52 protein-coding genes and 1 tRNA gene (1 of these 53 cut by a window edge) are annotated in these 56,062 nt (G+C 70.8%); 18 read left to right on the top strand and 35 right to left on the bottom strand.

Annotation, left to right across the window (positions count from 1 at the left end; all coding sequences use genetic code 11):
• Positions 1-640: the final stretch of an FxSxx-COOH system tetratricopeptide repeat protein gene (gene fxsT, locus ACIQFU_RS16165; RefSeq protein ID WP_402552015.1), read on the top strand. 2,363 nt of this gene lie to the left of the window's left edge; 640 of the gene's 3,003 nt are visible here — the last part of the coding sequence; the start codon falls outside the window, past its left edge; it ends in the stop codon at positions 638-640.
• An 83-nt stretch (positions 641-723) separates the two neighbouring features.
• Here the strand turns inward: fxsT and ACIQFU_RS16160 are convergent, their stop codons facing one another.
• From ACIQFU_RS16160 to ACIQFU_RS16145, 4 genes are all read right to left on the bottom strand, one after another.
• Entirely contained in the window at positions 724-4,542 is a 3,819-nt protein-coding gene (locus ACIQFU_RS16160; RefSeq protein WP_402552013.1) for a multifunctional oxoglutarate decarboxylase/oxoglutarate dehydrogenase thiamine pyrophosphate-binding subunit/dihydrolipoyllysine-residue succinyltransferase subunit, read from the bottom strand.
• A gap of 280 nt (positions 4,543-4,822) precedes the next feature.
• Positions 4,823-5,947 (bottom strand): sensor histidine kinase, encoded by a 1,125-nt coding sequence (locus ACIQFU_RS16155; protein WP_402552011.1) that lies wholly within the window; start codon positions 5,945-5,947, stop codon positions 4,823-4,825.
• Positions 5,944-6,678 (bottom strand): response regulator transcription factor, encoded by a 735-nt coding sequence (locus ACIQFU_RS16150; RefSeq protein WP_402552009.1) that lies wholly within the window; start codon positions 6,676-6,678, stop codon positions 5,944-5,946. Before ACIQFU_RS16150 ends, ACIQFU_RS16155 begins: the two co-directional genes overlap by 4 nt.
• A 113-nt stretch (positions 6,679-6,791) precedes the next feature.
• Positions 6,792-7,490, bottom strand: a complete 699-nt coding sequence (locus tag ACIQFU_RS16145; RefSeq protein WP_402552008.1) for a spermidine synthase — start codon at positions 7,488-7,490, stop codon at positions 6,792-6,794.
• Positions 7,491-7,676: 186 nt separating this feature from the next.
• Here ACIQFU_RS16145 and lon point away from each other — a divergent pair, with 186 nt between their 5' ends.
• Entirely contained in the window at positions 7,677-10,154 is a 2,478-nt protein-coding gene (gene lon, locus ACIQFU_RS16140) for an endopeptidase La (protein ID WP_402552006.1), read from the top strand.
• 75 nt (positions 10,155-10,229) lie between these two features.
• On the opposite strand, the gene ACIQFU_RS16135 is transcribed toward lon, so the two are convergent.
• Positions 10,230-11,057, bottom strand: a complete 828-nt coding sequence (locus ACIQFU_RS16135; RefSeq protein ID WP_402552005.1) for a lysozyme — start codon at positions 11,055-11,057, stop codon at positions 10,230-10,232.
• A gap of 239 nt (positions 11,058-11,296) precedes the next feature.
• On the opposite strand from ACIQFU_RS16135, the gene ACIQFU_RS16130 reads away from it, so the two are divergent.
• Positions 11,297-11,791, top strand: coding sequence for a MarR family winged helix-turn-helix transcriptional regulator (locus ACIQFU_RS16130; RefSeq protein ID WP_402552003.1), 495 nt, complete (start codon positions 11,297-11,299; stop codon positions 11,789-11,791).
• A 30-nt stretch (positions 11,792-11,821) separates the two neighbouring features.
• Here ACIQFU_RS16130 and ACIQFU_RS16125 read toward each other — a convergent pair whose 3' ends face one another.
• Complete coding sequence (locus ACIQFU_RS16125; RefSeq protein WP_402552002.1) at positions 11,822-12,613, bottom strand: protein phosphatase 2C domain-containing protein; 792 nt, start codon at positions 12,611-12,613, stop codon at positions 11,822-11,824.
• Positions 12,614-13,066: 453 nt separating this feature from the next.
• On the opposite strand from ACIQFU_RS16125, the gene ACIQFU_RS16120 reads away from it, so the two are divergent.
• Genes ACIQFU_RS16120 through ACIQFU_RS16100 form a run of 5 tightly spaced genes read left to right on the top strand, consistent with a single transcriptional unit; the run spans position 13,067 to position 19,014 of the window.
• Positions 13,067-16,141, top strand: coding sequence for a nitrate- and nitrite sensing domain-containing protein (locus tag ACIQFU_RS16120; RefSeq protein WP_402552000.1), 3,075 nt, complete (start codon positions 13,067-13,069; stop codon positions 16,139-16,141).
• A complete protein-coding gene (locus ACIQFU_RS16115; RefSeq protein WP_402551998.1) occupies positions 16,138-16,659 on the top strand; it encodes a roadblock/LC7 domain-containing protein in 522 nt (173 codons plus the stop codon). The genes ACIQFU_RS16120 and ACIQFU_RS16115 overlap by 4 nt, the downstream gene beginning before the upstream one ends.
• Entirely contained in the window at positions 16,656-17,099 is a 444-nt protein-coding gene (locus ACIQFU_RS16110) for a DUF742 domain-containing protein (protein ID WP_402551996.1), read from the top strand. Before ACIQFU_RS16115 ends, ACIQFU_RS16110 begins: the two co-directional genes overlap by 4 nt.
• Complete coding sequence (locus tag ACIQFU_RS16105) at positions 17,080-17,721, top strand: GTP-binding protein (RefSeq protein WP_402551994.1); 642 nt, start codon at positions 17,080-17,082, stop codon at positions 17,719-17,721. The genes ACIQFU_RS16110 and ACIQFU_RS16105 overlap by 20 nt, the downstream gene beginning before the upstream one ends.
• Before the next feature lie 30 nt (positions 17,722-17,751).
• Positions 17,752-19,014 carry a styrene monooxygenase/indole monooxygenase family protein gene (locus ACIQFU_RS16100; protein ID WP_402551992.1) on the top strand — a complete coding sequence of 421 codons (1,263 nt, stop codon included), beginning with the start codon at positions 17,752-17,754 and terminating at the stop codon, positions 19,012-19,014.
• On the opposite strand, the gene ACIQFU_RS16095 is transcribed toward ACIQFU_RS16100, so the two are convergent.
• The 4 genes from ACIQFU_RS16095 to ACIQFU_RS16080 all read right to left on the bottom strand — a co-directional run bounded on the left by ACIQFU_RS16095 (position 18,978) and on the right by ACIQFU_RS16080 (position 22,323).
• A complete protein-coding gene (locus ACIQFU_RS16095) occupies positions 18,978-20,135 on the bottom strand; it encodes an NlpC/P60 family protein (protein WP_402551990.1) in 1,158 nt (385 codons plus the stop codon). The genes ACIQFU_RS16100 and ACIQFU_RS16095 overlap by 37 nt on opposite strands.
• Before the next feature lie 103 nt (positions 20,136-20,238).
• The gene (locus ACIQFU_RS16090; protein ID WP_402551988.1) at positions 20,239-20,562 is read right to left on the bottom strand and encodes a hypothetical protein; all 324 of its coding nucleotides are present in this window, start codon (positions 20,560-20,562) and stop codon (positions 20,239-20,241) included.
• Positions 20,563-20,613: 51 nt separating this feature from the next.
• The gene (locus ACIQFU_RS16085; protein ID WP_402551987.1) at positions 20,614-21,267 is read right to left on the bottom strand and encodes a TetR/AcrR family transcriptional regulator; all 654 of its coding nucleotides are present in this window, start codon (positions 21,265-21,267) and stop codon (positions 20,614-20,616) included.
• Positions 21,268-21,384: 117 nt separating this feature from the next.
• Positions 21,385-22,323, bottom strand: a complete 939-nt coding sequence (locus ACIQFU_RS16080; protein ID WP_054099043.1) for a diiron oxygenase — start codon at positions 22,321-22,323, stop codon at positions 21,385-21,387.
• A gap of 236 nt (positions 22,324-22,559) precedes the next feature.
• Here ACIQFU_RS16080 and ACIQFU_RS16075 point away from each other — a divergent pair, with 236 nt between their 5' ends.
• The gene (locus ACIQFU_RS16075) at positions 22,560-23,186 is read left to right on the top strand and encodes a Uma2 family endonuclease (protein ID WP_402552325.1); all 627 of its coding nucleotides are present in this window, start codon (positions 22,560-22,562) and stop codon (positions 23,184-23,186) included.
• Here ACIQFU_RS16075 and ACIQFU_RS16070 read toward each other — a convergent pair.
• The 6 genes from ACIQFU_RS16070 to ACIQFU_RS16045 all read right to left on the bottom strand — a co-directional run bounded on the left by ACIQFU_RS16070 (position 23,143) and on the right by ACIQFU_RS16045 (position 29,310).
• Positions 23,143-24,636, bottom strand: coding sequence for a penicillin-binding transpeptidase domain-containing protein (locus ACIQFU_RS16070; RefSeq protein ID WP_402551985.1), 1,494 nt, complete (start codon positions 24,634-24,636; stop codon positions 23,143-23,145). The two genes, ACIQFU_RS16075 and ACIQFU_RS16070, sit on opposite strands and share 44 nt — an antisense overlap.
• 16 nt (positions 24,637-24,652) lie before the next feature.
• The gene (locus ACIQFU_RS16065; protein WP_402551984.1) at positions 24,653-26,026 is read right to left on the bottom strand and encodes an FtsW/RodA/SpoVE family cell cycle protein; all 1,374 of its coding nucleotides are present in this window, start codon (positions 26,024-26,026) and stop codon (positions 24,653-24,655) included.
• A gap of 43 nt (positions 26,027-26,069) precedes the next feature.
• A complete protein-coding gene (locus ACIQFU_RS16060) occupies positions 26,070-26,513 on the bottom strand; it encodes an SH3 domain-containing protein (protein ID WP_402551982.1) in 444 nt (147 codons plus the stop codon).
• 107 nt (positions 26,514-26,620) lie between these two features.
• The gene (locus tag ACIQFU_RS16055) at positions 26,621-27,865 is read right to left on the bottom strand and encodes an ATP-binding protein (protein WP_402551981.1); all 1,245 of its coding nucleotides are present in this window, start codon (positions 27,863-27,865) and stop codon (positions 26,621-26,623) included.
• On the bottom strand, positions 27,862-28,671 hold the full coding sequence (locus ACIQFU_RS16050; protein WP_402551979.1) for a hypothetical protein: 810 nt from the start codon (positions 28,669-28,671) through the stop codon (positions 27,862-27,864). Before ACIQFU_RS16050 ends, ACIQFU_RS16055 begins: the two co-directional genes overlap by 4 nt.
• A 132-nt stretch (positions 28,672-28,803) precedes the next feature.
• Positions 28,804-29,310, bottom strand: a complete 507-nt coding sequence (locus ACIQFU_RS16045; protein WP_402551977.1) for a dual specificity protein phosphatase family protein — start codon at positions 29,308-29,310, stop codon at positions 28,804-28,806.
• A 106-nt stretch (positions 29,311-29,416) separates the two neighbouring features.
• On the opposite strand from ACIQFU_RS16045, the gene ACIQFU_RS16040 reads away from it, so the two are divergent.
• Positions 29,417-30,220, top strand: a complete 804-nt coding sequence (locus ACIQFU_RS16040; protein WP_402552324.1) for a nuclease-related domain-containing protein — start codon at positions 29,417-29,419, stop codon at positions 30,218-30,220.
• 13 nt (positions 30,221-30,233) lie between these two features.
• Here ACIQFU_RS16040 and ligD read toward each other — a convergent pair whose 3' ends face one another.
• Positions 30,234-31,115 (bottom strand): non-homologous end-joining DNA ligase, encoded by an 882-nt coding sequence (gene ligD / locus ACIQFU_RS16035; protein ID WP_402551976.1) that lies wholly within the window; start codon positions 31,113-31,115, stop codon positions 30,234-30,236.
• A 55-nt stretch (positions 31,116-31,170) separates the two neighbouring features.
• Between ligD and ACIQFU_RS16030 the strand changes: the two genes are divergently transcribed.
• The gene (locus ACIQFU_RS16030; RefSeq protein WP_402551974.1) at positions 31,171-32,265 is read left to right on the top strand and encodes a Ku protein; all 1,095 of its coding nucleotides are present in this window, start codon (positions 31,171-31,173) and stop codon (positions 32,263-32,265) included.
• A 52-nt stretch (positions 32,266-32,317) separates the two neighbouring features.
• Here the strand turns inward: ACIQFU_RS16030 and ACIQFU_RS16025 are convergent, their stop codons facing one another.
• The 11 genes from ACIQFU_RS16025 to ACIQFU_RS15975 all read right to left on the bottom strand — a co-directional run bounded on the left by ACIQFU_RS16025 (position 32,318) and on the right by ACIQFU_RS15975 (position 41,290).
• Positions 32,318-32,950 (bottom strand): hypothetical protein, encoded by a 633-nt coding sequence (locus tag ACIQFU_RS16025; RefSeq protein WP_402551973.1) that lies wholly within the window; start codon positions 32,948-32,950, stop codon positions 32,318-32,320.
• Between the two features lie 206 nt (positions 32,951-33,156).
• The gene (locus ACIQFU_RS16020) at positions 33,157-33,903 is read right to left on the bottom strand and encodes a DUF4142 domain-containing protein (RefSeq protein ID WP_402551971.1); all 747 of its coding nucleotides are present in this window, start codon (positions 33,901-33,903) and stop codon (positions 33,157-33,159) included.
• A 176-nt stretch (positions 33,904-34,079) separates the two neighbouring features.
• Complete coding sequence (locus tag ACIQFU_RS16015) at positions 34,080-34,514, bottom strand: PPOX class F420-dependent oxidoreductase (protein WP_402551969.1); 435 nt, start codon at positions 34,512-34,514, stop codon at positions 34,080-34,082.
• 83 nt (positions 34,515-34,597) lie between these two features.
• Positions 34,598-35,497 (bottom strand): DUF3152 domain-containing protein, encoded by a 900-nt coding sequence (locus tag ACIQFU_RS16010; protein WP_402551967.1) that lies wholly within the window; start codon positions 35,495-35,497, stop codon positions 34,598-34,600.
• A gap of 229 nt (positions 35,498-35,726) precedes the next feature.
• Positions 35,727-36,062, bottom strand: coding sequence for a TcmI family type II polyketide cyclase (locus ACIQFU_RS16005; RefSeq protein ID WP_011030169.1), 336 nt, complete (start codon positions 36,060-36,062; stop codon positions 35,727-35,729).
• Between the two features lie 67 nt (positions 36,063-36,129).
• On the bottom strand, positions 36,130-36,609 hold the full coding sequence (locus ACIQFU_RS16000) for an SRPBCC family protein (RefSeq protein ID WP_003973657.1): 480 nt from the start codon (positions 36,607-36,609) through the stop codon (positions 36,130-36,132).
• Between the two features lies 1 nt (position 36,610).
• Positions 36,611-36,880, bottom strand: coding sequence for an acyl carrier protein (locus ACIQFU_RS15995; RefSeq protein ID WP_402551965.1), 270 nt, complete (start codon positions 36,878-36,880; stop codon positions 36,611-36,613).
• Between the two features lie 89 nt (positions 36,881-36,969).
• A complete protein-coding gene (locus tag ACIQFU_RS15990) occupies positions 36,970-38,244 on the bottom strand; it encodes a ketosynthase chain-length factor (RefSeq protein ID WP_402551964.1) in 1,275 nt (424 codons plus the stop codon).
• Positions 38,241-39,512 (bottom strand): beta-ketoacyl-[acyl-carrier-protein] synthase family protein, encoded by a 1,272-nt coding sequence (locus ACIQFU_RS15985; protein WP_402551962.1) that lies wholly within the window; start codon positions 39,510-39,512, stop codon positions 38,241-38,243. Before ACIQFU_RS15985 ends, ACIQFU_RS15990 begins: the two co-directional genes overlap by 4 nt.
• Entirely contained in the window at positions 39,509-39,979 is a 471-nt protein-coding gene (locus ACIQFU_RS15980) for a cupin domain-containing protein (RefSeq protein ID WP_402551960.1), read from the bottom strand. Before ACIQFU_RS15980 ends, ACIQFU_RS15985 begins: the two co-directional genes overlap by 4 nt.
• 108 nt (positions 39,980-40,087) lie before the next feature.
• The gene (locus ACIQFU_RS15975) at positions 40,088-41,290 is read right to left on the bottom strand and encodes a SchA/CurD-like domain-containing protein (protein WP_402551958.1); all 1,203 of its coding nucleotides are present in this window, start codon (positions 41,288-41,290) and stop codon (positions 40,088-40,090) included.
• A 267-nt stretch (positions 41,291-41,557) separates the two neighbouring features.
• On the opposite strand from ACIQFU_RS15975, the gene ACIQFU_RS15970 reads away from it, so the two are divergent.
• Positions 41,558-43,378 carry an FAD-dependent oxidoreductase gene (locus ACIQFU_RS15970; protein WP_402551956.1) on the top strand — a complete coding sequence of 607 codons (1,821 nt, stop codon included), beginning with the start codon at positions 41,558-41,560 and terminating at the stop codon, positions 43,376-43,378.
• A 336-nt stretch (positions 43,379-43,714) separates the two neighbouring features.
• On the opposite strand, the gene ACIQFU_RS15965 is transcribed toward ACIQFU_RS15970, so the two are convergent.
• Positions 43,715-44,233, bottom strand: coding sequence for an Lrp/AsnC family transcriptional regulator (locus ACIQFU_RS15965; protein ID WP_402551954.1), 519 nt, complete (start codon positions 44,231-44,233; stop codon positions 43,715-43,717).
• A 161-nt stretch (positions 44,234-44,394) separates the two neighbouring features.
• Between ACIQFU_RS15965 and ACIQFU_RS15960 the strand changes: the two genes are divergently transcribed.
• Genes ACIQFU_RS15960 through ACIQFU_RS15950 form a run of 3 tightly spaced genes read left to right on the top strand, consistent with a single transcriptional unit; the run spans position 44,395 to position 46,324 of the window.
• Positions 44,395-45,105 (top strand): nitroreductase family protein, encoded by a 711-nt coding sequence (locus ACIQFU_RS15960; protein ID WP_402552323.1) that lies wholly within the window; start codon positions 44,395-44,397, stop codon positions 45,103-45,105.
• An 18-nt stretch (positions 45,106-45,123) separates the two neighbouring features.
• The gene (locus tag ACIQFU_RS15955) at positions 45,124-45,768 is read left to right on the top strand and encodes a hypothetical protein (RefSeq protein ID WP_402551952.1); all 645 of its coding nucleotides are present in this window, start codon (positions 45,124-45,126) and stop codon (positions 45,766-45,768) included.
• A gap of 40 nt (positions 45,769-45,808) precedes the next feature.
• Complete coding sequence (locus ACIQFU_RS15950; RefSeq protein ID WP_402551951.1) at positions 45,809-46,324, top strand: DinB family protein; 516 nt, start codon at positions 45,809-45,811, stop codon at positions 46,322-46,324.
• Between the two features lie 85 nt (positions 46,325-46,409).
• On the opposite strand, the gene ACIQFU_RS15945 is transcribed toward ACIQFU_RS15950, so the two are convergent.
• The 5 genes from ACIQFU_RS15945 to ACIQFU_RS15925 all read right to left on the bottom strand — a co-directional run bounded on the left by ACIQFU_RS15945 (position 46,410) and on the right by ACIQFU_RS15925 (position 51,017).
• A tRNA-Ser gene (locus tag ACIQFU_RS15945) sits at positions 46,410-46,486 on the bottom strand.
• Between the two features lie 256 nt (positions 46,487-46,742).
• Entirely contained in the window at positions 46,743-47,606 is an 864-nt protein-coding gene (locus ACIQFU_RS15940) for a hypothetical protein (RefSeq protein WP_402551950.1), read from the bottom strand.
• 203 nt (positions 47,607-47,809) lie between these two features.
• The gene (locus ACIQFU_RS15935; RefSeq protein WP_402551949.1) at positions 47,810-48,127 is read right to left on the bottom strand and encodes a hypothetical protein; all 318 of its coding nucleotides are present in this window, start codon (positions 48,125-48,127) and stop codon (positions 47,810-47,812) included.
• Positions 48,128-48,427: 300 nt separating this feature from the next.
• Positions 48,428-50,314: an ATP-binding protein gene (locus ACIQFU_RS15930; protein WP_402551947.1), complete on the bottom strand. Its 1,887-nt coding sequence runs from the start codon at positions 50,312-50,314 to the stop codon at positions 48,428-48,430.
• Between the two features lie 175 nt (positions 50,315-50,489).
• A complete protein-coding gene (locus ACIQFU_RS15925) occupies positions 50,490-51,017 on the bottom strand; it encodes an Eco29kI family restriction endonuclease (protein ID WP_282548240.1) in 528 nt (175 codons plus the stop codon).
• 304 nt (positions 51,018-51,321) lie between these two features.
• Here ACIQFU_RS15925 and ACIQFU_RS15920 point away from each other — a divergent pair, with 304 nt between their 5' ends.
• From ACIQFU_RS15920 to ACIQFU_RS15910, 3 genes are all read left to right on the top strand, one after another.
• Positions 51,322-52,632: a DNA cytosine methyltransferase gene (locus ACIQFU_RS15920; RefSeq protein WP_402551945.1), complete on the top strand. Its 1,311-nt coding sequence runs from the start codon at positions 51,322-51,324 to the stop codon at positions 52,630-52,632.
• Positions 52,629-53,393 carry a very short patch repair endonuclease gene (locus ACIQFU_RS15915; protein WP_402551943.1) on the top strand — a complete coding sequence of 255 codons (765 nt, stop codon included), beginning with the start codon at positions 52,629-52,631 and terminating at the stop codon, positions 53,391-53,393. Before ACIQFU_RS15920 ends, ACIQFU_RS15915 begins: the two co-directional genes overlap by 4 nt.
• A gap of 575 nt (positions 53,394-53,968) precedes the next feature.
• Positions 53,969-54,763: an NUDIX domain-containing protein gene (locus ACIQFU_RS15910; RefSeq protein WP_402551941.1), complete on the top strand. Its 795-nt coding sequence runs from the start codon at positions 53,969-53,971 to the stop codon at positions 54,761-54,763.
• On the opposite strand, the gene ACIQFU_RS15905 is transcribed toward ACIQFU_RS15910, so the two are convergent.
• Complete coding sequence (locus tag ACIQFU_RS15905) at positions 54,747-55,757, bottom strand: XRE family transcriptional regulator (protein WP_402552321.1); 1,011 nt, start codon at positions 55,755-55,757, stop codon at positions 54,747-54,749. The two genes, ACIQFU_RS15910 and ACIQFU_RS15905, sit on opposite strands and share 17 nt — an antisense overlap.
• Between the last annotated feature and the right edge of the window lie 305 nt (positions 55,758-56,062).

Here is a 56,062-nt window from a genome sequence, read left to right as displayed (position 1 = left end):
CCTGCAGTTCGCCCACGCCATGATGCGCGGGGTGCGGCGCAAGCTGCTGCGCCGCCGTGGCGCCCTGCACCCCGAGACGCTCCTGGTCTCCTGCGACTACGCGATGCTGCTGCGTCAGCTCGGAGAGACGGACGAGGCCCGCGGCCTGGCCGAGGCCACCGCCGCGCACTACGCGGCGCAGCTCGGTGAGGACCACCCGTACACCGTCGGAGCCCGGGACAACGTGGCGGTGATCATGCGCGAGACGGGCGACGCGCGCGGCGCCCTGGAGCTGTCCCGGCAGTGCACGGCGCAGATGGAGAAGGCGGTGGGCCGGGACCATCCGTGGTCCGTCGGCTCCGCCAAGAACGAGGTGGCCGCCCTGGCCGGCGCCGGGGAGAAGGAGGCCGCGGCCGCCCTGGGCCGGGACGCCTGCGCCCGCTCCGCCCGCACCCTGGGCGAGAACCACATCCTCACCGTCAGCCTCCGCGCCGGGCTCGCCCTCGACCTCGCCGGCACGGGAAAGCGCGAGGAGGCCGAGGCCCTGCGGCGGGACGTGGCCACCCGGCTCACCGCGCTGCTCGGCGAGGGCCACCCGCAGATCCGGGAGATCCAGGAACGGCGGCACCCCTACTGGGACTTCGAACCCCAGCCGATCTGACCCACGACACGCCGGAGGGGCCGGCCCCGTTCCCGGGACCGGCCCCTCCGGTCAGGCCCGTGCGGTCGGGCTCGTCCGAGGACTCAGGCCTCGAACACCTCGCGCACCAGCTGCTCCTGCTCGGCCTGGTGCCGCTTGGCGGAACCGACGGCCGGGGACGAGCCGTGCGGCCGCGAGATGCGGCGCAGACGCTCGCCGTGCGGGACGTCGGCGCCGACCGCCAGGTCCAGGTGGTCGATCAGGTTGAGCGCGATGAACGGCCAGAAGCCCTGGTTCGCCGGCTCCTCCTGGGTCCACAGGTACTTCTCGGCGTTCGGGTACTTGGCGATCTCCGCCTGGAGCTCGGCACCCGGCAGCGGGTACAGGCGCTCGATGCGGATGATGGCCGTGTCCGTCACGCCGCGCTTCTTCCGCTCGGCGTCCAGGTCGTAGTAGACCTTGCCGGCGCAGAAGACGACCTTCTTGACCGCGGCCGGGTCGACCGAGTCGTCGCCGATGACCGGGCGGAACTGGCCCGTCGTGAACTCCTCCGCCTTCGAGGCCGCCGCCTTCAGGCGCAGCATCGACTTCGGGGTGAAGACCACCAGCGGCTTGTGGTGCGGGTTGTGCACCTGCCACCGCAGGAGGTGGAAGTAGTTCGACGGCAGGGTCGGCATCGCGACCGTCATGTTGTTCTGCGCGCACAGCTGCAGGAAGCGCTCCGGGCGCGCCGAGGAGTGGTCCGGGCCCTGGCCCTCGTAGCCGTGCGGCAGGAGCAGGGTGACGCCGGAGGTCTGGTTCCACTTCTGCTCGGCCGACGAGATGAACTCGTCCACGACCGTCTGCGCACCGTTCACGAAGTCGCCGAACTGCGCCTCCCACATCACCAGCGCGTCGGGGCGGGCCAGCGAGTAGCCGTACTCGAAGCCCATCACCGCGTACTCGGAGAGCAGGGAGTTGTAGACGTTGTACCGGGCCTGGTCCTCGGACAGGTACAGCAGCGGCGTGAACTCGTCGCCCGTCTCACGGTCGATGACGACCGCGTGGCGCTGGCCGAAGGTGCCGCGCTGCGAGTCCTGGCCCGTCAGCCGGACCGGCACGCCGTCCAGGAGGAGGGAGCCGACGGCGAGGGTCTCGCCCATGCCCCAGTCGATCGTGCCGTCCTCGACCATCGCCGCGCGGCGCTGCAGCTGCGGCAGCAGGCGCGGGTGCACGGTGACGTGGTCGGGGATGTTGACCTGGGACTCGGCGATCCGCTTGACGGTCTCGGCGGTGATCGCGGTGTTCACGGACACCGGGAACTCGGCCTGCGGGTCCGACGGCTCCGCGGCGGCCGGCTGGGAGACGGCCTCACGGACCTCGGTGAAGACCTTCTCCAGCTGGCCCTGGTAGTCCTGCAGCGCCTGCTCGGCCTCTTCCAGGGTGATGTCGCCGCGACCGATGAGGGACTCGGTGTAGAGCTTGCGCACCGAGCGCTTCTTGTCGATCAGGTCGTACATCAGCGGCTGGGTGAAGGCCGGGTTGTCGGTCTCGTTGTGACCGCGGCGGCGGTAGCAGATGAGGTCGATCACCACGTCCTTGTTGAACGCCTGGCGGAACTCGAAGGCGAGCCGCGCGACGCGGACCACGGCCTCCGGGTCGTCGCCGTTCACGTGGAAGATCGGGGCCTCGATCATGCGCGCCACGTCGGTGGCGTACATCGAGGAGCGCGAGGACTCCGGGGCGGCGGTGAAGCCGACCTGGTTGTTGATGACGACGTGGACCGTGCCGCCGGTGCGGTAGCCGCGCAGCTGCGACATGTTCAGGGTCTCGGCCACCACGCCCTGGCCCGCGAAGGCCGCGTCGCCGTGGATCGCCACCGGCAGGACGGTGAAGTCCGTGCCGCCCTTGTTGATGATGTCCTGCTTGGCCCGCGAGACGCCCTCCAGGACCGGGTCCACCGCCTCCAGGTGCGAGGGGTTGGCGACCAGCGAGACCGTGATCTGCTCGCCGTCCAGGCCGGTGAAGGTGCCCTCGGCGCCCAGGTGGTACTTCACGTCGCCGGAGCCGTGCATCGACTTCGGGTCGAGATTGCCCTCGAACTCGCGGAAGATCTGCGCGTACGACTTGCCGACCACGTTGGCCAGCACGTTCAGCCGGCCGCGGTGGGCCATGCCGATGACGACCTCGTCCAGGCGGGACTCGGCGGCCGAGTCGATGACCGCGTCGAGCAGCGGGATGACGGACTCGCCGCCCTCCAGGGAGAACCGCTTCTGGCCGACGTACTTGGTCTGCAGGAAGGTCTCGAAGGCCTCCGCCGCGTTCAGCCGGCGCAGGATGCGCAGCTGCTCCTCGCGCTCCGGCTTGGTGTGCGAGCGCTCGATGCGGTCCTGGATCCACTTGCGCTGCTTCGGGTCCTGGATGTGCATGAACTCGACGCCGGTGGTGCGGCAGTACGAGTCGCGCAGCACGCCGAGGATGTCGCGCAGCTTCATCAGGGACTTGCCGGCGAAGCCGCCGACCGCGAACTCGCGCTCCAGGTCCCACAGGGTGAGCCCGTGCTCGGTGATGTCCAGGTCGGGGTGCTTGCGCTGCTGGTACTCCAGCGGGTCGGTGTCGGCCATGACGTGGCCGCGCACCCGGTAGGAGTGGATCAGCTCGAAGACGCGGGCGGCCTTGGTGACGTCGTCGTCGTGCGAGGCGTCGATGTCCTTGAGCCAGCGGACCGGCTCGTAGGGGATGCGCAGCGCCTTGAAGATCTCGTCGTAGAAGCCGTTCTCGCCCAGGAGCAGGTTGGCGACCTGGCGCAGGAACTCGCCGGAGGCGGCGCCCTGGATGACCCGGTGGTCGTAGGTCGACGTGAGCGTCATGACCTTCGAGATGCCGAGCTTGTTCAGGGTGTCCTGGCTGGTGCCCTGGAACTCCGCCGGGTAGTCCATGGAGCCGACGCCCAGGATGACCGACTGGCCGGGCATCAGGCGCGGCACGGAGTGGACGGTGCCGAGGCCGCCGGGGTTGGTCAGGGAGACCGTGACGCCGGTGAAGTCGTCCATCGTCAGCTTGTTGTCGCGGGCGCGACGGACGATGTCCTCGTAGGCCTGCCAGAACTCGAAGAAGTTCAGCGTCTCGGCCTTCTTGATCGCCGCGACGACCAGCTGGCGGTCGCCGTTGGGCTTGACCAGGTCGATGGCGAGGCCGAGGTTGATGTGGGCCGGCTTGACCAGGGTCGGCTTGCCGTCCTTCTCGCCGAACGAGTGGTTCATCGACGGCATGGCCTTGATGGCCTGCACCATCGCGTAGCCGATCAGGTGCGTGAAGGAGATCTTCCCGCCCCGGGCGCGCTTGAGGTGGTTGTTGATGACGATGCGGTTGTCGAACAGCAGCTTCACCGGGACCGCGCGCACGGACGTGGCCGTGGGCAGCTCCAGCGAGGCGTTCATGTTCTTCGCGACCGCGGCGGCCGGGCCGCGCAGGGTCACCAGCTCCGGGCCCTCGGGCGCGGCGGCGGCGTCCTTGGCGGGCGCCGAGGCCTTCGCCTGCGGCTTGGCGGCGGGCTTGGCCGGCGCGGCGGCGGGCTTCGCGGCCGGAGCGGCGGGCGCCGCGGCGGCGGGCTGCGCGGCCTGCTTCGCGGGAGCGGGCGCCGGGGCGGCCGCCTTCGGCTGGGCGGGAGCGGAGGCCTGCGGGGCGGGGGCGGCCTGCGGCGTGCTGCCGGAGTCCGTGGTCACCGCGCCGGAGGCGGGCTGGGCCGCCGCTCCGGGCTTGTAGTCGGCGAAGAAGTCCCACCAGGCTCGGTCCACGGAGTTCGGGTCCTGGAGGTACTGCTGATAGATCTCGTCGACGAGCCACTCATTGGCACCGAACGCGGCCGCGGGGTTCTTTCCCGCGGTGCCCGCTTGGTCGGTGTCGGTCGAGATGCTCGAGTTACTGGGGGACTGTGGCGACACGGCGAGAACCGCCCTCTTCCGCTTCACAAGATGGTGGACAGCGGGAATCAAGGCTACGCCTTGACGACCCCGAAGGTCAGGCCGGGCCCGTCCATCGTCGTGTAAGTCACATCGCGGACAGCGTTTCGGCGCTGGAAATGGCGGGAAACAAGCGAGGTTCCGCTGCGTGAAGGATCGGGAGACCGCGACCCGGCGCCTCGAAAACGCGGGCCTGTGCCTGATCACACGTGTCCGCCAGGGCGGATGCAGTGGATCTTGGCGCTCCGCTTCGAACCCTACGTCAACCGGACGTCGGCGGCAGGCCCGGAAGAGTGATGAGGATCCGGCATCCCCGCTCGGATTCGGCCACTCCGATCCGGCCGCCGTGCAGATCCACCGCCCAGCGTGCGATCGCGAGACCCAGACCGGTGCCTCCGTCGCTGCCCGGCCCGTGCGGCCGCGACACCGAACCCCGGTTGAACCGCTCGAAGACCCGGCGCCACTCCGAGCGCGGAATGCCGGGCCCTTCGTCGAGAACCTCCAGCTCAAGGGATTCCGGCAGCTCGCCGCGGCGGGCCCTGACCGTCACCCGGCCGTGCGGCGGGCTGTGCTTGACGGCGTTGTCGATCAGGTTGGCGACGACCTGGTGGATGCGCTCGGGGTCGGCGTGCGCGGTCAGCTCCGGCGGGAAGACGTCCAGGGCCAGATGCACGTCGGTGCGGGTGTGGCTGCCGGAGCCGGACGCGATGCCCGCGCGTGCCGAGGCGACCATATTGGCCTCCTTCAGCACGCCCGACAGGTACGGCCACACCTCGAAGCGCCGCTTGCGCAGCGGTATGACGCCGTTGTCCAGGCGGGAGAGGTCGAGCAGCGTCTCCACCAGCCGGCCGAGCCGCTCGGTCTGCCCGAGCGCCGTGCGCATGGTCTCGGGATCGGCCTCGGTGACCCCGTCGACGATGTTCTCCAGCACCGCGCGCAGGCCCGCGATGGGGGTGCGCAGCTCGTGCGAGACGTTGGCCACCAGTTCCTTGCGCTGGAGGTCCTGGGCCTCCAGGTCGTCGGCCATGCGGTTGATGGTGACGGCCAGGTCGCCCAGCTCGTCGCGACGGTTCTCACTCACCCTGCGGGTGTAGTCGCCGTGCGAGATGGACCGGGCGACCGCGTTCATCTCGTCCAGCGGCGCGGTCAGCGAGTGCGCCACGAACTGCGTGATCAGCAGCGTGGCGATCATCGAGAACACCGTGATGAAGCGCAGCTCCGTCTTGGTGTGCACCGCTATCACCGACAGGCCGGTGGTGATCAGCACCGACGTGACGACCAGCGCGCCCAGCTTGGTCTTGATCGAGAACGGGCGTACGCCGCCCCAGGGATCCCCGGCGGACCGAGGGCCGGGGCTCCGCCGTGCGGCTTCCCGTCCTCGGCTCATGGCGTCGGTGTCTCCAAGGCGTAGCCCACGCCGTGCACCGTACGGATGCGCTCGGCGCCGATCTTCCGGCGCAGCGCCTTGATGTGGCTGTCCACGGTCCGGGTGCCCGAGGCGTCCGCCCAGTCCCACACCTCGGCCAGCAGCTGCTCGCGGGAGAGCACCGCGCGCGGGGTGTTCGCCAGGCAGACCAGGAGGTCGAACTCGGTGGGCGTGAGGTGGACGTCCTCGCTGCGCACCCGTACCCGGCGCTGCGCGTGGTCGATCTCCAGCTCGCCCAGGCGCAGGATGCCGCTGCGCGGCGTCGAGGCGGCCACGACGGCCCGCTCGACCCGCCGCAGCAGCACGTGCACGCGGGCGGCCAGCTCGCGCATCGAGAACGGCTTGGTCATGTAGTCGTCGGCGCCGACTCCGAGGCCGACCAGCATGTCCGTCTCGTCGTCGCGCGCGGTGAGCATCAGCACCGGCACCGGCCGCTGGGCCTGCACGCGCCGGCAGACCTCCAGGCCGTCGAAGCCGGGCAGCATGATGTCGAGGATCAGCAGATCGGGCTGCCAGGCCTCGGCCGTGTCGACGGCGGACGGACCGTCGCCCGCCGTTTGCACCAGGAACCCCTCGGCGCGCAGGCGGGTCGCGATGGCGTCGACGATCGTCTGATCGTCCTCGACCACCAGCACCCGGCGCTGTGCGCCCTGGGTGGCCGCGTTGTTGTGGGAGGTCTGTGTCTGCTCCATCGCCCGCCCCTGAGGTGTGCTTTCCGGAATCCGTGGGGTGATCCCATGACTGCGCTTGACGCTTGAATGATCCGCGTCAGGGCAGCAGCGTACGGGGAGTCACCGCGCCTTTGCTATCCAGGCCCGACGCCGATGTGCACGACGTCCGGAACGCCCCGGGCAACGGGGATCTCTTCGGTACGCACCTGCTGGAAACCGGCATTACGCAAGGTTTCTTCGAATTCCGGAGAGGGCTGCGCGGACCATACGGCGAGCACCCCGCCGGGTCTCAACAGCCGTGCGCAGCCCGCCAGTCCGGACGCCGCGTACAGCCCGTCGTTGCCCTCGGTGACGGTCCAGCCGGGGCCGTTGTCGATGTCCAGGCACAGGGCGTCGTACGTGTCGGATGTCTCATTGACGTACTCGACCAGGTCCGCCTCGACGATCTCCGTGCGCGGATCGGCCAGGGCTTCGGCGGAGAGCGCGGCCAGCGGCCCGGACCGGTGCCAGCCGATGACGGCCGGTTCGCGCTCGACGACCGCGATCCGGCCCCAGCGGGGATCGGCGGCCGCGTGGACGAGGGAGAAGCCGACGCCGAGTCCGCCGATCAGCAGGTGCGGCGCGGCGCGTCCGCCGGGCGCGCCCAGCGCGTCGGCCGCCGCGTCGATCAGGCGCCGCTCCGAACGTCCGTCGGAGGTGTCCATCAGGAAGCAGCCGTTCGCGATGATCTGCAGCAGGGTCCCGTGCCGGCGCAGGACCACCTCGCCGTACGGGCCCTCGCGGCGGTCCAGTACCTCGGGCGCGTCGGGGGAGTCGTGGGAAGAGAGGGGCATCGGCCCATCCTGGCACTCGCGGGGCGGCGGAATGCCGGACGGTCCGAGGGTGCTGACCGGACAGGTGCTCCGACGGCGCGAGGGTCTCGGGCGTTGATCGCTCAGAGCGAACACGGTGTGGGGAACAATCCTGGACTCCCTTTCATTGAGTCGATGTAACTCAACTTGACTGCCGAAGGGGAGATCATGGCTGCTGAGTCCGCCGCCTTCACACCGCTCACCCTGCCCGTGCTGCCGCTCGACGACGAAGTGGTCCTGCCCGGCATGGTGGTCCCCCTGGACCTGAGCGACGCCGAGGTAAGGGCCGCGGTGGAGGCCGCCCAGGCCGCCGCCAGGTCCGAGCCCGGCAAGCCCCGGGTCCTCCTCGTCCCGCGCATCGACGGCACCCACGCCGCCACCGGCGTGCTCGGTACGGTCGAGCAGGTCGGCCGCCTGGCCGACGGCGACCCGGGCGCCCTGATCCGCGGCCGGGGCCGGGTGCGCATCGGCGCCGGTACCACCGGCCCCGGCGCCGCGCTCTGGGTCGAGGGCACCCGCGTCGACGAGACCGTCCCCGAGCCGCTGCCCGGCCAGGTCGCCGAGCTGGTGAAGGAGTACAAGGCGCTCGCCACCGCGTGGCTGCGCAAGCGCGGTGCCTGGCAGGTCGTCGACCGGGTCCAGGCCATCGACGACGTGTCCGCGCTCGCCGACAACTCCGGCTACTCGCCGTTCCTGAGCACCGAGCAGAAGGTCGAACTGCTCGAGACCACCGACCCGGTCGCCCGCCTGAAGCTCGCCACCCAGCAGCTGCGCGACCACCTCGCCGAGCAGGACGTCGCCGAGACCATCGCCAAGGACGTCCAGGAGGGCGTCGACAAGCAGCAGCGCGAGTTCCTGCTCCGCCGCCAGCTCGAAGCCGTCCGCAAGGAGCTGCGCGAGATCAACGGCGAGCAGGAGGGTGAGGAGTCCGACGACTACCGCGCCCGCGTGGAGGCCGCCGACCTGCCCGGGAAGGTCCGCGAGGCCGCGCTCAAGGAGGTCGACAAGCTGGAGCGGTCCTCCGACCAGTCGCCCGAGGGCTCCTGGATCCGCACCTGGCTCGACACGGTCCTGGAGATGCCGTGGAGCGAGCGCACCGAGGACGTCTACGACATCCAGGGCGCCCAGGCCGTGCTCGACGCCGAGCACGCGGGCCTTCAGGACGTGAAGGAGCGCATCACCGAGTACCTGGCCGTGCGCAAGCGGCGCGGCGACCGGGGCCTCGGCGTGGTCGGCGGCCGGCGTAACGAGGGGGCGGCGCGTAGCGCCACGGTTGAGGGCGGTGGTGGGCGACGGGGGGGCGGTGCCGTACTGGCCCTGGTGGGCCCGCCCGGCGTCGGCAAGACCAGCCTCGGCGAGTCCGTCGCCCACGCGATGGGCCGCAAGTTCGTCCGCGTCGCCCTCGGCGGCGTCCGCGACGAGGCCGAGATCCGCGGCCACCGGCGCACGTACGTCGGGGCGCTGCCCGGCCGGATCGTGCGGGCGATCAAGGAGGCGGGGTCCATGAACCCGGTCGTCCTGCTCGACGAGATCGACAAGGTGGGCTCGGACTTCCGGGGCGACCCGGCCGCGGCCCTGCTGGAGGTCCTGGACCCGGCGCAGAACCACACCTTCCGGGACCATTACCTGGAGGTCGAGCTGGACCTGTCCGACGTGGTCTTCCTCGCCACCGCCAACGTCCTGGAGGCCATTCCGGAGGCCCTGCTCGACCGCATGGAGCTGGTCCGCCTGGACGGCTACACCGAGGACGAGAAGGTCGTCATCGCCCGTGACCACCTGCTCCCGCGCCAGCTGGAGCGGGCCGGACTGGACGCGGACGAGGTCACCGTCGACGAGGGCGCGCTGCGCAGGCTGGCGGGCGAGTACACCCGCGAGGCGGGCGTGCGCACCCTGGAGCGGTCCATCGCGCGGCTGCTGCGCAAGGTGGCGGCCCAGCACGAACTGGGCGAGCGGGAACTGCCGTTCACCGTCACCGACGCCGACCTGCGCTCTTTGATCGGCCGGCCGCACCACGTGCCCGAGTCCGCCCAGGACCCGGCCGAGCGGCGCACCTCCGTACCGGGCGTGGCCACCGGCCTCGCGGTCACCGGCGCGGGCGGCGACGTCCTCTACGTCGAGGCGTCCCTGGCCGACCCGGAGACCGGCGCGGCAGGGCTGACCCTGACCGGTCAGCTGGGCGACGTGATGAAGGAGTCGGCGCAGATCGCGCTGAGCTTCCTGCGCAGTCACGGCGCCGAGCTGGAGCTGCCGGTGGGCGACCTGAAGGACCGGGGAGCGCACATCCACTTCCCGGCGGGCGCGGTCCCCAAGGACGGTCCGAGCGCCGGCGTCACCATGACCGCGGCCCTCGCCTCGCTCCTGTCGGGCCGGCTGGTCCGCACCGACGTGGCGATGACCGGCGAGGTCTCGCTGACCGGGCGGGTGCTGCCGATCGGCGGGGTCAAGCAGAAGCTGCTCGCCGCGCACCGGGCGGGGATCACCACGGTGATCATCCCCAAGCGCAACGAGCCCGACCTGGACGACGTCCCGGCCGAGGTGCTGGACAAGCTCGACGTCCACGCCGTCACCGACGTACGGCAGGTCCTGGAACTGGCGCTCGCCCCCGTGACCAACGGGGCGCAGCGGGAGGTTCCGGTCGCGGCGTGACGGCGTGACCGGACGAGAAAAGGGGAAGGCCCGGACTCCGCCGAGTCCGGGCCTTCGTCCGTCCGCGCGGGCCCGTCAGCCGTTGGCGAGGGCCTGGACGCGGTCCAGCGCGCCGTTGAACTTGTTGTGGTCGCCGACCGTCGGTCCCGACGAGGTGTACTGCCACATCGTGTAGAAGCCCCAGCCGGCCGGCAGCGTGCCCACCGACGAGGCGTACCGGGCGACCCACAGCGGGTTGTTGGCGGCGAAACCGCCGTAGTTGCCGGTGCACTGGGTCCACCAGCTGGTGGCCGTGTAGATCACGGCGTCCCGGCCGGTACGCGCCTTGTACGTGTTCAGGAAGTCGCCGATCCAGGAGACCATCGCGCTCTGCGACTTGCCGTAGCAGGTGGCGCCGTACGGGTTCCACTCGATGTCGAGCGCGCCCGGCAGCGTCTTGCCGTCCTTGGACCAGCCGCCGCCGTGGTCGACGAAGTAGTTGGCCTGGGCGGCGCCGCTCGTCGTGTCCGGGGTGGCGAAGTGGTACGAGCCGCGGATCATGCCGACGTTGTAGGAGCCGTTGTACTGCTGGGCGAAGTAGGGGTTGGTGTAGTACGTCCCCTCGGTGGCCTTGACGTAGGCCCACTTGACTCCGCTGTTCCACAGGGTCGACCAGGCCACGTTGCCCTGGTGGCTGGAGACGTCGACGCCCTCGGTCTGGGCCGCGCGGCCCGGGACGGGGGTGCCGTGTTCGCCGTCGTGGGCCGCGACGCCCATGCCCATGTGGGCGGAGCCGCGCGGCGGGACGTCGGCGGACGACGACGCGTCGGCCGGAAGGGTGAACACGAGGGAGAACGCGGCGAGCAGGATCCCGGTGACGGCGAAGCGCCGCCCGCGGGGCGATCCGGGTCTGTGCACGAGCATGACGTGCCCTCCGATGGCTCGGTGGTGCTCGGTGGGGGATGCGCGAGTGGGGAGAACCCATGGATGGCGTGCGCATGCCATCCGGCGGTCCGGTGAAGACGCTACGCACGTAGAACGGGGGTGGGAAGAGGGGCCGGAAGCCGCCGTTGGTCTAAGCCTGCGAAATACTTGGCGAGCTGCGGTGATGGCGGCCGGTGGCGGAAACTTTCAGGACCGGAAAAATCGAGGCAGGGGCTGACGTGCACGAAGACGGGAACGGCGGCGGTCGCGGAGTTGAATCCCACCTGTCCGGCAGTGGTGTGAACCAGCCGGAGTTCCTCGCCCTGGAGCGGGAGATGACGGTCCTGCTGCGGCGGGCCCGGGCCAACCAGGGCGAGATGGCCCGGGAGGTCCACCCCGACCTGGAGTCGTCGGCGTACGGCCTGCTGGTCCGGCTCGGTGAGTGCGGCGGCCAGCGCGCCACCGACCTCGCGGCCTTCATCGGCGTCGGCAAGGCGACGATGTCCCGCCAACTGCGGGCCCTTGAGGACCTCGGACTCGTCGCCCGCGAGCCCGACCCCGGCGACGGCCGGGCCTGGCTGGTCACCCTCACCCCCGAGGGGCAGGAACGCGTCGGCCGGGTCCGGGAGGCCCGCCGCGCCCGGTACGCCCGCCGGCTCGCCGACTGGGACCCGCGCGAGGTGTCCGAACTGGCCCGCCTGCTGCACGAACTCAACCGCGGCATGGAGAAGTAGCGCCGGTCCGCGGCGGTTTCGCCGCCCGTCTCACAGCTCGGCGCAGACCACCGTCGCGTCGTCGTGCGTCTTGCTGCGGCCGAGGAACGCCCGCTCGCCCGCCGCGTCCAGGAGTTCCAGCTCCCGGACCCGGTCCACCAGGGCCTGCGCGCCCTGCTTGCGCACCAGCGCCAGGCACTGCGCCCAGTCGCCCTCCCCGAACGTCTCCACCCACCGCGCGGCCCCGTCCGTCAGCGCCGCCACCGTCCGCACCGAGCCGCGCGGCAGCACCCCCGTCACGGCGCGGGCGGCCACTTTGGGGTCGGCGGCGGCCGTGAAGAAACCGCCCTCCTTGTTGCGGAGTTCGGCGTCGACCACCACGTGGCTCACCAGGGCCGAGCGGGGCAGCCGGGACAGCCGGTCGTCCAGGACGGGCGTGACGGTGCCGTCGGGGGCCTCCAGGAGCAGGGCCGAGTCGGACAGGACCAGGTACTCGACCGCGGCCTCGGACCAGCGGGCGAGGACCACGGTTGCCTGCGGTGTGCGCGGGTGAGAAAGGTCACAGGTTTCCGCGTGTGCCGCCGCGGTACGAGCGATGGCGCGGGAAAGGGCCTCGGCGAGGGGGAGATCCGGGAGTGAAACGGTCAGTTCGGTCAGCGCTCCACCGAGGCGCGCCGTGAACCAGGGCACGGAATGCAGACATCCCGTCGCGGTCCGTGGCGGTGTCACACCGTCCAGCACGACGAGTGAACCACCCCGCCCCGAGGCCGGTAGCCCGACGCTCGCGAAGTCCTCGTTGGGCTGCTCGACGAGGCCTGGTTCCGAGACGAGTTCCGTACGCATCCGGCCAGTCTGCACCACCCCTTCACAGCGTTCGCAAAAGGCCGACACCTTCCCCGGATTCCCTCTGAACCGACGAGGTGACGCAGGTCAGGCGCCGGATTTGGGGTGGAATTCCATCCCCCGGCAGCGCGTGGCGGCACATAGTGCCACCGCCCGTCTCAGACGTCCAACCGGCTCGCCGGACGACCGTGCGGCACGAGCCACGGGAACTTGCTCCCCAACTCCCCTCCGGGGTTCACTCCTTCGGGTGGCGGGTCGGATGATGCGCGCTCACCGCCCACCGGCACTGGGAGGGTCGGGAACCGATGGGGGGCCTGCCCCGCTCACGCGGTCTCCCCGCCCGACGCGCAGCCGGCGGCCGGGGGACGGCCCAGCGTCCGGCGGAGGGTGCACGCGCCCCCGACCGGCCAGTTGACGGAGCGCCACCCGGGCCCACGGGTACACGAGTCAGGAATGCGAGCACCGGTGCAGAAGACGCGGCCTCGTCGCACAGGCAAGCAGACGGCCCCCGCGGGGAGCGCGGAGCACACCCCCGGCACCCCCGGAAACTCCACCCCTCCGCCGCCCCGGACCCCCGTCGGCAAGGGCCGTCCCACCCACGTACGCAACCGTCTGATCGTCGCCGTGGCGGTCGTGGCGGCCGCCGTCGCGGGGGCCGGAGCGCCGTCGGTCGTGGCCGCCTCCGGCCAACTGAACGACTCCCAGGAACTGGTGACGCTCGCCGAGCGGACCCAGGGCGCGCTGACCCTCGCCCACTCCCTCGCCGACGAGCGCGACGAGGTCACCCCGTACATCGCGGCCGGCCGCCCCAAGTCCAAGGCACCCTCCGAGCAGCGCAGCGCCCGCGTCGACCGCCAGGTCGAGGAACTGCGCGCCGACCCCGACACCCCCGCCTCACTGCGCGAGGACCTCGACGCCGTCGCCGCCCTGCGCCGGGCCGCGCTGACCGGCAAGAGCACCGCGCTGGAGGCGCACCAGGCGTACTCCGAGGCGATCACCGAACTCCACGCCCTGGCCGAGAAGCTGGGCGAGGAGATGCCGCCCCGCGCGGGCTCCGGCGCGTACGCCCTGGCCGAGCTGGACACCGCCGTCCAGCAGGCCGCCGCCACCCGCGGTCTGCTGCTCGCGGCGCTGAACGTGCCCAGCACCACCCAGACCGTCATCGACCCGATCACCGGCCTGCCGACCGAGTCGACCACCACCTCGGACGCCGACGCCAAGCAGCGCGACGCGCTCTCCGCCGCCGCCCAGCAGGCCCGGGTCCGCTCCGACGCCGCGCTCGCCGACTTCCGCGACGGCGCCCCCAAGGAGGCGCGGGGCAGCTTCGACGCCACGGTCGCCGGACCCGACGTCAACTCCGCCGAGAAGTACCTCGCCGGCCTCACCGACGAGCCGACGCTCTCCGACGGCGATCTCCGCACCAGCACCAAGCGCCTCGACGCCGCGCTGTCCGCCCGCGTCGACGCGATGCGCGGCGCGGAGTCCGCCCTGTACGAGAAGCGCGTCAAGTCCCTGGAGCAGCTGCGCGACGACGACGTCACCGCGCTGGAGATCCGGATCGCCGTCCTCGGCGCCCTGATCCTGCTCGCCGTCGGCATCGCCACCGCGCTGGCCCGCACCCTCACCCGCCCGCTGTCGGTGCTGCGTCGCGGCTCGGCCCGGCTGGCCGGTGCGGAGGACCCCACGGCCGAGGAAGCGGTGTCCTTCACCGGCCGCAACGACGAGTTCGCCCAGGTCGTCCGCTCCGTCAACGCCCTGCACGCGCACGCCGCCACGCTCGCCTCCCGGGTCGCCACGCTGGAGTCCGACCGCAAGCACCTCGTCGGCCAGCGGCAGAAGATGGCCGACGCCCGCGAGGAACTGCGCGCCGAACTCACCGAGTCCGCCGCCCAGCTGGAGGTGGTGCGCAAGAGCATCGGCTCCACCTTCGTCAACCTCGCGCTGCGCACCCTCGGCCTGGTGGAGCGGCAACTCGCCGTCATCGAGAGCCTGGAGGAGCGCGAGCAGGACCCGGACCGCCTCGCCACCCTGTTCAAGCTCGACCACTTCGCCACGGTCATGCGCCGGCACAGCGAGAACCTCCTCGTCCTGGCCGGCACCGAGCACGTCCAGCACAGCGCCTCGCCGGTGCCGCTGGTCGACGTGGTCCGGGCCGCGGTCAGCGAGATCGAGCGGTACGAGCGGGTGCGCATCGCCGCGCTGCCGCCGCACGCGCACGTGGCCGGCTTCGCCGCCGACGACCTCTCCCACCTGCTGGCCGAACTCCTGGAGAACGCCACCTCGTTCTCGCCGCCCGACCTGCCCGTCGAGGTCTCCGGCTGGCTCCTGGAGAACGGCGAGGTGATGCTCTCCGTCCAGGACGAGGGCATCGGCATGGACACCGAACGCCTCCAGCGGCTCAACGCCCGCCTCACCGACTTCGACCCGGAGGCGCCGTACGACCAGGAGGGCGAGGACGGTCTCGGGCTCGGCCTCTACGTCGTCGCCCGGCTCGCCCACCGGCACGGGGCGCGGGTGCGGCTGCGGGAGCAGAAGCAGGGCGGGGTCGCGGCCGTCGTCGTGCTCCCGGGCTCCCTGCTCGCGGCGGCCCCGCCGGCCGCGCTGGCCCCGACCGTCCCGGTGTCCGACGGCACCGGCACCTTCTCCCTGCCCGGCGCCGACGCGGAGGCCAACTCCAACGTCCTGCACGGGCGGGCGGAGAAGGCGGTGCGGGCGGAACAGGACGCCGGGACGGAGGCCGGCCCGGAGCCGGAGCCCGGCACCGACCCGCTGGTGGCCTCGGCGGAGGAAGCCGTACGCCGTGCCGAGGCGGACGGGTCCCAGGCGGACTCGGACGCCCCGGAGGCCGTCGAGGCCCCGGACGCCACCGAGACGACGGAGGCCGTCGAGGCCCCGGACGCCACCGAGGCCCCGGAGGCGACGGAGTCCCCGGAGGAGACGGAGGCGGAGCCCGCCCGCCCGGAGACGCCGGACCCCGGCTCCGAGGAGCCCGCTCCGGTCGGTCCCGGCACCCCGGACGAGGCGTCCGCCCCGGAGCGGCCCGGCCGGGACACGACGGCCCCCGACGACGGCGCCGCCCCCGGCAGCGACCTCCCCGACGACGCCACGATGGCCCTCTTCCTCCCGGCCCTGGCGGACCCGGAGCCCCCGGCGGAACCCGTCACCGACCCTTACGCCATCGGCCCCGACGCCCACGACCGCACTCCGGACGAGGGCACCGGGCAGGCGGGGGACACCGACCGGACCGAGGGCTCCGAGCCCGCCGAGCCCGTCACCGACAAGGGGCTGCCCAAGCGGACCCCGAAGCTCACCACCCCCGCCGAGCTGCCGCGCCCACGCACGTCGGGCTCCGTCGACGCCGACGCGCTCCGCCGGCGCCTGGGCGGATTCCGCCGGGGGGCGGAGGCCGGCCGCCGGGACGTCGAGGCGGAGATCGCCGACCGCACCGGACAGGACCGGACGCCGGACACCGGGGCGGACACAACCGAAGAAGCCACGGGGGGCACTGTCGAGGAGGCAAGCAGTTGACCGCGCCCAGTACCTTCGGACTGAGCAGTGAAGCCCGCAATCTCCACTGGCTGCTGACCAACCTCGTCGAGGAGGTGCCCGGCATCCGGTCGGTCGCCGTGGTCTCCTCCGACGGGCTCCTGCTCCTGTCCTCCGACCCCGGCCGCAACGAGGAGGCCCGGCAGGCCCGCGAGGCACCCCGCGGGGGCCCGCGCGGCTCCGCCGCCGACCTCGCCACCGTAGTGTCCGGCGTGGGCAGCCTGACCGTCGGCGCCGCCCGGCTGATGGACTCCGGCTCCGTGAAGCACACGATGGTCGCGATGGACGAGGGCAGCCTGTTCGTCATGTCGATCAGCGACGGCTCGCTGCTCGGCGTGCACGGTTCTGCGGAGTGCGACATGAGCGTCGTGGCGTACCACATGGCGCTCTTCGTCGGCCGCGCCGGCCACGTCCTGACCCCGGAACTCCGCAGCGAACTGCGCAAGTCCCTGGAGCCCGAGCCGTCCGTGTCGTCCGAGTCGACGGGGAGCGCCCGATGAGCAGCAGTCCCAAGAAGACCGGCCGGGGGCATCTCCCCGTGCGCGGCGCCGACCGCAAACCCGCCCGCGTACGCCCCTACTCGCTCACCGGCGGCCGGACCCGCTTCGGCCACGTCCTGCTCGTCGAGACGTTCGTCGGCGCCACGGCCGGCACCGCCGCGCTCGAAGCCGCCGAGGAGCGCAAGGAGTTGACGAACGGCGGCCTGACCTCCCGGGTGATGCCGGAGATGCGGGCCATCGTCGAACTGTGCCGCCGTATGCGTACGGTGGCCGAGATCGCCGCGCTGCTGAAGATGCCGCTCGGCGTGGTCCGCGTCCTCATCAGCGACCTGGCGGACCAGGGAAAGATCCGTGTGTACGGCACCGGGACCGGCCACGGCACGGGCCGCCCGGACCGCGCTCTGCTCGAAAGGGTGCTCAGTGGACTCCGTCGTCTCTGACGCCGCCGCGTTCGGCGTCCCCCCGCTCGTCGACCACGACGGGCCCGTGCAGCCCTGGCAGACCGATCCCACCCGTGCGCCGGTCGCCACGAAGATCGTCGTCGCGGGAGGGTTCGGCGTCGGCAAGACCACGCTGGTCACCGCCGTCTCGGAGATCACGCCCCTGCAGACCGAGGCGCTGATGACCGAGGCGAGCGAGGAGACCGACGACCTCACCGCCACCCCGGGCAAGCTGACCACCACCGTGGCCATGGACTTCGGCCGCCTCACACTCGACGACGACCTGGTGCTCTACCTGTTCGGCACCCCGGGCCAGCAGCGGTTCTGGTTCATGTGGGACGACCTGGTGCGCGGCGCGATCGGCGCCGTCGTGCTGGCCGACACCCGGCGCCTGAAGGACTGCTGGCCGGCCCTCGACTACTTCGAGAGCTGCGGACTGCCGTACGTCGTCGCGGTCAACCACTTCGACGGCAGCGAGCTGTTCGAGGCGGAGGACGTGCGGGAGGCGTTGACGATCCCGGCGCACATACCTGTCATGATCATGGACGCGCGCCGTCGGATCTCGGCCATCGAGACCCTCTTGTCCCTCGTGGGCCACGCGCTCGACGAAACGCCCGAGTAGACGAACCCCGAGTAGGAGACGGAAAACCGCATGCGGAAGATACTCGTCGTCGGAGCCGGCCAGTCCGGTCTCCAGCTCGCCCTCGGCCTGCAGTCGCACGGCTACGAGGTCACCCTGATGTCCAACCGGACCGCGGACGAGATCCGCACCGGCCGGGTCATGTCGACGCAGTGCATGTTCCACACGGCACTCCAGCACGAGCGCGATCTCCAGCTGAACTTCTGGGAGTCCCAGGCCCCGAAGATCGAGGGACTCGGCGTCTCGGTGGCGGCCCCCGGCTCCTTCGACCCCGGCCCCTCGCAGCGCGCGATCGACTGGCTCGGGCGCCTCGACGGCTTCGCGCAGTCGGTCGACCAGCGGGTGAAGATGGCCGGCTGGATGGAGACCTTCGCCCAGCGCGGCGGCCAGCTGGTCATCCACGGCGCCGCCGTCGGCGACCTGGACTACTTCTCCCGCGCCTACGACCTCGTCCTGGTCTCGGCGGGCAAGGGCGAGCTGGTCCAGATGTTCGGCCGGGACCCGCAGAGGTCTCCGTACAGAGAGCCGCAGCGCGCCCTCGCCGTCGCCTACGTGCACGGGATGGGCCCGCGCCCCGAGCACCCGGAGACGGAGGCCGTGCGCTGCAACCTGGTGCCCGGTGTCGGCGAGATGTTCATCATGCCGACGTTCACCACCTCGGGCCGCGCCGACATCCTGTTCTGGGAGGGCATACCCGGCGGCCCGCTCGACGCCTTCAAGGACGTCAAGGACCCGGCGGAGCACCTCTCCCTGACCCTGGAACTCATGGAGAAGTTCTTGCCCTGGGAGTACGCGCGGGCCACCAAGGTCGAACTGACCGACGCCGGCGGCACCCTGGCCGGCCGCTACGCCCCCACCGTCCGCAACCCGATCGGCCGCCTCCCCGGCGGCGGACTCGTCCTCGGCGTGGCCGACGTGGTCGTCGCCAACGACCCGATCACCGGCCAGGGCTCCAACTCCGCCTCCAAGTGCGCCGCCTCCTACCTCGCCTCGATCCTGGAGCAGGGCGAGAAGGAGTTCGACGAGGCCTGGATGCAGCAGACCTTCGACCGCTACTGGGAGACGGCCCAGCACGTCACCAAGTGGACCAACGCCATGCTGGCGCCGCCGCCGGAGCACGTCCTGAACCTGATCGGCGCCGCCGGTCAGCTCCAGCCGGTCGCCGACCGCTTCGCCAACGGCTTCAACGACCCCTCCGACTTCGAGAACTTCTTCTACGACCCGGCGAAGACCGAGGGCTACCTGGCCGAGGTCTCGGGCGCGGCAGGCGCGTAGGAGCCGGCGTACCCCGTGTCCGCCCCGTCCGTCGCCCCGGCCGGGAGCCTCGGTGGAGTGTAGCGCCGTACGGGCTCCCCGCCCGGGTCGGGACGTACGGCGCCCAGCACCGGGTTGGCGGCGATCGGCGACACCTTGACGTCGGCGCCGGGGCGCGGTGCCTGGACGACCATGCCGTCCCCGAGGTACATCGCCACGTGGGTGGCCTCGGGGAAGTACACGACCAGGTCGCCCGGGCGCAGCTCGTCCAGCGCCACGTGGTCGAGGCGGGCCCACTGCTCCTGGCTGGTCCGCGGGATGGGCGTCCCGGCCCGCTCCCAGGCCACGGAGGTCAGCCCCGAGCAGTCGTACGACGCCGGGCCCTCGGCGCCCCACTCGTACGGCTTGCCGAGCTGCTCCACCGCGAAGCGCACCGCCCGGTCGCCCTCGGCGGACGGCTTGGCGTCGTCACCGAGCGCGCCGGACGCCAGGAACCGCTCCTGCTCCTCGGCGATCCCACTGCTCTCCAGCTCCGTCAGCGCGGCCAGTTGCCCGGGGGTGAGGGACGCGAGCATCTTCTCCACGGCGGCCAGGCGTTCGCGTACGCCATCCCGTTCCTTCTCCTGGGCCTCGGCGAGGGCGGTCTGCCGGGCCAGGGCCTCGCGCGAGCGCCGGGCCAGTGTGCCGGCCTTCTTCTCGGCGCCGCTCAGCCGGCCCACGGTGTCGACCCGTTCCCGGGCCAGCCGGCCGATCACATGCCCCTGGTCGACGGCGTGCTGCGGGTCACGGGCCAGCAGCAGCCGCAGGTACGGGGACAGGCCGCTGCTGCTCTGGTACTGCTGCCGGGCCAGCCGTCCGGCCGCGCCACGGCTGTCGTGCAGGGACAGCCGGGCCCGCGCCAGCTCGGCGTCCAGCCGCCGCACCTCGGCGCGCTGCCTGAGCAGGCGTTCCTCGGTGCCGTTGTAGGACTCGGTGGCCTTCTCCGCCTCCCGGTACAGCCGCTGAAGGTCCGTCAGCAGCTCGGCCACCGTGCGGTCGCCGGCCGCGTCGGGTACGGGTTCGGCCGCGGCGGGCACGGGCGCGAGGACGATCCCGGCCGTGAGCGCCGCCGTACACACCAGCCGCGGAAGCCTTCCTGACACGCCATCACCTCCGGTGCGGGGCGGCGGGTCCGCTCCGCACGGCGAGCATGGGACGGGTCCGCGGGCTTCGCGCGCCGAGTGTGCGCGGATCGGCGCAACCGGGTCACCCGTCCGCGTCGTCCGGCTTGCCACCCGGCGTGGCGTCTGGATCGGCGGCCGCCGGGCGGTCCGGTTTCGACCAGGGCCACTTCCGGTCGGAGCCCCTGCGGCCCGAGGGGTCGTACGTGTACTTCCACCGGGCGAACCGCAGGCCGCCCCGGGCGTCCCGGGGCTCCCTGCGGTACACCAGCACGGTGGGCGGGCCGCCGTCCGGGTCCGGTACGGGGATGCGGTACGTCTTCGGCGGGTGGCCGGTCATCCCGACCAGGACGGGCAGCACGCGCCCGTCCATGGGACCGCCCTCGAAGGGGGTGTCTTCGCTCTTCACGGCACCAGTGTCGGTGATGGGCGCACCGGTGCCCGAGCCCGGCGCACGGTGTCAGAGGTCCGCCGCCAGCGCCTCGACCAGCGTCGCGGTCTGCGGGTCGCGGCGGGCGGTGACCGTCAGCACGGCGAGGAACTGCTCCACCAGCCAGTCCCGCAGCTCCTCGACGGGCGGCTGCTTGTCCTCGTCCAGCCAGATCAGCGAGGCCGCCTCCACCGCCGTGATCCACATCCGGACGGTCATCCGCAGCCGGGGGCCGGGTTCGGCGACGGCCAGGTGGCTCATGATGTGGTCGGCGGCGGCCCGGCGTACGCCGTCCACGATGCCCGAGGTCTGCGAGGTCTCGACCACGCTGCCGCCGCGCAGCAGGGCGCTGAAGCCGGTGTCGTGCTCGTCGACGAAGGCGAGGTAGCGGTCCAGGGCGCGGGAGAGCCGGGCCAGCAGCGGGCCCGTGCGGGGCTCGTCGAAGCACAGGCGCAGCTCGTCGGCGGCGGAGCCGAGCGCGGCCTCGTACAGCTGCTGCTTGCCGCCGGGGAAGTACCGGTAGACCAGTGGCCGCGACACCCCGGCCTGCTCGGCGACGTCGTCCAGGGAGACCTCCTCCGGGGGCCGGTGGGCGAAGAGGGCGAGCGCCGCGTCCAGCAGTTGGACGCGGCGCTCCTCGACGCTGAGGCGGCGGTAGGCGGGGGTGGAGGCCTGCGGATTCATGTCCGCAGGGTAACCGGGCGGTGGCGTGCGCGGACCGGCGCCGGCCGGGTGCCGCCGCGCCCGCCCGTGCCGCCCCGGCGGCACGACTGCCCCCAGCTGGATGCAGCTGGGGAAGGGTTACGCCAGCAGGCCGGACGACCGCCACAGCTTGCGGCCGGCGCCGCGCAGGACCCCGATGTCGTCCAGGAAGTCGGTCAGGCGCTTCGCGCCGGTCTGCATGATCTCCTTGCGGTGGCCGCTGGCCTGGACCTGGGCCAGGGCCTCCCGCTTGTCCAGCCCGACGTTCGTGTAGACCTCGGGGTTGATGAAGGCCTTGGAGAAGACACGGGCGAACTCGCCGGAGGTGACCCGGGTGAACTCCTGGGACCACTTCGGGGCCGTCACCATCTGCCGGCGCAGCTCCTCACGGGCGTACCGCACGTGCCGGGCCTCCTCCACGACGTGGATGCGCGTGACGCCCCGGATCAGCGGCTGGACCCGCTCGTCCGGGAAGGTCAGGCGCTGCATCCAGTCCAGGACCTCCTCGCCGAGCAGCGTGGCGGTGAAGGAGCCCGGTGTGGTGGAGATCGTCTTGAACAGGCGCCCCAGGTGCTGGTGGACCGGGCTCACCGGGTACCACGGGGTCTCGCCGCGCGATATCAGGCGGGCGAACATCTTCGAGTGCCGGCACTCGTCCTCGATCTCGGTCAGGGCGTAGCGCACGTGGGCGCTCGTCGCCGCCTTGTCGTAGACGTGCCGGACCAGGAGCTGCATGAGGATCAGCTCGAACCAGATGCCCAGCGAGGCGAGCGCGGCGGCCTCGTGCTGGGAGAGCGCGATGCGCTGCTCCTCGCTCATCCGCTGCCACATGGGGGTGTCGTACAGCGACACCAGCTCCGGCGGCCAGAACCACTTGCCGTCCTCGAACGGCGCGTCCCAGTCCAGCTCCTTGTCCGGGTCGAAGGAGTGCTTGGCGGACGAGTCGAGCAGCCGTTCGGCCACCTGCTCCCGGTCCTTGAGCAGGCCGAGCGCGTCGCGCAGGCCCTCGAGCGCGTCGGCTTCCGTCAGGGTCGTCATGGCTGTGTCCCACCTCGTCGAACGGTCGTGTTACCCGCGGTCACTCCAGCTTGCTCCGTCTTATGAGACTGCTTGTCAGTAAGCTCGTCAATCCCTTGCGCGGAACTTGTTGACCGCGAGTAAAGACGGCGCGGTCGTCAATCGTCCGGCGCGGTATCGCTGGCTGGAGTGCTCCGTCGGCGTTCGCCCTGGGTACGCTGGCCGTGTCCGTCAGACTCCGGCACATGGGAGCGATCATGAGCGCCGCACGTGACTACGGGCTGGACGACGACTACGAGTGGCCCCGTCCGCCGGAGGGCGGCTGGACGGCGGACGACCTCGACGAGCTTCCCAACCTGCCTCCGCACACGGAGCTGATCGACGGGAGCCTCGTCTTCGTGAGTCCGCAGACCCGCTTTCACATGCGCGCCATCCGGCTGCTTGAGTACGCGCTGCTCAGTCAGGCGCCGGACGCGTACGACGTCGACCGGGGGTTCAGTGTCAAGCTCGACCGGCGGAATCGGCCAGAACCGGACGTGCTGGTATATCGGGCGGATGCCGACACCGGACCGCGCCAGACATGGCACCACTCAGATTCCGTCGTCCTCGCCATCGAAGTGGTGTCCGAGGACTCCCAGGAACGGGACCGGGACGTGAAGCCGCGGAAGTATGCGTTGGCGGGCATCCCGTACTACTGGAGGGTCGAGGAAAACGAGGGGCTGCCAGTCGTTTACACCTACGAACTCGACCGAGCCACGGACACCTACGGCCTCACCGGCATCCACCACAGCCGACTGAAGCTCAATGTCCCGTTCGCCCTCACGATTGACCTCACCGTCATCAACCGCCGGCCGCCGGTAATGCCACCTTCGGGCCCGCTGTAGACAGCACCGCCCCCATCACCCCCCGCGCGATCGGCGCCGCCAGCCCGCCCCCGCTGATGCCCTCCCGGTCCGCCGCCGAGCCCTCGACCACCACCGCCACCGCGACCTTCGGCTCCACGTCGCCGTCGCCCCGCGCCCAGGAGATGAACCAGGCGTACGGCGTGCCCGAGTTGCCCACGCCGTGCTGGGCGGTGCCGGTCTTGCCGCCGACGACGGCACCCGGGATCGCGGCCTTCGCGCCGGTGCCCTTGTCCACCACGCCGGTCATCAGCTCCTTGAGCCGCGCCGCCGTAGAGGGGCGCATCACCTCCCGGGCGGGGCGCGACCCGGCCGCCGCCACCAGGCTGCCGCCCGCCCGCAGCGTCCGCTCCACCAGGTACGGCGCACGCACCTGGCCGCCGCCCGCCACCGCCGCCGCCACCATCGCCATCTGCAGCGGCGTCGCCCGGGTGTTGTACTGGCCGATCGACGACAGGCCGAGCTGGGCCCGGTCGACGGAGGTGTCGAAGGTGCTGCGTGCGACGGGGAAGGGGACCCGCAGCCCGTCGTCGTTGAAGCCGAAGGCCTCCGCCATCGCCGTCATGCCGCTCACGCCCACGTCGGCACCCAGCTTGGCGAACACCGTGTTGCAGGACCACTCGAACGCCTCCCGCAGCGAGGCGTTCCGGCAGCCGTCGGCCTCGTTGGTGAGCTTCGTCCGCGTCCCGGGCAGGGTGTACGGGTCGGGGGAGCGGGTCGGCGCGTCCAGGTCTCGGATCAGACCGGCGTCCAGCGCCGCCGCCGCGGTGACCACCTTGAAGGTCGAACCCGGCGGATAGGTCCGGCTCACCGCCCGGTTGAGCATCGGCTTGTCCGGGTCGGCGTTCAGCCGGTTCCAGGTGCGGGTGGCGGCCGCGCTGTTGCCCGACAGCAGCTGGGGATCGAAGGACGGGGTGGAGACCAGGGCCAGGATGCGGCCCGTGGCCGGCTCGACGGCGGCCACCGCCCCCTTGCGCCCCCCGAGTCCCTCGAACGCCGCCCGCTGCGCGGCCCCGTCGATCGTGGTCACCACGTCGCCGCCCGGGTTGTGGGCCCCCGTGACGTCGTTCCACAGCGGCAGCGGCGCGAGCATCGGGTCGGCGCCGGACAGCAGGCCGTCCTCCGCGTGCTCCAGGAACGTCGTCCCGTACGCCTGCGAGGCGAAGCCGGTGATCGGCGCGTACATCGGCCCGTTCGCGTAGGTCCGCTCGTAGCGCAGGTGCTCGCCGGTGTCCCGCGAGCCGGTGACCGCCTTGCCGCCGACCAGGATGTCGCCGCGCGGCTGCTGGTAGCGGGCGATGTCGGGGCGGCGGTTGGCCGGGTTGTCGTCGTACTGGGGGGCCTGGACGATCTGCACCCGGGCCGCGTTGACCACCAGGGCGACCAGCAGCAGGGCGCAGAAGACAGCCGCGTGCCGGATGTGCCGGGTCACCTCGGCCGCTCCCCGCTCACGGCTCCGCCCGCCCGCCGGCCTGGCTGCGGGCCGCGTGGCTCACCCGGATCAGCAGCGCCACGATCGCCCAGTTGGTGACGACCGAGGAGCCGCCCTGCGCCAGGAACGGCATCGCCATGCCGGTCAGCGGGATCAGCCCCGTCACCCCGCCCGCGATGACGAACACCTGGAGCGCCACGATCGAGGAGAGCCCGACCGCCAGCAGCCGCCCGAAGGGGTCGCGGGCACCGAGGCCGGCCCGGTAGCCGCGCTCCACCAGCAGCCCGTACAGCAGGAAGACGGCGGTCAGCCCGAGGAAGCCCAGCTCCTCCCCGGCCGTCGCCAGGATGAAGTCCGACTTGACGGCGAAGCCGATCAGGACCGAGTGGCCGAGGCCCAGGCCCGTGCCGGTCACCCCGCCCGCCGCGAACGCGAAGAGCGACTGGGCCAACTGGCCCGGCCCGTGGCCCGCCTCGATGGACGCGAAGGGGTGCAGCCAGTCCTCCACCCTGCTGTGCACGTGCGGCTCCAGCCAGCCCACGGCGACCGCGCCCAGCGAGGCCAGCAGCAGGCCGACGGCGATCCAGCCGGTGCGGCCGGTGGCGATGTAGAGGAGGACCACGAACAGGCCGAAGAAGAGAAGCGAGGTGCCGAGGTCCCGCTCCAGGACCAGGACGCCCACGCTGACCAGCCACACCGCCACGATCGGGCCGAGGACGCGGCCGGTGGGCAGCTGCAGCCGCCACACCCGGCGGCCCGCGTAGGCCAGCGCGCTGCGGTTGGCGGCCAGGTACGCGGCGAAGAACACCGCGAGCAGCACCTTCGCGAACTCCCCCGGCTGGATGGAGAAGTCCGCGAACCGGATCCAGATGCGGGCGCCGTTCACCGCGGGGAAGAAGATCGGCGCGGTGAGCAGCGCGAGCGCGGCGGCGACGCACACGTAGGCGTAGCGCTGCAGGACCCGGTGGTCGCGCAGGAGCAGGACGACCACGATGAACAGGGCGACCCCCAGCGTCGACCACACCAGCTGGGCCGGGGCAGCCCGGTCGCCCGGGGTCTCCAGGTCGAGCCGGTAGATCAGCACCAGGCCCAGGCCGTTGAGCAGCACGCCGATGGGCAGCAGCAGCGGGTCCGCGTACGGGGCGCGCAGCCGTACCGCCAGATGGGCGAGGAGGGCGAGCACGCCGAGCCCGGCGCCGTAACCGGCGGCGCCGGGCGGGAGGGCGTCGTGCTGCGCGAGGCCGACGTTGCAGTAGCCGAACACCGAGAGCAGGACGGCCATCAGGATCAGCGCGAGTTCGATGCCCCGGCGCCGGGGGAGTCGGGCGACGGGAGCGGGTGTGTCCGCCTGTGCCACGGTGAGTCCGGTTCCGGTTCCGGCCTTGGTCATGTCCGGAACTTACCCAAATGGTGTGGTCCGCGCGTCGTCCGGCTCAGCACCAGCGCGGCGCGGGGCCGATGTTGTCGATGTAACGGGCCGCACCCCAGGCCCAGGTGCCGTCCGTGAGGAGGTACCACAGGGGGTTGCCCTGCACGCTGGGGCCGGGCGTCTTGCAGTAGATGGAGACGACCTCGCCCCGGCGGGCGTACCGGATGACGTCCGCGCCGCGGCTCGGCGAGGTGCGCAGCGCGAGCCGGTCGGCCGTCACGACGCCCCGGTAGCGGCCCTGCTCCTGGCGGCCGTCGTTCCCGCCCCACTGGTCGCCTCCGTTTGCGCCGCCGGTGACGCCGGACGCGGGGGTCGTCCCGCCGCCCCCGCCGTCGCTCGCGACGGCGGGCGTGACGGCGACGGCGGTGGCGAGCGCCCCGGCCGCGAGGGCGGTGGCGAGGCCGCGGACCAGGGGGGAGCACGAGGCGGGTGCGGACAGTGGCGACATGGGAGTACCTCCCGGGAGCGAACGGGTCTTCAGGTGACTAACCGCCACATTAGGAGCGCCCCGTACGCACCGCCCGCCGCACTGAGCCATCGGGGAAGGTGCCGTGGTCAGGGCTGCTGAGGCAGCGTCAGCCGGGCCAGCGCACCGCCGTCCGGCGGGTTGGCGAACTCCAGCCGCGCCCCGAGCACCTCGGCCTGCCCCAGCGCGATGGTCAGCCCCAGCCCGTGCCCCTTGGTCCCGCCCTCGGTGCGAAAGCGCTGCGGCCCGTGCGCGAGCAGATACCCCGGATAACCGTCCCCGTGGTCCCGTACGGTGATCACCGCGCCGTCCACGGTCAGCACCACCGGCGCCCGCCCGTGCCGGTGCGCGTTCGCGACCAGATTGCCCAGCACCCGCTCCAGGCGCCGCCGGTCGGTCTCCACCCGAGCGTCCCGTACGACGTCCACCCGCGTGGCGGTGCCCGAGCCCCGCACCACCCGCCGGGCCAGCGCGCCCAGCTCCTCCGGCTCCGTCTCCATCCGCTCCCGTCCGCTCTCCAGCCGGGAGATCTCCAGCAGGTCCTCGGTGAGGGTGCGCAGCGCCGCCACCCGGTCCCGCACCAGCTCGGTGGGGCGGCCCGGCGGCAGCAGCTCGGCCGCCGCGTGCAGGCCGGTGAGCGGGGTGCGCAGCTCGTGCGCCACGTCCGCGGTGAAGCGCCGCTCGGCGAGGAGTTTGCCCTGGAGCGAGGACGCCATGGAGTCCAGCGCGGCGGCGACCGAGGCCACCTCGTCCTGCGGGCGCGTCGGATCCTGCGCGCGCGGGTCGCCGACCCGCGCGTCGAGGTCGCCGGCGCTGATCCGCCGCGCCACCCGCGCCGTCGTGTGCAGCCGCCGCGTCACCCGCGTCACCGCGAACGCGCCGACCAGCAGCGTCGCCCCGATCGCCAGGCCCGACGACCACACGATCGCGCCGTCCAGACCGTCGATGGTGGCCTGGCCCTGGGAGTGGTCGACCCGCACCGCAAGCACCCGGCCGCCCGCGGCGGGGCCGGCCGCCCACATCGTGGGGCGCCCCTCGTACTCGGCGACCGTCGTGCCGCGCACGCCCGACCCGGCCAGCTCGCGCAGCCGCGGCGGCAGCCCCGGCGGATCGATGCCGGCGCCGCGCCGCAGCGGGTCCCCCGCCTCGTACGACTCCGTCGCCTCCCGCAGCCGGGACAGGGCGACGTCCCGCGCCTGCCCGACGGTCTGGTCGGTCACCGAGACGTGCACCAGGACGCCGAGCAGCGCGGCGAGCGCGCAGCACATCACGGTGATGAAGACGGCCGCCTTCACGGCGAGCGGCCCGGCCCACCGGGGGAGGGCGAGCCTCACCGGGAGCTCGCCGGGGACGAGGCGGAGGAGGACGGCGAAGCGGACGGGGAGGTGGAGGGAGATGCGGGCGGGGACGTGGACGGGCGCTTCGTGTGTCGTCCGCCGTCGTCGGTGCGCAGCATCTCGTCGCTGGTCAGCAGCATGGCCCGCTGGTCGGCGTCCCAGTTCCACTGCAGGCGGTACTCGTAGCCGGCCACCTCCGAGGGCGAACGGACGATCACCGTCCGCCCGGCCAGCTCGACCGCGCTCACGGCGTCCTCGTAGGACATGACCCGCACCAGCCGGTCCTTCTCGACGGTGTAGACGCGCACGGCGGTCAGCTTCTCCGGCAGCAGCCGGAAGCCCAGCGTCATCTCGGGGCGCCCGTCGCCGGTCAGGTCGCGGTAGTACGGCCGCAGCACCGGACAGCCGGCGGCCTCGTCCCCGGCCCCGCCCGTGCCGCAGTCCGCCATCCGCACGGACGTCTCGTGGTACGGCGCCTTCGCGCCCGCGTAGTCGTCCGGGTGCGCGGTGATCTCCGCCCGCACCGCGGCCACCGGGTCCGCCCTGCGGATGTCACCGCCGGGCACGTCGACGCCCCCGACCACCGCGTGCTCCACCTCTCCGATGTCGTACGCGGGTCTGGAGGCGGGTGTCAGGCCGGGCCAGAGCCGGGCCGGGCTGCGCGCGGCGGGCGTGGCCCCGGCACCGCGCAGCCCGCCGGTGTCCCCGCACCCTGTCAGCGCACCGGCCGCGGCCGCGGTCGCCAGGAGCAGCGCGAGGGCGGCGGGAACGCGGGCGGGGCGCCCGCGGCGGCTCGGGAGCACTGCACTCCTGGGGTCTGTGAACGGTGATCGGCGTCGGCGGTCCCGCACGGCGGGCGGAGGCGCCACGGGACCGGCGGCGCCGTACGCGTCCCCGTACGGAAGGCCATTTTGCGTGTGCGCGGGCCCGCCGGGCTACTCGGCCAGGTCCTCCAGCAGCCGCACGGTGGCCAGACCGGTCCGGAGATACGCCACGAACAGGTCGTTGTGCAGCGCCCACGGCGAGCGCCGGGCCCGGATCAGCCGGACCGCCTCCTCGGCGCTGCTGCCCCGGCGCATCAGCGTGTGGGCGACCACGAGACCGGAGCGGTTGTACCCGTGGTAGCAGCGGACGAGGACCTTCCGGCCGCCGTCCAGCGCCTCGCCCGCCGCCTGGGCCAGCCGGATCACCCCGGCGAGCTGGGTGCCGTCCAGAGGACCGTCGGGGATGGGCCACACATGGTGCTGGACACCGTCGTCCGGGCCGTGTCCGGGCAGCCGCAGCAGCGTCTGCACGAGGTCGAACTCGTCCCGCACCACGGCGAACTCCAGCCGGCCGGCCGCCCGCCGGAACTCGTGCCCGCCCATCCAGAGCCCCGGCACGATCTCGTCCCACGGCCGGTCCGGGGCCGGTACGTCCGGACCTCTCCCACGGGTACGCACAGGCACCTCCCCAGTCCCGCCCAGGGTCTGCCCAACTCCACCCGAAGGCAACCGGGTTCTTGCCCCGCCTGCACCCCGCCTGGTCCTATGGAGGGGGGTGATGGGCGTGGAGGGACTGCGCGTCATACCGACCTGGCGGCATGGCCGGGAACGGCTCTACGTCTGCCTCCCGGACGGCGGGAACGTCGCCTGGTACGACCGCGAGGCGGCCCGCGTCAACCTGCTGGGCGACGACCGCAGGGACGAGGTCCTCGAAGCCCTGGCCCCCTTCCTCGCCGGACCGGTGGCCGTCGGCCCGCCCCCGGTCCCCACCCCGGCCGAACTGGCCCGGCTCACCCTCCACCCGGACGACGACCTCGCCCCCAACCGTCCCGGCGAGGCCCTGCTGGTCGCACTGGAACGCGAACCCGGACCCGCGCACCGGCTGCGCCGCGACCCGCGCCGCCGGGCGCTCGCCGCCGAGCAGGCGACGGGCGCGGCCCTGGACCGCCTCGACGCCGCCGGCTGGCACACCCTGCACTCCCTGCCGCTGCCCGGCGGCGACCGCGTCCACCACCTGCTGATCGGACCCGGCGGTCTCTTCGCCCTCCGGGTGCTGCCCGCCCGCGGGCAGCGGGTGCGCGTCGCCGACCCGCTGGTGGCACTGGGCCGGCGCACCCCGCGTCCCCTGCTGCGCCGGGTCCGCGCGGACGCCGACCGGGTCTCGTACGCCCTGACGGCCCAGGTGTGCCCCGTCCTCGTCCTCGTCGAGCCGGCGCACGTGAGCGTCACCGCCCCGCCGCGCTTCGTGCGCGTCCTCACGGACGCGGAGCTGCCCGGCCTGGCCCGGACGGGCGGGATGCTGAAACCGGCGGACGCGGAGGCCCTGCACGCCATGGCCCGGGACCGCGCCACCTGGGCCCGTCTGTGACCGGCGGCGGGCGTCAGGGCAGTTCCGCAGCCCGCCGCCGGTCGAACAGCGGCGCCAGCAGATCGCCGTAGTCCTCCACCCGGGGCCCGACGTCCCCCACCCGGAAGACGAACTGCTCCGCCCGCCCGCACCCTGCGACCTCGTCCCACGTCACCGGGGTGGACACCGCCGGCACGTCGCGGGCCCGCACGGTGTAGGGGGCGGCGGTGGTCTTGCGGGCGGCGTTCTGGCTCCAGTCCACGAACACCTTGCCCGGCCGCAGGCTGCGCGTCATCCGGTGCACCACCAGCTTCGGCAGCGCCTGCTCCGCCTCTCTCGCCAGCGCCTTCGCGTACTCCGACACCCGCTCCGAGGACGACCCCCGCACCCCCGCCAGCAGGTGCAGCCCCTTGGCTCCCGAGGTCTTGGCGTACGCCTCGACGCCGTCCGCCGCCAGCCGCTCCCGCAGCCACAGCGCGACCTCGCAGCACTGCACCACGGTCGCGGGCGCCCCGGGGTCCAGGTCGAACACCAGCCGGTCGGCCTCGCCGGGATCGTCCGCGGTCCACTGGTGGGTGTGGAACTCGGTCACCAGGTTCGCCGCCCACATCAGGCTCGCCAGGTCCTGCACCAGCACCATCCGGGCCGGACCCTCCGAGCGGGGCACCTCGGCCGTGGTGACCCAGTCGGGCGTACCCGGCGGCACGTTCTTGGTGAAGAACAGCTGGCCGTCCGGTCCGTCCGGGTACCGCAGGAAGGAGACCGGACGGTCCCGCAGGTGCGGCAGCAGCACCCGGGCGGTCGTCGCGTAGTAGTGCAGCAGCTCGCCCTTGGTGAGGCCGGCCGCGGGATACAGCACCTTGTCCAGGTTGCTGAGGGCCACCCGCCGCCCCTCCACTTCCGTCATCGGCGCCATACCATGAGAATCTCATAAAACAGTGACAAAACGCCCGAAAGGAACGGTGCTGCACGTGCGATCCATCTGGAACGGCGCCATCTCCTTCGGCCTGGTCAGCATCCCGATCAAGCTCGTGAACGCGACCGAGAGCCACTCGGTCTCCTTCCGCCAGATCCACACGGAGGACGGCGGCCGGATCCGCTACCGCAAGGTCTGCGAACTGGAGGACCGCGAGGTCACCCAGGCCGAGATCGGCAAGGCCTACGAGGACGCCGACGGCTCGATGATCCCTATCACCGACGAGGACCTGTCCCAGCTGCCGATCCCGACGGCCCGCACGATCGAGATCGTGGCCTTCGTGCCCGAGGACCGCATCGACCCGCTCCAGATGGGCTCGGCCTACTACCTCGCGGCGAACGGCGCGCCCGCCGCCAAGCCGTACACCCTGCTGCGCGAGGCGCTCAAGCGCAGCAACCGGGTCGCGATCGCCAAGTTCGCGCTGCGCGGCCGGGAACGCCTCGGCATGCTCCGGGTCGTCGGCGACGCCATCGCGATGCACGGCCTGCTGTGGCCGGACGAGGTGCGGGCGCCCGAGGGCGTCGCCCCGGAGGGCGGCGTGACCGTGCGCGACCAGGAACTGGACCTCGCGGACGCCCTCATGGACACCCTCGGCGAGATCGACCTGGACGACCTGCACGACGAGTACCGGGAGGCGGTCGAGGAGGTCGTCGCCGCCAAGGCCGCCGGCGAGCGGCCCCCGGAGGCCCGCGAGGAGGCGGCGCCCGGGAAGGTGCTGGACCTGATGGCCGCGCTGGAGAGCAGCGTGCGGGCGGCCCGGGAGTCCCGGGACGGCGAGGAGGCCGAAGCGGCCCGGGCGGCCGAGGTCAGATCGCTGCCGCAGCGCAAGACCTCGTCCCGGCGCGCCCCCAAGGAGACCGGCGGCAAGAAGTCCACCTCGACGGCCGCGAAGAAGACGGCGGCGAAGAAGGCGGAGCCCAGGAAGTCGACGGCGAAGTCCACGTCCACGGCGGCGGGGAAGACGGCGGCCAAGGGCACCGCGAAGAAGACCGCGGCCAGGAGCACCGCCAAGAGCGCCGCGGGGAGCGGCGACAAGGGTGCGGCCAAGAGCACCGCCAAGAAGACGGCGACCCGCAGGCGCAGCGCCTGACGAGCACGAGCACAAGCCGCGCTCCGCGCCGCGCGACCCGGTGTACGGAGGTTCAGCCGAAGGTTTGCGAAGAGGCGGACGCCCGGGGTATCGCGGACGGGGCGGGATCGAAGACGGCGGGGCCGGCGGCGCCGGACTCCGTCGGAGCGAGGGACTCCGAGAGAGGATCCGTGGGGGAGCCCGCCCCGGAGTCCGCCCCGACGTCCGCCACAGAGGCCGCCCCGGAAGCCGCCCCGGAAGCCGCCGTGGGCAGGGCGGGGCTCTCCTCCAGACGCTGCCCGATCGTTTCGGCGGGCCCGCCGCCCGGAGCGACCGGGCCGCCGGACAGCTGCGACCACGCGGTCAGGGCGACGGCGACCGCGGCGGCCGTACCGAGCACCCGGCCGATCCGCCGCGCCCGGGCCCGTCCGTCCAGCTCGCGCCAGGCCGGCCCCGCCCACGTGTCCTCCGGTCGCCAGGCCTCGCCGACCGTCTCGGCCGGGCGGACGGAACCGACGGGCCGGCCGGCGGGGAGCTCCGGCCCCCGGCCGGAGAGCCGGTCCCGCGCGGAGGGCTCCCTGGGGGCGGAGGCGCGGATGGCACGTTCGTCGTCCTCCAGGAACAGCCGCCAGACGTGCTCGGGCACGGACGGCGTACCGTCCGGCTCGCCCTGGGCGCCGCCGCTGCCCGGCCCGGAAGCGGTCATGGTCCCGCTCTTCCTGTCGTCGGCCCCGGGTCGGCGAGGGCGGGAGGAGAACCCCCGCCCACCACCGGTCCCGGCGCCGGATGGTCATGGCCCGGCGGACTCCGCAGGCCGCCGCCGACCCCTAAGAACGAGCGGAGCCGGGGACCCGTTCCGCGGGCCGCAGGTCGTGACCCGGTCGTAATGGTGTTCGGGCCCCGATGCCCGGCTCAGGAGGCCGCCGGGGACGGACTGGGCGCCGGGGCGGCGGTGTTCACGTTCAGGTCGGGACGCGGCTTGAGCACCAGCACCTGCTCGTCCGGCTGCGGCGGGGGCGGGGTGACCTTCTCCCGGGGCAGCTTCGCCGGGCCGGTCTGGTTGAAGGTGACCTGGTCGTACTCGACCAGCCCGGTCTTCTCCAGCACCGTGATGTGGTCCAGGACGGTGTCGTTGGCCAGGTCCGCCAGCTGCCGCACGAGCGTGTTCTTGGTGCTGGCCCGGATGTTGGCGATGGCCGGGAAGATCTGGCCGTGGGTCACCCGCATGATGTTGACCGCCGACGAGTCGAAGTCCTTGCCGCTCTTGGCGTCCACCGTCGCCACGAAGCCCTCCTGCTGCGGGGAGGCCCGGTTGGGCAGGGTGATGCCCAGCTCGGGGGCGATCTCGCGGCACATCGCGTCGAGACCGGCGTGCCCGACGACCAGGTGCTCGCCGGCCGTCTTCATCGACTTCGTCGTACCGCGCTCCATCACCATCTCGCCGAGCGGGTACTCCCACAGCCCGGCGGCCCGGACCTTGACCACGAAGTCGCGGTCCGCCTCGGTGAGCGGACCGAACTTCGTACTGGCCACCACCCGGTTCTGGTTGCCGTCGGCCTTGTCCAGACCGAGCACGGCCGGGAAGGCCAGCGCGGTGAGGGTCAGGGTCATCGCACCGAACAGGACGACGACTCCGATCCTGCTGCGGGACAGGCGCATGGTGCCTCCAGGGGCGACGCGAGGGGACGCGCACGCGTGCTCGTGCGCGTACCGGTACGCCAGGAGGTACGGAAACGGCGGGCGGATCTATCAGCGCCGCGGCACAAAACTTGCGGAACCCGTTGGCGAGGGGCCCGCTCCCGCGCGGGCCCGGCCGAGCCCGGGGTCGCGCGGGTTCAGCCGAGGTCGGCGCCGTACACGCGCTCGACCGTGATGGTGAGCAGCACCCGGCGGTCGGACACCATCGTCGCCCGGTACTCGTCCCAGTCCGGGTGCTCCCCGGACGCGGCGCGGTAGTACTCCACCAGCGCCTCGACCTCCGGCCCGTGCGGGTCGGTGCCCGGGCCGGTGAGGGTGGCGACGCCCTCGGCGGTGGCCCAGGACCTGCCGTCCGGGGCGGTCACCTCCAGCGTGGCCCGCGGGTCCCGGCGCAGGTTCGCCGTCTTGGCCAGCCCTTCGCGCGTGGACACGCGGACGACGCCGGCCTCCGGGTCGTAGGCGGGCATGACGGGCGAGAGCTGCGGGCGGCCGTCCGACTTGATCGTCGCCAGGACGCCGAGCCGGCTCCCGGCCAGCAGGGTGCGGGGGTCGAAGCGCGGTGTGGTGGTCATGGACCGATCATCACCCCCCGCCCTGCCGGCTGTCCCGCGAACCGTCCGCCGAACGCGTGCCGCCCGGGCCGGGAGAGTGCGGCTCAGGGCACCGGGGGGCCGCTCAGGTAGTCGCCGTCCTCGTCGTAGGGCCAGGCGTTGGCCACACACCCCTTGAGGCCCTTGATCTGCTGCATCATCGCCGGAGCGGGACGGCCGGCGCCGGGGCAGGTCTCGTGGCCGTGGCCGATGCGGTGGCCGACCTCGTGGTTGACGATCAGTGCCCGGTACTCGTGGATCGGGCCGTCGAACTCCGGGGAACCCAGCACCCAGCGCTTGAGGTTGACCACGACGTCCGTGCCGACGCTGCAGTTGACCTCGCCCCGGGTGAGGAGTCCCGCGGCGCCGCAGATCCGGTCGACGGTGCCCGGCGTGGCGATCTTCACCACGAAGTCGTAGGAACCGCTGCTGACCAGCCGGAAGGAGTTGGTCCCGTCCCGGGTCCAGCCGCGGCGGTCGGCGAGCACCTCGGATATCTCGTCGGCCGCGGCGCCCGGCCGGACGTCGACGCCGTCCTCGACCAGGACCTTGTAACGGCGTACGCGGCTGCCGGTGCCCACGGTCGTGCCGTCGGCCCGGGCGGTGACGAAGGTTCCGGGTCCGGTCGCCGGAATGGCGATGGTGGAGGGGGAGGGCGAGGCCGAGGGCGACGGGGATGCCTCCGGGGACCCGGACGGGGACGGCGAGGAGGAAGGGGACGGCCTCGCGGTCGAGGCGTCCAGCGCGTCCGCGACGTCGGCCGCCTGGTCGTCCGTCACCGGCGGCCGGGTCTCCCGCCAGTACGCGACGGCCACGCCCGCGGTGAGCAGCACGGCCCCCAGGGCGAGACAGGCCAGGACCGCGCGGGCGGGTCCGCGGCGGCTGCGTCTGCGGGAGCGGGGTCTGTGTCCGGCACCGTCCGGCCCGGTTCTCCGACCGGTCCGGCGGGCGGTGGATCGGCCCACTTCGTGCGTCCTCTCTGCTGGTCGTCGGGGCACGCACAGCGGACTCCGGTGTGCTGTCGTGCCCCCAAGATCCAAGCGGACGCGCGTGCGAAAACGTCACGGTTTCCGAAGTGTCCCTTCTCACGCGGACGTTCGGCCCCCCGGTGCAACCGATCCGCCCCCGGGAACGTCTTCGCCGGGGTCGCCCGGTGGTGACCGGACGACCCCGGCGCGCGGGGACGGAGCGCCGTCAGCCGGCGGGGGTCCGCTCCCAGCGGTAGAAGCAGCGCGCCATCGCGTCCTTCGGACCGCGCCAGGTCGCCGGGTCGTACGCCGAGACGTACGGCTCCAGCCGCTCGCTGACCTGGCGGAACTCCGGGTGCCCGGTCAGCCTGCCGATGGTGGGGGCCGGGTCCTCGTCGCTCTCGATGAGGTGCAGGTACACGCCGTCACCGAACTCGAAGAGGCTGCGCCGGTTGACGCCCACCAGGTGCGGCAACTCGCCGCTGTCGGACTCCGCGAACACCTTCGCGATGTCCGGTGCCGCGCCGGGTGCCATCCGGGCGACGATCAGTGTGTGGTGCATGTGGTGTTGCCCTTCGCCGGTGTCGGTCGGGTCGGTCGGTGCCGTTCGGGGTGCCGGTCGGCCGGTGTCAGTCGGCGAGCACCGACGCGGTCCGCCGCTCGCCCGCCGCCTGCTCGATCCGGTCCCGGATCAGCGCCATCTGCGTACGGGAGTTGCGGTTGATGTTGTCCGTCATCCAGGCGTCGTCCACGGGCGCGTCCGGCTTCATCGCGAAGTCCTGCGTCCAGCGCATGACGGTGCCCTCGGCGGTCTCCGCGTACTCCCAGACGATGTTCATGTACTGGAAGGGGCCGGTCTCCACGCGCTGGGCGCGGACGGTGCGGGTGACCGGGTCGGCGACCCGCTCGGAGACCCAGCTCCACACCTTGCCGTCGGCGTCCGGGTGCATGGTGAGCCGGAAGGTGACCTTGTCGTCGTCGCGGCCGAGCACCTCCACGGAGGCGTACTCGCTGAACAGACCGGGCCACTTCTCGATGTCGTTGGTCATGTTCCAGACCAGCTCCATCGGGGCGGCGATGGTGATCTCGTTGTCGGTGTGCCCTGCCATGTCACACTCCCGTCTTCAGGGCGCCGTTGATGAGCGCGAGGAAATCCGCGGGCGTCTTGCAGCGCTCGGCCTGCTCGGGCAGGCCCAGGCCGTACCGCTTCTCCAGCTCGGCCACGATGCCCAGCAGGCCGAGGGAGTCCAGGCCGAAGGTGTCGAAACCGTCGTCGGCCTGCTGCCGGAGGGTGACCGGGTCGACGTGCACGCCGGCGGTGCGCTTCATCAGCGCCGACAGCTCCTCGACGGTCACCTCGTAGTCCAGTTGGTCGGTCATGGTGTCCTCCTTGACTCGGTTGGCCGGTCACGGATGTCCTCCGTGGCCGTCGGTGGTCGGTCGTCGGACAGGGTCCGTTCGCCCGCCGGTCAGTGGCCCGCGGGCGGCACGGCACCCCGGCGCAGGACGAGCGCCGAGTTCGACCCCATGAGGCCGCGCGCGAGGACCAGCGCCGTGCGCGGCTCGGCGGGGCGGGCCCGGCCGGTGACCAGGTCCAGGTCGTGGCACACGTCCAGCACGTGCGGGGTCGGCGGGACCAGCCCGTGCTCCATCGCGAGCACCGCCGTCGCCACGTCCAGCACCGGTGCGGCGCAGTACGCCCGCCCGGTCCCGGTCTTGGGCGCGGTGACCGGCACCCGCGCGGCGTGCGGGCCCAGCGCGTCGGCCAGGGCCAGCGCCTCGGCCCGGTCGGCCTCAGGGACCCCCAGGGCGTCGGCGAAGACCACGTCCACGTCCTCGGGCCGGCAGCCCGCCTCGGCCAGGGCGCCCTCGATCGCGCGGGCCAGCCCCTCCCGGGACTGCTCCCAGCGGCCGGGCCCGGTGAAGGTCGCCGCGTGCCCGGCCACCGTCGCCCGCACGTCGGCGCCCCGCTCCCGGGCCGCCGACTCCTCCTCCACGAGAAGTACGGCACCGCCCTCGGCCGGCGCGAAACCGCAGGCCGCGTCGGTGAACGGGCGGTAGGCGCGGTCGGGTTCGGCGGCCCGGCTCAGCTCGGGGTAACCCAGCTGGCAGACGATCGAGTACGGGGCCAGCGGCGCCTCCGTCGCGCCGCAGACCACCGTGTCGGTGCCGCCGCGCACGGCCAGCGCCGCGTGCGCCAGGGCGTCCAGGCCGCCCGCCTCGTCGGCGGCCACGACCCCGCAGGGGCCCTTGAAGTCGTTGCGTATGGAGACCTGGCCGGTGCTGGCCGCGTAGAACCAGGCGATCGACTGGTACGGGCCGACGTGGCGCGAGCCGTCGCCCCACAGGTTCTGCAGCTCCCGCTGCCCGAACTCGCCGCCGCCCGAACCCGCCGCGGTGACCACGCCGACCGAGTAGGGCGAGTCGACGTCGGCCCGGCCGAAGCGGGCGTCGGCCAGGGCGTGCTGGGTGGCGGCCAGCGCGAAGTGCGTGAACCGGTCGGTCTGGACGAGGAAGCGGTCCTCGACCGTCTCCGCCGCGTCGAAGCCGTGCACCTCGCCGGCGACCCGCAGCGGCAGGTCCGTGCAGCCCTCCCGGGTGACGGGACCGAGACTGCTCGTGCCGTCGGCGACCGCCTTCCAGTGCGCCTCGACGCCGGTGCCGTGCGGCGACACCACGCCGAGTCCGGTGACGACCGCGCGCCGGCTCCCGGTGCCGGTGCCGGTCCGCTGTGGTCCGCTCATCGCAGCCCTCCTTCACTGGCGCTCAGCACGACCGCGGACTGGAAGCCGCCGAAGCCGCTGCCCACCGACAGCACGTGCCGCAGCGTCCGCTCCCGTGCCTCACGCGGCACGTAGTCCAGGTCGCACTCGGGGTCGGGGGTCGTGTAGTTGGCCGTGGGCGGCACCACCTGGTGGGCCATCGCCAGGACGCACGCGGCCAGTTCGATGGAGCCGATCGCGCCGAGCGAGTGGCCCACCATCGACTTGATGGAGCTCATCGGCGTCGCGTAGGCGTGCTCGCCCAGCGAGCGCTTGACGGCCGCGGTCTCGTGCCGGTCGTTCTGCTGCGTGCCGGAGCCGTGCGCGTTGACGTAGTCGATCGCGGAGCCGTCGAGTCCGGCCATGTCCAGCGCCGTGTCGATGGCCCGCGCCATCTCCAGGCCCTCCTTGGTGAGCCCGGTCATGTGGTAGGCGTTGCCGAAGGTGGCGTAGCCGGAGATCTCGCAGTACACGTCCGCGCCGCGGGCCCGGGCGTGCTCCAGGTCCTCCAGGACCAGCACCGCCGCGCCCTCGCCCATGACGAAACCGTTGCGGTCGGCGTCGAAGGGCCGGGAGGCGTGCGCGGGGTCGTCGTTGTCCGGCGAGGTCGCCTTGATGGCGTCGAAGCAGGCCATGGTGATCGGCGATATCGGCGAGTCCGCCGCGCCCGCCAGGCACACGTCGACCCGCCCCTCGGCGACCGCGTGGTAGGCGTACCCGACCGCGTCGAGGCCGGACGTGCACCCGGTGGAGACCGTCTGCACCGGCCCGCGCACCCCGAACTCCTCGGCCACCGCGGAGGAGAGGGTGGCCGGGGTGAACGCGCGCTCCAGGTGCGGCTCGGCCCGCTGGTCGTCGACGTCCCAGCGCGAACCGCGCTCGCTGACCAGGACGTAGTCGTGCTCCAGCCGGGTGGTGCCGCCGACCGCCGTGCCGAGGGTGGCACCGGCCCGCCAGGGGTCCTCGCGGGCCATGTCGAGGTTCGCGTCCCGGACCGCCTCGGAGGCGGCCACCAGCGCGAACTGCACGTACCGGTCGCAGCGCTGGGCGGTGGCCAGGCCGAGCCCGTGGTCGGACGGCTCGAAGTCGCACTCGGCGGCGATCTGCGAGCGCAGCCCGGAAGGGTCGAACAGGGAGATGCGGCGCGTCGCCGTACGGCCTTCGGACAGCAGCCCCCAGAACTGGGGCACGCCGATCCCGCCCGGGGCGACGACGCCTATGCCCGTGACGGCGACCCGGCGCCGGGTCACGACACCACCTCGGCCGCGGGGGCGGGCCGCTCGTGCCCGGCGTGGCCCGTGTGCGCCCCGTCGCACGGCAGCGCGTTGCCCTCCGCGTCCTCCGTGTCGACGTGGCCCAGCTCCGGCCGCGGGGCCAGCGGCCCCAGGTGGAACACGAGCCGCGCCTCGACGTCGCCCGCGTTGCGGAAACGGTGGCGCATGTCCTGCGGGATCAGCAGCCCCTGCCCGGTGGCGAGCGCGTGCGGCACCCCGTCCAGGTCCACCTCGAGGGCGCCCTCCGTGACGTACACGAACTCCTCGGAGTACGGGTGGTAGTGCTCGGCGATGCGGTCGCCGGGCTGCACGATGGCCACGCCCATGAAGCCGCTGGTCGACCCGGCGGTGGTGGGCGTGAGGAGGGCGCGGAGGTCTCCGCCGCGGCGGCGGTTCGGCGCGATGTCGCCGAGGGAGACGATGCGTACCTGCTGGTCTGTCATGTCGTTCACTCCGGGGTGACGGGAGGAAAGGGGGAGAAGCGGGGAGGTTCCGCGCGGACCCGCGGGCACGCCGTCGGGCCCGGCCGGCCGCGCGGTCGGGGGCGTGGTTCAGGAACCGGCCGAACGCCGGTCGGTCAGGGGCGTCATACGGACCCGGGTCAGCAGCCGGGACAGCACGGCCGCGTCGGCCGGCGGTCCGTCGACGCCGACCGCGGCGGTGTCCAGCAGCCGCTCGGCGACCGCGGCGCCCTCGGGCCCGTGCAGGCCCAGGACGGCGGCGGGCTCGGCCTCGGGGTCGCCGGCCACGTCGACGAGCCGTACGACGAGGTCGTCGCGGTGGAAGACGGTGGCGGCGAGCACGGGGCCCGCCGGGTCCTGCGCGGCGGCGGCGTCCTGACGGGCCAGCAGCCGGGCCAGCTCGTCCCCCGCGCCGGCCCGCACCGGGTAGAGCAGCGCGAGGCGCTCGGTGCGCGCGCCGGACCGGTCGCCCGACCTCGCGTGGTGGACGGCCGGCATGGCGGCCCGGGTGAAGAACCGCCGGGCGGACTGCGGGTCGCCGAGGTCGCGGTCCTGCTCCAGATACGGGTTCAGGGCCTCCTCGACGGCCCGCACCCCGGGCTGCCGCGCGACGTGGCGCAGCGCGCTCTGCAGGTCGCCGCGGACCTCCACGGCCCGCACGATCCGGTTGCCGGACATGAAGAGCGAGGTGCGCAGCAGCCGCGTGGAACCGTCCACGTGGGCGTCGGGCGACACGTACCCGGACAGCAGCCGGGCGGTCTCGGCCTCGCTGCCGGGCCGGACGGTGAAGGTCAGGGCGTGCCGTACGACGTTGCCGCCGATCCGGGGCGCGGAGCGCGGCTCACCGGGTGCCGGGTGCCCGCCGTCGGTCTCCCGCAGGACGCTGTAGCGCAGCGAGCGGGTGTCACGGACGCACGTCTGCAGGGGCTCGACGGTGTCCAGGTGCTCGTCGCTGTTGACCCAGGCCAGGAAGGGCGCGGCGCTCTCCCACTCGCTGGTCAGCAGCCACTGGGTCGGGTTCTCCAGGGACTGGCACAGCTGGTCGCTGACGTGTCCCGGAACGGCCGCGACGCGGTCGCGGATGCGCTCGTAGGCGTCCAGGAACTCCTGCTGCATGCCGTCGTGGACGTCCAGCATCAGGACGACCCGTACGCGGGAACCGTCGAACGCGGATATCGACACTCCGCCCGCGTCCGCCGCCGCTGCGGCCGGCGTCGCCGTGGCCGACGTCGCTTCGGCATCCGTCGCGTCCGTGGTCGGGGCATCCGTCGCTACGACGGGAGAGACCGTCATCCGGCCCACCTCTTCTCCGGGGAACTTCTCGTGGACTGGGGCGATCGTCACTGGCGCGCGCCAGGCCGGCGGGGTGCGACGGTCGCGTAAGCACGATCGTGGGCCGTGCCCGCGGGCTCCGCGAACCAGGAGGGTTAAGCGGGTGAAGCCTGCGCCGCGGCGGGCCTCGACGGGCCGTACGGGGCATGCATGAAGGCCCCGGCGCACCCCTGTCGGACCCCTCTCGCACATCTGTCGCACACCTGTCGCACAACGGAGGACGAACCCATGAACGAAAGAGCCGACCGGTCCGGCGGCGCCGCCCCTGGGGCCGGCCGGACCCACCGCGTCCCGGTCCTCGTCGTCGGCGGATCCCTGGTGGGCCTGTCGACGTCGGTGTTCCTGGGTCGGCTGGGCGTCCGGCACACCCTGGTGGAGCGCCACGCCGGCACCTCCATCCACCCCCGGGGGCGCGGCAACAACGTCCGCACGATGGAGATCTTCCGGGTGGCCGGCACCGAGCCCGACATCCGCCGCGCCGCCGCCACCCTGGCCGACAACCACGGCATCCTCCAGGCGCCGACCCTGGCCGGCGACGCGGGGGAGTGGCTGTTCAAGCAGATCGACCCCGGAGGCGGGCTCGCCCGCTTCAGCCCCAGCTCCTGGTGCCTGTGCAGCCAGAACGACCTGGAACCCGAACTCCTCGCCCACGCCGTCGACCTCGGCGGCGACCTGCGCTTCGGTACGGAGCTGCTCTCCTTCGAGACGGACGCCGAGGGCGTGACGGCGATCGTGAAGAGCCGGGAAACCGGCGAGCACACCACCATCCGCGCGGACTACCTGGTCGCCGCCGACGGCCCCCGCAGCCCCGTGCGCGAACAGCTCGGCATCGGCCAGAGCGGCCCCGGCGACCTGTTCCACAACGTCAGCATCACCTTCCGCTCGCGCCGTCTCGCCGACGTCGTGGGCGACCGCCGGTTCATCGTCTGCTACCTGACGGACGAGAACGCCGACGGCGCCCTCCTGCCCGTCGACAACCGCGAGAACTGGGTCTTCCACGCCCCCTGGCACCCCGAACAGGGCGAGACCGTCGAGGACTTCACCGACGAGCGCTGCGCCGCCCACATCCGCCGCGCGATCGGCGAGGCGGACCTCGACGTCGAGATCACCGGCAAGGCCCCCTGGCACGCCGCCCAGCGCGTCGCCCGCAGCTACCGCTCCGGCCGTGTCCTGCTGGCCGGCGACTCGGCCCACGAGATGTCCCCCACCGGCGCCTTCGGCTCCAACACCGGCATCCAGGACGCCCACAACCTCGCCTGGAAACTCGCCGCGGTCCTCGAGGGCTGGGCGGGCGAGGCCCTGCTGGACACCTACGACACGGAACGGCGCCCGGTCGCGGAGGCCACCAGCGCCCGCGCGGCCCACCGCTCGGTCGAGCACAGCCACCCGGGCTTCGCGCCGCCGCCGGTCATGGGGGGCGGCGCGCCCGGCGGGGGCGGAGCTCCCGGTCCCGCCGGGGGTGCTCCCGGTGGGCCAGGCGGTCCGGACGGTGCGCCTCGTGGCGGCTCCGGCGGTGCGTCCAGTGCCGGCTCCGGCGGTGCGTCCCGTGCCGGCTCCGGCGGCGGGCCGCAGCGCGGCATCCTCAACGTCGCCCTCGGCTACCGCTACCCCCAGGGCGCGGTGGTCGGCGCCGACCCGGCGACCCCGGTGGTCCCCGAGGGCCTGGACCTCACCGGCGCGCCCGGCAGCCGGGCCCCCCACCTCTGGCTCCGCCGGGGCGAGGAGCGCCTGTCCACCCTGGACCTGTACGAGGACTCCCTCGTCCTGCTCAGCGACGCGGCCCAGCCCACCGGCTGGCACGAGGCGGCGACCGAGGTGGCGGCCGGGATGCGCGTCCCGCTGAAGTCCTACCGCGTGGGCGGGACACCCGGCGCCGACCTGGTCCCGGACGACGAGGAGACCGACTGGGCGCGGACCCACGGAGTGACCCGCGGCGGCGCCGTCCTGGTTCGCCCCGACGGCTTCGTGGCCTGGCGCTCCCCGGGCCCGGCCCCGGACCCGGAAGCGATGCTGCGGCAGGTGGTGGGGACGGTACTGGCCCGGACCTGAGACGAGAGGCCCCGGACCGGCCGCCGGCGGCGGACGCGGGCCGGTGCGTGTCGCGTCGGACGCGCGCACCGGCCCTTTCGCGTTCATTCGGTCATAGGGTCGTGCGGTCACACGGTCGTGCGGTCCGAAGCGGTACGACGCGGCCGCCGTTGATCAACGGCAGGCGCTGTGCGGCTCGGCGCGTACAGCCACCGGCCTGCTCCTGGTCAAGCCGGAGGCATCCACGAACTCCTGCCAACGCCCCTGGAACACAGGCCAGTCGGAGAACCCGTCCATGGTGCCACCGGGCACTGGGCACCGATCACGAGCACCGACAACGGCACCGGGGCCGTGCGGTCAGCCCCTGTGCTCCCTGTGCTCCCCGTATTCCCCGTGCTCGGACAGCCCGGACACCTCGTCGACCAGGGGCTGGACGCGGTAGGGGACCACCGCGCCGAGCGCGATGACGGTCGTGCTGCGCCGCACCCCCGGCACCTCCAGCACGAGGTCGATCACCTGCTGCACATGCCGGTTGCTCGTCCCCGCGATACGGCACCAGATGTCGCCGGGGCCCGTCACGATGTGGGCCTCCAGGATCTGCGGAACGGTCCGCAGACGCGCCGCGATGGCCTCGCGGGCCGGCTGGTCCACCTCGAACGTCGTGAACGCCTGCACCACATGCCCGAGGGCGGCGACGTCCACGTCCGGCCCGTAGCCGGTCACCACGCCGGAACCGGCCAGCCGGTCGAGCCGGGCCTGCAACGTGCCGCGCGCGACGCCGAGTTGCCGGGCGATCTCCAGCAGGCCGTCACGCGGACGCTCCCGGAGCAGCCGCAGCATCCGGCCGTCGAGCCGGTCGAGTCCTCGCCGTGCCACCGTGCCTGCCGATCTGCCACCCGAAGGGCGCCCCGATGCCGTTTCCCTGCCAGATAGGCAACGGCAGGAAGCACCTGTTGCTCATTGGTCATTCCGTGCCCCACCCTAAGTGCTCCCCGCCCCGGAGGAGCCCCGTGAGCCCCGTGAGACCCGTGCGACCGGTGAGGCAGCACACGCACCCGTTCGTCCCCTACCGGCCCGACCGGTACGACGAGGCCGAGATGATCCGGCGGGGAAGGGAGTTCGTGGCGTTCGCCGACCGCCGGCGCAGCGTGCGGTTCTTCAGCGACGAACCGGTCCCGCGCGAGTGCGTCGACCTCGCGGTCGCCGCGGCGAACACCGCACCCTCCGGCGCCCACTTCCAGCCCTGGAAGTTCGCCGTGATCGGCGACGCCGAGACCAAGCACCGCATCCGGCTCGCCGCCGAGAAGGAGGAACGGGTCAACTACGAGGGCGGACGCATCCCGCCGGAGTGGCGCGCCGCGCTCGCCCGTCTCGAAACGGACTCCGACAAGAGCTTCCTCGACGTCGTGCCGTGGATCGTGGTCTGCTTCGCCGAGAAGAGCACCGCGATGCCGGACGGTTCGCTGCGCAAGAACTACTACGTGAACGAGAGCGTCGGCATTGCCTGCGGCCTCTTCATCACCGCCCTGCACACCATGGGCCTGAGCACCCTGACCCACACGCCCAACCCGATGGGATTCCTCACCAGGATCTGCGAACGCCCCGCCAACGAACGCCCGTACATCCTCTTCCCCGTCGGCCACGCGGCTCCCGACTGCGAGGTCCCGGACCTGACCCGAAAGCCCCTGACGGAGGCGATCGCCGAGCCCTCCGACAATTGCGACAGCAGGGAGCCTTTCCTCCGATGACCGAACAGCTCGCACGCCTTGAGCGCGGCGGTCCCGAGACCGCCTCGGGCGTGGACAGTGCTGACGGAGATCATCGACGGCGCGAGGAGAACGGCGGCGGAAGAGGCCCGGAGGAAGCTGGTCCCCGGGGACCTGCTGACGGCGATCGACCGGAACGTCGAGCTGGAGTTGGGGGCCGAGTGGTACGACCACAGCCCGACGTTCAAGGGCCTGACCGGTGTCGTGTACGACGCCGAGGGTGTCCTCGTGCCTTCCAGTAGGCGCAGCAGGCCGCGCAAACCCAGTGCCGTGGCCGGCGCCCACAGGTTCGAGGCCGGGGTCAGGAAGCTGCTGCGGAGCCAGGGCGCGACGGCCGTCCCAGCGATGGTCCGCGACCTGGACGGCATCGCGAGCATGTTCCTGACGAACCTCGCCCGGGACGCGGCGACGATCGTCCGCGAGGGCGGGGCCAAACGTCTCGGTACGGTCACCCTCGCGATGGCGGGCGAACCGTCCTCGCCCCCGTTCCCCAAGGATTCCCTCGGCGCCCTGTCCACCCGCAGGGGGGACGGGCGGACCATCGGCAGGGAAGACGTCCTGGCCGCCACCACGATGCGGCTGTCCGGCGGCAGCCTCGGACGGCGAGCCCTCACCGAAGCACGCGAGGTGCGGCCCGCTCATTAACCACTCGACCGCCTCTCCGTCCTGGGAGAGACTCCCCGCGATGACGCAACGAACCGACACGCCTCCCACTTGGGACGAGCGCACACAGCTGATCACCTTCCTCGACTACGCCCGTGCCACGGCGCGCGCCAAGTGCGAGGACGTGTCCGCGGAAGACGCCCGCAGAGCTCCGCTCCCGAACTCACCGCTGATGACCCTGTGCGGGCTGATCAGTCATCTGCGGTGGGTCGAGTACCACTGGGTCCAAGTGATGTTCCTGGGCGAGGAGCCCGCGGGTCCGCTCACGCAGGCGAGCGACGACGACCCCGACCCCGAGATGCGCACAGCGGTCGACATCCCGTTGCCCCGGCTTCTCGCCGAATACGAGGAGCAGAGCGACCGCTACCGCCGCCTGCTGTCCGACCACGACTTGGACGCAAGGGCCAAGCGCCCCATCAGCGACGGCCGTCACGTGGACCTCCGCTGGGTGATCCTCCACCTCGTCGAGGAAATCTCCCGCCACAACGGCCATCTCGACATCGTGCGAGAGCTCGTAGACGGTCACACCGGCGTCTAGACCCCCGCACACACCTGCACATACGCGAAGACCCCGGCCTCAGCGCTTCCGCTGGTGACGGGGTCTTCGGGCACCTCATGCAGGGTGCCCCCGGCAGGATTCGAACCTGCGCACACGGCTCCGGAGGCCGCTTGAGTCTTTCGTAATGGAGCAGGTCACGGCACTGGGCGTGATAGCAGCGGCGGGACCAGTCCACACACAGTCCACGGACAACTGAGCAACGCTCTGGAGGTTCAGTCCAGAACATCTCTGGGGCTGCCGTCAGTTAGTCCGGCGATCGCGGGGGGTCTTGATGGGTGCTTCCATCCGGTCTCGTTGATGTCAGCCTGACCGGGCCATCCGAGGACTGTGTTGCTCCAGAGCCGGCCTAAAACAGCGTGTTTGTGAGGAGGGAATAGGTCTACGACTGGTCGCAGAACTACGGCAAGAAGCCTTTGTCGCTCTGGCTGTCCCAGTATTGTGCGCTCGGTACGTCCAGTACAGATGACGAATCCCGGGTGGAGTAAAATCCCTTGCTCGGATCATAGAGTGGCCACGTGCTCTGCTCCATCGGCAACAACGGGCGTCCAGTCATGTGAGGTCGGATTTCACCCGTTCCGGCAGCGGGCCACATCACTTGAAAGAGCACGGTGTTCAAATGCTGGAAAGATTTGCCGAGTTGTGGCGCCCCGCCAATGCTGTCGTACTTTCCATTCTTGATCATCGTTTCTAGTATTTCAAACGGTTCCATGTCGATCTCTTCATCTGTTTTTCCAGAGTCCCGTAGGCGTTCATATGTGAGCCTCATTGCCTCCTTTGTCGCGTCCGTGTCATCGCCGACGAAGCAGACGCGATTCTTCTTGAGCGTAGGTCTGAACGTGAACCTTTTTGCCTTCTTATCAAAGCTGAGGACCCATGCCGCGATCGTGGCAGTTTGCCAGTCGAATCCACCGATTAAGAAGAAGTTGTCTGGATCATCGGGGTATTTCTCGTTTACTGGTAGCCCGTGAATGGACGAATAAGACTGTTGAAAGACTCGCAACACATGTGCTCGCAACTTCCCAAGTGGAAGCCTCCTATCTAGACTCTGAGGGTAGGCCTCGATGGCGCGAATCATCTGATTCATCAACGGATAGGCGTACTTAGTGTTACCGGCAAATGAGAACAGAGCGTCAGACCTCGGAAGCTGGAAGACCTTTTGGGCGTGATCATTACGGTCGCCGCCACTCAGTCTGCTGTCAGAAGCGAACACCAACTCGCTGAAGTTCCCTGCTTTTCTCACAAACGCAACCACGAGTGTCATAATCCCGTGACTCTCCTCGCCCTTTTGGTGCTGTGTCAGGGGGGCATTCCGTGTGGCGCTCCCGGTACCTATCAGAAGCAGGCCTGAAAGTTCGTCACGAGCACCCCATTAGGAGTTCGATCCGAGCCTGCATGAACTGCCGCCGACTGATGTGGTGGCCGGACAGGGGTGTGGGTGTGCGTTTCTGTCCAGCGTCATTGTTGTCAGCCGTGGATGTCAGGGACCTTCTGTCCTTCCCTCCTCTGGAGAGAACCGCAGCGCTCGCACGGCCGATAGCTGGCCGTCCGAGCGTCGCCCAGCAGCATCCAACTGGCGTCACTCAGCTGCCGGCCTTCGCCAACCATGAGCCCGCATTGCTCGTCGCCATGGAACACTTCGCGGCTGGCTGGAGCGCTCGCGCGCACCAGCACTGCGGGCTCGCCGGACCGGTTGACCCCCTCATCGGCGTAGCACTCCTGCATCCACTGCGCTGCGTCCTCCTTGCCGAACCCGTCCGGGTACGGCAGTTCCCTTCCCTGCATCCCAACCCCCAGCCGCTACTTGGCCTCAGTGCCGTTGCGCTCGACAGCAGGTGTACATCAAGTCGTTCTTCTTGCGCGCCGCTTCAGTGAACTTGGCACGGCGACCGTTGGCTCACAGATCGGCGACTCAGTTAGGCCTAGGAGTGACGCTAGAGACACAAAGCTCTGGAGGGCGTTACGGTCCTGGATGTTTGTGCCGGTCACAGGCTCTACGGTGATCAGCGCAACGCAGCCCTTCCACGCATAGTCCGCACTGCGTCACAAGCACTTGCCGACTAGAGGTGCGGCTGGCCGCAACCGTCAATGCTGCTCGGTTAGCTTGTCCAGGAGGTCGGATAGTGCGATCACGAAAATGTTCCTGACGCCAGCGCTCTGTAGCGTTGCCAGGTGCGTTACGCCGTGGAATTGGCGGGATGCGGAGTCGTCCGCTCGCTGAAAGGTGATCTCGTCTCCCCCCTTCTCAGTAGATGGGCGGCCAACGGTCCAGCAAACGAGGAACTTCATGTCTTCCCACCGCTTTTTTCCGGTGAGTAGGTCGTCGAGCAGCGAGTCGCCTGTGAGTTTGAACTCTGCCACTCCCGATGAGTCACGGGGGTCAATCTCGTGTTCGCCGGGAAGCTTCTGTACTACGATTTCACTGACCTCGTTGGGCACATAGTCGAAGTACGAATCGTAGTAGTCGAACCCACTGAAAAAAACGGGTCTAAAGTGGCGAAGAATGCCAAGCCCTACAAGTTCACCGAACAGAGCGATAACGTCCTGCTCGCACTGGGGCTCCGTCTGAAAAGAGATCTGCGGGTAGCCAGGGATCACTGAGTTGGTGAGAGCCAGCTGCCTTCGCTCATGGGCTTTGACGGCTGGCAGCACGTACCCTTCTAGAGGAGCGTTCGGCCGCTGCTTCGACGGTCGAAGGAATGGCTTGCTGAGAGTCGCTACTTCATTAGCGATACGGTCTTCGGAGAGCTGCAGGAAATCGTGAAGGTCCGGCGGGAAATCTTTCCGTCCCATGTCAGGCTCTACACCTCGGAGCTGATACATCAACCAGGTCCGGTCGACGTTGAATCCGCGATGCGTCAGTGTGACTTCACGACTCCACGACGAGATCATGCCATCTGTCGCTACGCGCAGTCTCGGGGCGTGTAGAACTCGATTTTTCGGAGAATTCCAGAGTTCCCCAAGCCGGTCGCGATATTTAGCGCTGTTGCTGAACATGGCGTACACGTGTACTTGATGTTGGTCGATGTACTCATGCACTTCCTGCACGGTCGTGAGATTCTCCCCTACGTCCTGCTCGCTGAGGAGGGTCTTCAATTCGTTCGGCCCAAAGGTGATGTAGCAGGCGTGGTAGGCCTTGTTGTCCCGTGCGGCAGGATGAGTTCTTCTGCTACTGCGGAACCAAGCGTCCAAATCGAACACCTTCAGCGAGGCGTCCAGGCCTTTGTGGGGGTAACGGAACTGAGTGTCCACGGAGATGCGCTTTTTCTTGGCATCTGCGATGTACTCCAAGGATGCGACCAAGTCCCGCTTCTTGCGGACTTGTGGAGGCTCTACGATGCCAATGGCTGTCTGGTTCTGAAGCGCTACCGTGGCGAATTCCGCAGTCGGAAATGCCCGCTTGAGTTCACGAGGCTCTGTTCGCGGACCAAGTGCGATAGTCACGCGCGTGCCATGTGAGGGGAGAGTACCTTCACCCGCCTGAAGGTGCTCCAAGTTCCCCTCAGGTGGTTCGGCGTCTGACAGCTCGTCAGCTATCCAACTGCGCCCTCCCTCCAGTCGAACGCGGTAGTGTTCGCCGGTCAATGTTTTGCTCTCAAGCTCGAAAAAATCAAACCCGTAAACGAGGAAGGTCATGCCGACGCCCTTATGGCCCCGGACCCATCCCTCGTGAAATGCCTTCCTCTTGGTACCGATATCCGGAGCGAGATACTTTATGATCTCAGTGGTGGAGATACCTCGCCCATTGTCGATCACTGAGATTCTGTTTTGGTCAGTGTCCAGTACTACGGTCACTTGTCCAGGTCCGTCTATGCCGTCTGCGGCGAGTACTTCATCGACCGCGTTCTGGATCGGTTCCGCTATGACGTCGGCGGCGTTGTGGTAACTCTTGATGATGTTCGTTACGCGTTGCTTAATCCACGCGTTCTGCACTTCCTCCGACAAGGCCGAAAGAGGCTGAATCTTCGCCAATTGAGCTCTCCCCCAAGAGTGCACTGGGTCCAGTGCTGAGTTCACAAGTACGCAACGACATACTAGGCGCCGGGAATCGGCAAGGTGCCAGTTTCCTGGAAAGTCACTGTGCGGTGTCGGTTCCGCGTCGACCAACACCAACCCCGGTCGTCCCGTGGTTAGCCTGCCCGCATGCTCACTCCATCGGGATGCCTGGTACGACGGGCGTCTCCTTCTGCTGTGCCCAATGGGCCCTGATGCGAGCCCGAGACTCCTCAGCGGACTGCTTGCTGGGGGTGGGCATGCGATCTGGGCTGGACCAAGGCCGGCCAGGGTGCAACTCGTCCCACGGGGGCCGAGCTTGATTGGTCCTCTTTCCCCCGGGAGCGTGGTTGCCGAACCCATCGACGAGGGTGTTCCACACCGGACGGAACTGACGGATCATGAGCTGCTCTGCCAGAGAGACGAAGAAGTCAACTGCGACAAGGTAGCGGACACCAAAGTCCTTAGCGTCCAGGTCGCTGGCGTGCTCTAGCGATGCCCGGTGCTCGTTTATGCGGGCCCAGAGCGGAGCCTGATCCTCCTCGGACGTGGTTAGCCCCTTGCGGCCTCCCTTGTGCACCGCCTTGCCGACGTAGATAGGTGTGCGGCACCCGTCAGCGATCGGTTGGTACAGCTTGTGGGCACCTACGTAGTAGATGGCGTAGATGCCAGCGCCATACATTGGGGGGACGTCTGTGATGACCACCGGCCGCATCCGAAGCATCTCCGCCTCGATGCTGCGCCCCAAGTTCTCGAGCTTGAGCGGATCGTAGGGCTCGGGTCGTGCGGCGATACGCCTCCAGTCGCCACGGGACGCCCGCTGCTGCCCTTGTACCTCGAAAAGCCCATCGGACACTGAAGTGCCCCCTCCCCTGACCGGCTTCGGATGTTGCGTCTCGCCACTCTAGTGAGTGCGTTTCCCGAGGTGAGCGAGCTGTCTCCCGAGTCACTACCCAAGATCAAAAACTCCGCGGTATGCTTCAGGCATGCTTGAACAGGGGAAACGTAAGCCCAAGAGCAGGACGTCTGTGGAACTCTTCGCGGGCGGAGGCGGCCTTGCCATGGCCGTTCACAACGCCGGCTTCCGGCCGCTCCTGGTCAACGAGTTCGCCAAACGGGCTCTGGAGACGCTCACCGAGAACGGGGCGACGCTCCGTGACCCTGAGGACACGTCCATGCCCAGGCCGGGGAAGGGTCGCCGAGGGTGCCGCGCTGAAGGATGGCCTCTAGTGCCGGGTGACGTGCGCGGCATCCCTTCGTTCCAGTTTTTGAAGGACGCCGACGTTGACCTCCTCGCCGGCGGCCCGCCTTGCCAGCCGTTCAGCCTGGGCGGGGTGGCCAAGGGCGACGAGGATGAGCGGAACATGTTCCCGGAAATGTTCCGCGCCATCCGCGAGATGCGCCCCAAAGCGGTCATCTGTGAGAACGTGCGAGGACTGCTACGTCCCTCGTTCAAGCCGTACTTTGAGTACATCAAACGAGAGATGAGCCTCCCGTTTGTTCAGCGTGGTGAGGGCGCCACCTGGGAGGATCACGACGAGGTCCTCCAAAAGCTGCTCGTAGACGGTTCGGTGGACCCGTCCGAGCGCTACGACGTCGTCCACGTCCCGGTGAACGCGGCCGATTACGGTGTGCCACAAATTCGACAGCGTGTGATTATCGTCGCGTTCCGTGCGGATCTTGGTGTGGAATGGTATAAGTACCAGCCGGAACCTGAGTACTCGGAAGCGGCCCTCATCCACTCCATGCACGACGGAACGTACTGGAAACGGCACGACGATGTTCCCGGTATCGATGCGATCCGAGAACGAGTTGTGGCCACCTTGCCGCCCCTCTCTCTTCCGGACGGTAAAAAGCCGTGGCGTACACTACGGGACGCGATTTTCGGTGTAGATGGGAACGATCCGCTTCCCCCGCTGACTGCGGAGGAAGTGCGCTGCAGGATTGTGGTTGATGATGTTCTTGACCACATGGGCTGGCCGGGCGCCCGTGTCTATACCGGTCACACGCCGAACGAGCTAGATCGCCCAGCGAAGACCGTCAAGGCTGGCGTGCATGGAGTCCCGGGGGGCGAGTCCGTAATGAGGCTCGACGACCCCACTTTCGACGGTACCGGTTACCGATACATGACCGTACGCGAGACCGCCCGCGTGATGACCTTCCCCGATGACTGGAGGCTCGCCGGACCGCGCGGAGAGAAGATGCGACAGCTCGGAAACGCTGTGCCCGTCCGGCTTGGTGAGGTCTTTGCCAGGGCTGTCAGGGCTGCGCTCGATGGCGCTGAAGGGCGGGCATGACCGAGGTGACCGGTACCCAGCACGGTTGGAGTGATCGACTCCCGCCGGAACGGGCCTGGAAACCGAGACCAGGCATGTCCCGTGCTGCCCGGTCGGCTGAGCAGGACCGTGCTGCTGGAGGTCGCCATCGCCGTGCCATCGCGCTAGGCGACGGCCGGCGGGCTACCGGCTCCATCGCCCTTCGGGTCTACCATCGCACTCGTCGCATACGGGCGTATCTGCGGTGGTCTGAGCAAGGGCGAACACGCGAACGCTACGTCGGTGAGGTGAATTGCGGTACTCGTGCCGCGAATCTTATACAAGCCTGGACGATGGCCCGTGACGCTGACCTCGTTCAGGACGAGGTACTGCCCCCCGGCTCTAAGGCTTCCTCTACAGCCGTTCGTGCCGTGATGAAGGCTAATAAGGGTCGCGATACCAAGCCGGAACGGCTTCTTCGTTCGGTTCTGTATCGCCAGGGCCTTCGTTACCGAGTCAATGCCCGACCACTACCTGATCTTCGACGCACGGCCGATCTTGTCTTCCCCAAGGCTCGTGTTGCTGTCTTCGTTGATGGGTGTTACTGGCACGGCTGCCCTGACCACTACCGACCGGCCACTCAACGCTCTGATTTCTGGAACGACAAAATTCAAGGCACTCAAGTCCGCGATGCCGACACTGATGCCCGTCTGCGGGAGCAGGGCTGGACGGTGGTGCGAGTTTGGGAGCACGAAGCCGCTGATGACGCGGCGGCTAAGGTCGTCGCAGCTCTTGAGGGTTAGTTAGTTGCATGGGTGCCGGGCCAGCATGCCCCCGCGGCCGGCGTAGCGACTTTGGCCAGGAGCTGCTTTGGCGCGAGTGATCATGGCCCCGTAAGCTTGCGGCGAGTCGGGCAGTCTGTTGACCTGCCCGTTAAAGCACGACGTTGGGGCCATGATCTTCGAGGCTCGCGCCAAAGTGGCTGGCTAAAGTCGCGGAGCCGGCCGCCCCAGCCACGACGAGTTCTAACCTCCTTGGGCCTTGCCAGTCCAGCCCCGGCCTGGTCTTCGCCCCCTTGTGGGCGCGGGCGGGCGCCGCCGTGCGGCCCCGGTGACGAAGGCAAGGAGGGGCGGCGCGGCGGCGCCCGGCGGCGCCGCCGCGCTGTGCGCGGCACCTTCGATCTCCGATCGGACTGCTTGCAGCTCCTGGAGGCCGGGAGGGAAAGCGAGCGCAGCGAGCCTTGATGAAGTAGGGAAAGTTCTACCGCGCCCTCGTCTGGTCGCTGATGGTCCACGGTTGTCTGCCTACTCACGTGAGTAGGGCCCGGCTACAGTTGTGTGGTCGACATAACCCGGACTGCAGGGAGTGTGCTCAACGGATGGGACCGAAGTCGGAGCGGGTCTACCGCACGATTCGCGAGTGGATCACGACGGGTGAGTACCAGCCCGGGGTCAAGCTCCCGTCCGAGCGAACCCTGTCCGAAGAGCTGAGCATCGGGCGTACTGCGTTGCGTCAGGTACTGGCCAAGCTGGTCTCTGAGGGCGTCGTCGAGGTGCATGGCCGTAGCTCGTATCGCGTTCCTGACCGGTCTGCCGTCACCGAGGCTCCGACTGATGTTGAGCCGTGGAAGATCCATGGTGAGCGGACGCTGTACGACAACCGTTGGGTGAAGCTCGCCCTTGTGGATGTCGAGCCCCCCGGCGTGAAGCGCTTTGAGCATCACGTAGTGCACCTCCACCACGTGGCCATCGCTGCCGTCATCGATGATCAAGACCGCGTCTTGATGATGTGGCGGTATCGCTTCGTCCCGCAATCCTTCGGCTGGGAGCTACCCGGCGGGATCGTTGACGAGGGGGAAGGGCCGTTGCAGACGGCCATGCGTGAGTTCGAGGAAGAGACCGGCTGGCGGCCCGACTCCTTGGAGCACGTGGTGACCTATCAGCCGATGGTCGGCATGGTGGACTCTCCGCATGAGATCTTTGTGGGCCACGGGGCGACGCTGGTTGGCGAGCCGACCGACCTTGAAGAGGCCGGACACATCGCATGGGTGCCCCTTGCCGACATCCCCGGCCTGATGGCCCGCGGCGAACTCATGGGGTCGGGCACCTTGGTCGCGCTGCTGCACGTCCTCTCCTCTCGGGGCGCCGGCGCTTCGCCTACAACTGCTGCGTAAGCTGCTCGATCCGTCGCCGATGACGCACTGAGCCGGTCCTGCTCGCTACAAGGCGAGCCTGCCGCAGGTGCTCGTGCGCTTGGTCGTACTCGCCCCGAGCAAGATGCGCTTGCGCGAGGTCACAGCGCAGGCCGGCTGATGCCCGTATGAATGTCGGGTCGGCCGTTTCCAGCGCGGTGTATAGGTTGCTCACCGCGTCGTCGTCGCCGATCAGTGCAAGTGCGTTCCCCCTCCACCTGGCCAGATGCCCTGCGTTCAGGAAGATGCTCAGCATGTCCGGGTCGCGTGCTTCCTCTCCTGGCGGCAGGTGGCTCGCCGCCCTCTCAAGCGCCCGTTGGCACTCGTCCTTGAGGCCGGCGCGGGCGCAGATCTCAGCTTCGGCCGCGTACAGCCAAGCCGCGAGTCGCGGGGACATGCCCGAGCCTCCGAGTCGTTGCGCGTCCCGTATCAGCTCGACTGCCATGGATGGGCGTCCGGCGTCGCAGAGTACGTATGCCTGCTCAGCGGTGGCGTGTGCCAGATACATCGGCTCTTCGGCTTCCTGGGCCGCCCGCTTGCCCAGCTCGTAGTTCCGCCAGGCCCGTTCAACGGCGCCCACGTCGAGTGCTTGCCACGCTGCCAGGGTCGCTGCCCCGGCGAGTGCCCGGGCGACCGGCCGTCGCGTTTCGGGGAGTACGGCGAACGTGAGAGCGTCCTCAAGAGTCGAAAGGTGTGCGGACACCTGGTCGACGAGGCTCGCGGCACCTAACTGCCGGTCCATGGTCCGGAGTAATTCCGTCTGATCCATGAACGTCTCGACCATGGTCAGGCTGACGCTGCGAGCTGCGTCGATGCGGCCCATGAGCTCGTCGTATCCGTCGGCAACGGGGACGGCGGCAGCCGCTTCCGCCCCGCCGGTCAGCTCGTCGTCTGTGACGCCCAGTAGTGCACGAAGGATCTTCGCGTACTGCGCTGAGATGGGGCGGCGGTCGTTCTCCCACTCCGAGACGTACACCTTCAGGCTGGCGGTCGACGCAATGGTGAGAAGGTGCCGGCGAGCGTGGCGTTCAATCTCGTGGATCAGGCGCCCCTGAGACCATTCCCGCGCGATTCTCGCTGCCTTGAGTCCGTTCATCGCTAGTGCCGCCCTGCGTATGGGTGTTGAGCCGTAACAGCAGCATGCCTCACATCAGTGCAGGTCGGCAGGGGTTAACAGGTCGCCGGTTAAGAAGCCATCTCATTTGGTCAGTCTGCGGTAGCAGATGAGTGTGCAGGCGATGCTGGTGAAAGCGAGGAAGTGGTCGGCTTTACGTTCGTAGC

Source organism: Streptomyces sp. NPDC093065 (assembly GCF_044754585.1).
In the GTDB taxonomy this organism is placed as follows: Bacteria; Actinomycetota; Actinomycetes; order Streptomycetales; family Streptomycetaceae; genus Streptomyces.
Note: the sequence above shows the minus strand (reverse complement) of the source record. Positions and strands in the feature narration are given on the sequence as shown.

Excerpts from the sequence above, each read along its gene's own strand:
- ACIQFU_RS16155 (WP_402552011.1), bottom strand. The coding sequence starts at position 5,947 with ATGAGCCGAGGACGGGAAGCCGCACGGCGGAGCCCCGGCCCTCGGTCC.
- ACIQFU_RS16150 (WP_402552009.1), bottom strand. The coding sequence starts at position 6,678 with ATGGAGCAGACACAGACCTCCCACAACAACGCGGCCACCCAGGGCGCA.
- ACIQFU_RS16145 (WP_402552008.1), bottom strand. The coding sequence starts at position 7,490 with ATGCCCCTCTCTTCCCACGACTCCCCCGACGCGCCCGAGGTACTGGAC.
- lon (WP_402552006.1), top strand. The coding sequence starts at position 7,677 with ATGGCTGCTGAGTCCGCCGCCTTCACACCGCTCACCCTGCCCGTGCTG.
- ACIQFU_RS16135 (WP_402552005.1), bottom strand. The coding sequence starts at position 11,057 with ATGCTCGTGCACAGACCCGGATCGCCCCGCGGGCGGCGCTTCGCCGTC.
- ACIQFU_RS16125 (WP_402552002.1), bottom strand. The coding sequence starts at position 12,613 with ATGCGTACGGAACTCGTCTCGGAACCAGGCCTCGTCGAGCAGCCCAAC.
- ACIQFU_RS16120 (WP_402552000.1), top strand. The coding sequence starts at position 13,067 with ATGCGAGCACCGGTGCAGAAGACGCGGCCTCGTCGCACAGGCAAGCAG.
- ACIQFU_RS16110 (WP_402551996.1), top strand. The coding sequence starts at position 16,656 with ATGAGCAGCAGTCCCAAGAAGACCGGCCGGGGGCATCTCCCCGTGCGC.
- ACIQFU_RS16100 (WP_402551992.1), top strand. The coding sequence starts at position 17,752 with ATGCGGAAGATACTCGTCGTCGGAGCCGGCCAGTCCGGTCTCCAGCTC.
- ACIQFU_RS16085 (WP_402551987.1), bottom strand. The coding sequence starts at position 21,267 with ATGAATCCGCAGGCCTCCACCCCCGCCTACCGCCGCCTCAGCGTCGAG.
- ACIQFU_RS16080 (WP_054099043.1), bottom strand. The coding sequence starts at position 22,323 with ATGACGACCCTGACGGAAGCCGACGCGCTCGAGGGCCTGCGCGACGCG.
- ACIQFU_RS16075 (WP_402552325.1), top strand. The coding sequence starts at position 22,560 with ATGAGCGCCGCACGTGACTACGGGCTGGACGACGACTACGAGTGGCCC.
- ACIQFU_RS16065 (WP_402551984.1), bottom strand. The coding sequence starts at position 26,026 with ATGACCAAGGCCGGAACCGGAACCGGACTCACCGTGGCACAGGCGGAC.
- ACIQFU_RS16060 (WP_402551982.1), bottom strand. The coding sequence starts at position 26,513 with ATGTCGCCACTGTCCGCACCCGCCTCGTGCTCCCCCCTGGTCCGCGGC.
- ligD (WP_402551976.1), bottom strand. The coding sequence starts at position 31,115 with ATGGCGCCGATGACGGAAGTGGAGGGGCGGCGGGTGGCCCTCAGCAAC.
- ACIQFU_RS16025 (WP_402551973.1), bottom strand. The coding sequence starts at position 32,950 with ATGACCGCTTCCGGGCCGGGCAGCGGCGGCGCCCAGGGCGAGCCGGAC.
- ACIQFU_RS16020 (WP_402551971.1), bottom strand. The coding sequence starts at position 33,903 with ATGCGCCTGTCCCGCAGCAGGATCGGAGTCGTCGTCCTGTTCGGTGCG.
- ACIQFU_RS16015 (WP_402551969.1), bottom strand. The coding sequence starts at position 34,514 with ATGACCACCACACCGCGCTTCGACCCCCGCACCCTGCTGGCCGGGAGC.
- ACIQFU_RS16005 (WP_011030169.1), bottom strand. The coding sequence starts at position 36,062 with ATGCACCACACACTGATCGTCGCCCGGATGGCACCCGGCGCGGCACCG.
- ACIQFU_RS16000 (WP_003973657.1), bottom strand. The coding sequence starts at position 36,609 with ATGGCAGGGCACACCGACAACGAGATCACCATCGCCGCCCCGATGGAG.
- ACIQFU_RS15995 (WP_402551965.1), bottom strand. The coding sequence starts at position 36,880 with ATGACCGACCAACTGGACTACGAGGTGACCGTCGAGGAGCTGTCGGCG.
- ACIQFU_RS15990 (WP_402551964.1), bottom strand. The coding sequence starts at position 38,244 with ATGAGCGGACCACAGCGGACCGGCACCGGCACCGGGAGCCGGCGCGCG.
- ACIQFU_RS15980 (WP_402551960.1), bottom strand. The coding sequence starts at position 39,979 with ATGACAGACCAGCAGGTACGCATCGTCTCCCTCGGCGACATCGCGCCG.
- ACIQFU_RS15975 (WP_402551958.1), bottom strand. The coding sequence starts at position 41,290 with ATGACGGTCTCTCCCGTCGTAGCGACGGATGCCCCGACCACGGACGCG.
- ACIQFU_RS15970 (WP_402551956.1), top strand. The coding sequence starts at position 41,558 with ATGAACGAAAGAGCCGACCGGTCCGGCGGCGCCGCCCCTGGGGCCGGC.
- ACIQFU_RS15950 (WP_402551951.1), top strand. The coding sequence starts at position 45,809 with ATGACGCAACGAACCGACACGCCTCCCACTTGGGACGAGCGCACACAG.
- ACIQFU_RS15940 (WP_402551950.1), bottom strand. The coding sequence starts at position 47,606 with ATGACACTCGTGGTTGCGTTTGTGAGAAAAGCAGGGAACTTCAGCGAG.
- ACIQFU_RS15935 (WP_402551949.1), bottom strand. The coding sequence starts at position 48,127 with ATGCAGGGAAGGGAACTGCCGTACCCGGACGGGTTCGGCAAGGAGGAC.
- ACIQFU_RS15925 (WP_282548240.1), bottom strand. The coding sequence starts at position 51,017 with ATGTATGGCGCTGGCATCTACGCCATCTACTACGTAGGTGCCCACAAG.
- ACIQFU_RS15920 (WP_402551945.1), top strand. The coding sequence starts at position 51,322 with ATGCTTGAACAGGGGAAACGTAAGCCCAAGAGCAGGACGTCTGTGGAA.
- ACIQFU_RS15915 (WP_402551943.1), top strand. The coding sequence starts at position 52,629 with ATGACCGAGGTGACCGGTACCCAGCACGGTTGGAGTGATCGACTCCCG.
- ACIQFU_RS15910 (WP_402551941.1), top strand. The coding sequence starts at position 53,969 with ATGGGACCGAAGTCGGAGCGGGTCTACCGCACGATTCGCGAGTGGATC.